The sequence below is a fragment of the Sutcliffiella horikoshii genome, from assembly GCF_008180725.1.
In the GTDB taxonomy this organism is placed as follows: Bacteria; Bacillota; Bacilli; order Bacillales; family Bacillaceae_I; genus Sutcliffiella_A; species Sutcliffiella_A horikoshii_B.
In genome coordinates this window covers 1-40,454 of record NZ_VTEV01000017.1, presented here as the reverse complement: position 1 = coordinate 40,454, position 40,454 = coordinate 1, and the positions used below count along the sequence as shown (strand labels likewise).

Below are 40,454 nucleotides of genomic sequence, written 5' to 3'. Positions count from 1 at the left end.
GGCTGTAGTCGGTCCCAAGGGTTGGGCTGTTCGCCCATTAAAGCGGTACGCGAGCTGGGTTCAGAACGTCGTGAGACAGTTCGGTCCCTATCCGTCGTGGGCGCAGGAAATTTGAGAGGAGCTGTCCTTAGTACGAGAGGACCGGGATGGACGCACCGCTGGTGTACCAGTTGTCTTGCCAAAGGCATAGCTGGGTAGCTACGTGCGGACGGGATAAGTGCTGAAAGCATCTAAGCATGAAGCCCCCCTCAAGATGAGATTTCCTTTTACTTCGGTAAGYAAGATCCCTGAAAGATGATCAGGTAGATAGGTTCGAGGTGGAAGCATGGCGACATGTGGAGCTGACGAATACTAATCGATCGAGGACTTAACCCAATAAGTATTGAAATAAGTGAACGATATGAATTTCTTGATAGGAACACATTATCTAGTTTTGAAGGAACAAAGAAAGATGTAAAAACATCTTGATTTTCTTCTTCAATTTTGTATAATATAATTTGTCTGGTAATGATGGCGAAGAGGTCACACCCGTTCCCATACCGAACACGGAAGTTAAGCTCTTCAGCGCCGATGGTAGTTGGGGGATCTCCCCCTGTGAGAGTAGGACGTTGCCAGGCTAGTATTGTTCCACCATAGCTCAGCGGTAGAGCATTCGGCTGTTAACCGAAGGGTCGTAGGTTCGAATCCTACTGGTGGAGCCATGCTTCCATAGCTCAGTTAGGTAGAGCACTTCCATGGTAAGGAAGAGGTCACCGGTTCGAGCCCGGTTGGAAGCTTATACAAAAAATTGGCCCGTTGGTCAAGCGGTTAAGACACCGCCCTTTCACGGCGGTAACACGGGTTCGAATCCCGTACGGGTCACCAAAGTTTTTTTCGTGTAGCGAAAATAACTGTCCTATTAAAAAGCACTATTAATATGAAATTACATTGGAGGATTAGCTCAGCTGGGAGAGCACCTGCCTTACAAGCAGGGGGTCGGCGGTTCGATCCCGTCATCCTCCACCATATCCCTTGGAGGGGTAGCGAAGTGGCTAAACGCGGCGGACTGTAAATCCGCTCCTTCGGGTTCGGCAGTTCGAATCTGCCCCCCTCCACCATTTTAACTTCGAAATGAAAATTCCGGAGTTTTTGTTTGAAGAAAATGTATAAACTTTCCCAAATCAGAGATAATAAGTGAAGTTAGTTATCAATGAAGATTGGGTATGTGGTACATAGAGACAACTACACTTAATGGGCTATAGCCAAGCGGTAAGGCATCGCACTTTGACTGCGACATGCGTTGGTTCGAATCCAGCTAGCCCAGCCAACGTGCCATTAGCTCAGTCGGTAGAGCATCTGACTTTTAATCAGAGGGTCGAAGGTTCGAGTCCTTCATGGCACATAATTTTTTTCAAAGCTTTATTATAACTTCATAAGGGGCCTTAGCTCAGCTGGGAGAGCGCCTGCTTTGCACGCAGGAGGTCAGCGGTTCGATCCCGCTAGGCTCCACTTATTAATAAAGTTTAAGTCATAGACCTTTGGGTTTATGGCTTTTTTGTATGCCTGTTGATAAAGTGGATGGTTTTCTGTTCGCTAGTGCGATGACGTTATGAGCAAGCACGTAAAGATTCTATCGGTTCAATAAAGTACAGAACTTGACTTCGCTTTAACTGAATCGGGCGAAAATAAAATTTTACGGGCGATTTTTGAAAAATACGGGAGAAAATCACAGGTAATCGGGCGATTTCTAAAATATGGAACAATGCAGCCGGTCTACCTAACTCAGAAAGACCTGAGTGCAATTCTCAATTCAAAGCTTCCCTCTGCTCACCGAAACCCTATCCCTCCCTTTGTCATAAATAATCCAACAATTCCAAACTGCATATATATTCAAAACTATGTCGAGTTGAGTCATTTGATAGTTTCCCTATACAATAGAACTAGATTATATAAAGGGGGACACGATTCATGAAGAAGGATATCAGCATTATAGGAGTACCAATGGACTTGGGGCAAACACGTCGCGGAGTGGATATGGGTCCTAGTGCGATAAGATATGCAGGAGTAGTAGAAAGATTAGAAAATTTAACAAAGACGATAGAAGATCTTGGGGATATCGAAATTGGCAGTAGAGAAAGAACTGCATCAAGTGAAAGTAACCTCAAAAATTTGAAAGCGGTTGCGGAGGCGAGTGAAAACCTGGCTTCTAAGGTGAATGAAGTCCTTTCAAATGGAAGGTTTCCTCTTGTATTTGGTGGAGATCATAGTATTGCAATTGGGACCATTGCAGGTCTTGCCAAGCACTATTCCAACATGGGCGTCATCTGGTATGACGCACATGGGGATCTGAACACGGGAGAAACTTCTCCATCAGGTAATATCCATGGTATGCCGCTGGCAGTAAGTTTAGGCATAGGTGATTCTACATTGACGTCTATCGGCGGTGAACATGCTAAAATCAAACCAGAGAATATTGTCATAATTGGTGCAAGATCTTTGGATGAAGGCGAGAAAGTATTAATTAAGGAAAAAGGCATTAAAGTATTCACGATGCATGAGATTGATCGCTTAGGAATGGCTGCCGTAATGGAAGAGGCAATTGCCTACTTGAGGGAGCGAGATACAGATGGTGTTCATTTATCCTTGGACCTTGATGGGCTAGATCCTCATGATGCACCTGGTGTTGGGACGCCAGTACTTGGAGGAATCTCGTATCGCGAAAGCCACCTGGCCATGGAAATGCTAGAAGAAGCTAATATCTTAACTTCAGCAGAATTTGTAGAAGTTAATCCAATTTTAGACGAGCGTAACAAAACAGCAACGGTAGCTGTAGCTTTAATGGGATCCTTGTTTGGCGAAAAACTTCTTTAAATAAACGGTCTGTTAAACAACGCTGTAATTTACTTTAATAAAAAAAACACCAGCAACTAATACTTAAGTAGTTGCTGGTTTTCGTTTTATTTGTAAGTATAGGTATTGATTTATTAATGAATCAAGCGAGGTGCTCGCATCAATTACTTCCTTAGATTGAAGATGGTTAGTTGAGGAAAGTCGAATCATTTCTTCTCTTTTTCTCTCAATTGCTTCTTGTAAATGGACGGTAGCATGGACGGCCACTATACAACACCCCTTATTCATTAGGCTTCAAAAAACTAATAATAGTAGTTTTTACCCTCTTTTATCCTTTTTTAAACCAAATTCAGTAAATATTTGTTAGAATATATTTTTAAGAGAAGTTTTTCGAGAAAAAATGAAACCTTTTACGGCGAAGCACGTATTACAAGTCGACCGCCAGACAACGGGGGAACGGAATGGAAGAGCTAATCAGAAAAAGAATAAAACAAATAAAAAAAGGCGATCAGGATGCATTTGCGGAAATTGTGGAATTGTTTAAGGACAAGATTTATCAATTGGTCTATCGAATGATTGGCAATTCGCATGAAGCAGAAGACATTGCACAAGAAGCGTTTATACGTGCATATATTAACATCAACAGTTTCGATGTAAATCGCAAGTTTTCGACCTGGTTATATCGAATTGCAACAAACTTGACGATTGACCGCATACGCAAAAAGAAGCCAGATTATTATTTAGATGCAGAAGTAGCAGGTACAGAAGGTTTAACGATGTATTCCCAGGTGGCAGCGGATATTGCGTTACCTGAGGAGGAAGTGGAAACAATGGAGCTGCAAGGAGAAATACAGCGCCAGATACTTAAGCTTCCGGATAAATACCGATCGGTAATTGTCTTAAAATACATTGATGAGTTATCATTGATTGAAATCAGTGAAATTCTAGAAATTCCGGTCGGAACCGTAAAAACTAGAATCCATAGAGGGCGAGAAGCGCTGAGGCAGCAATTGCGCCATGTTTAATTCTGGAGGTGTTATAATTAATGAATAAATGCCCGGAACATATCGTCCAGTATATGCATGAGTATTTAGATGGTGATCTAGAAAAAGAACGAGAAAAAGAGCTAAAAGCACATCTCCACGACTGCAAAGAATGCTATCAGCAGTTTCATGAACTGGAGAAGGCGATTGCCCTTGTGCAAAGCACCTCTCATATATCTGCACCAAATGATTTCACGCAAAGAGTGATGAATAGTTTACCGAAAGAAAAGAAGACCATAGGTTGGAATCGCTGGTTCCGTTCCCATCCGATGCTTGTAGCTGCCGCCATTTTCTTTATTTTAATGAGTGGAAGTTTATTTGGAGGTTGGCAGGAAGAGAAGTTTGCATTCACTAACCAGCCGAATCTTGTAGTCGAGGATAATACCGTCGTTGTCCCAGAAGGAAAGGTTGTGGATGGGGATGTTGTCGTTAAAAACGGAAACATCCGAGTGGAGGGTGAAGTCAGAGGGAATGTGACGGTCATCAATGGCGAAAACTACCTCGCTTCCGCAGGCCAGGTAACAGGAGACATCGAAGAAATTAACCAAGTATTTGAATGGATCTGGTACACCATGAAAGACGGCTTTAAAAAAGCGGTTAATGTGTTTAATGACTGAGCAGTAACCTAGTTGATCGAAGTGGAAGGCGTGGAACTCCTGAGGGGAATAGCAGCGTCTGAAACGGAGATCAACTGTCAAATGCTATATTCAAATGAGGTGCTTGATACAATTCAAGCATCTTTTTATATTTCAAGGAGATTATAATAATATTGCAAAACATGAATTAACAGGCCATTTCTACCTGATTGTTAAAAATATGCTATAATAACATGGTTACGGTTTTCGTACTTGATACATAAATCTTGTACTGTTAAAGGAAGTGTGAGGATGCCTTTTGAAATACCTTTTGGAGATATGCCATATTTAAGTTACCTTGCTAATATCATAGATATTTTACTCGTTTGGTTTGTTATCTATAAGCTTATCATGGTCATCCGTGGGACAAAGGCGGTCCAGTTATTAAAGGGGATAACAGTAATTGTAGTGGTAAGGATCATTAGTAACTTTTTAGGATTCAGTACCTTACAATGGTTGATGGACCAAGCTTTGACATGGGGATTCCTGGCGATTATTATTATTTTTCAGCCAGAGCTTCGTCGCGCCTTGGAGCAATTGGGTAGAGGGAAATTGTTCTCAAGAAGCGGGATAGATGATGAGGAAGAGCATGCCAAAATGATCGAAGCAGTCGTTAAATCCGTGCAATATATGGCCAAACGCCGTATTGGTGCATTGATTTCGATTGAACGAGAGACCGGAATGGGAGATTACATAGAAACGGGTATTCCGTTGCATGCAAAAGTTTCATCCGAACTTTTGATTAACATCTTTATTCCGAATACACCACTTCATGATGGAGCGGTTATTTTGCAAAAGAGCCAAGTATCTGCAGCAGCTTGTTACTTGCCATTGTCTGAGAGTCCTTTTATATCAAAAGAGCTTGGAACAAGGCATAGAGCAGCACTTGGAATCAGTGAAGTAACAGATAGTATTACCATTATCGTATCTGAGGAGACTGGTAGTATATCTGTTACGAAGAACGGTGAGTTGCACCGTGACCTAGAACCTGAATTATTCAGCGAGCTATTGAAGAAGGAATTGGATATAAGTGTGAAGACCGCTACTTCGAATCGCTGGCAATGGAGGGGGCAGAAGGATGGATAAGTTTATCAATAACCGTTGGGTGATGAAAATTATCGCTTTGTTGTTGGCATTTATGCTTTACATGTCAGTCAGCATTGAGAATAGTTCCACTCAGCAGGCAGACTCTCCCCCTTCTCCTTTTTCGGGATCGACGGATGTGCAAACTGTGACAGATGTTCCGGTTGAAGCGTTCTATGACCGGGAGAATCTAGTTGTTTCCGGTGTTCCGCAAAGTGTTACAGTAACACTAGAGGGTCCTACGGCATCTGTTAAACCAACTGCCTTGCAGAAGGATTTCGAAATCGTTGCAGATCTTTCAAATTTGGGTGTTGGAACTCATCAAGTAACGTTGGAGTCTCGGAATCTTTCTGACAGATTAGATGTAGTAATTGAACCATCAGTAGCTTCCGTTACCATCCATGAAAAGATTTCTGAGGATTTCCCAGTGGACGTTGATTTTATTAACAGAGGCCAAATGGAAGAAGGTTATCAGGCGGAACAACCAATTGTAAAGCCTAATATTGTTAAAGTAACAGGATCTCGTGAATTGATTGAAAGTATCGCATTGGTGAAAGCACGTGTCGATCTGAAGGGCGTCAATGAAGCTGTTGAACAACAGTCTCGTGTGACGGTCTATGACAGGGAAGGAAACACGTTGAATGTGGAAGTAAATCCTCCTGTAGTAGATGTGAGTGTTCCGATTACAAGTCCCTTTAAATCAGTTCCGTTGAAAATAAATCGCAAAGGTTCTTTAAAAGAGAACCTAAGTATTACAAAGATAGAAGCAGTACCAAATGAAGTAACGGTCTATGGTCCAAAAAGCGCCCTTGACAAGTTGGAGTTCATTGATAATATAGAGTTGGATTTAACTCAGATTACGGAAAGCACAACCATTGAAGTTGATGTACCTGTACCGGATGGGGTGAAACGCGTTGTACCGGAAAAGGTGAAGATCAATGTGGAAGTGGAAAAAGAAGAGCAAAAAACGTTTACGAATGTTCCTATTCAACAAATCGGTCTGACAGAGGGCCTGGAAATAGAATTCATTGATCCGGAAACTGGTTTAATGGATCTTACAGTACTTGGTGCACCAAGCACCCTTGAGGGCGTTAATAGCTCTGATATGGAAATGTATATTAATGTAACAGACTTGAATGCTGGGGAACATGAAGCTCCTCTTGAGATCAACGGTCCACAAAACGTTTCGTGGGACCTGCCAAAGAGAAATGTGAAGTTTAGATTAATAGAAGAAACTAATGAGTAGTAAAAGGAGAGATTTACGAAATGGGTAAATATTTTGGTACGGATGGAGTGCGCGGTGTAGCGAACTCGGAATTAACACCTGAATTGGCATTTAAAGTAGGACGTTTGGGAGGTTATGTGTTAACAAAAGACCAAACTCGTCCGAAAGTGCTGATCGGCCGTGATACGCGTATTTCAGGACATATGCTGGAAGGAGCGCTAGTGGCAGGTTTACTATCCATTGGTGCAGAAGTCATGCGCTTAGGAGTAATCTCTACTCCTGGTGTGGCTTACCTGACAAAAGCATTGGGTGCCCAAGCTGGTGTGATGATCTCTGCTTCTCATAATCCGGTTGCAGACAACGGAATTAAGTTTTTTGGTCCGGATGGTTTCAAACTTTCTGACGAGCAGGAAGCGGAAATTGAAGCATTGATGGATGAAGAAACAGACAGCCTTCCACGTCCAGTCGGTGCAGACCTAGGTCAAGTAAACGACTATTTTGAAGGCGGACAGAAATACCTTCAGTTCCTAAAGCAAACTGTGGATGAGGACTTCTCTGGTATTCACATTGCATTAGATTGTGCACATGGTGCGACATCTTCTCATGCTACACATCTTTTTGCAGACCTAGAGGCGGACATCTCTACAATGGGATCTTCTCCAAATGGACTGAACATCAATGATGGTGTAGGCTCTACTCACCCAGAGGCACTTGCTCAATTAGTGCTTGATAAGGGTGCTGATATCGGTCTTGCATTTGATGGAGACGGAGACCGCATCATCGCGGTGGATGAAAAAGGACAAATTGTCGATGGTGATCAGATCATGTTCATCTGTGCAAAATACTTAAGCGAACAAGGTCGTCTTCGCCATAACACAGTCGTATCCACTGTGATGAGCAACCTTGGCTTCTACAAAGCATTAGAGGCTAGCAATGTAGAAACAAAGCAAACTGCAGTAGGTGACCGTTATGTAGTAGAAGAGATGAAAAACGGCAACTATCTTCTTGGTGGAGAGCAATCCGGTCACATCATCTTCCTTGACTACAACACAACAGGTGACGGCATGCTAACAGGCCTTCAGCTTGTAAACATCATGAAGCTGACGAAAAAAAGCCTATCTGAACTTGCGGGTGAAATGACAAAGTTCCCTCAACTTCTTGTGAACATCAAAGTGACGGACAAGCACCGAGTAACAGAAAACGAGAAAGTAAAGGCTGTCATTGAAGAAGTAGAAGCGGAAATGAACGGAAACGGCCGCATCCTTGTACGTCCTTCCGGTACAGAGCCACTTGTACGTGTCATGGCCGAAGCGCCAACACAAGAGCAATGCGATGAGTATGTCGAGCGTATCGCAGCAGTTGTGCGCGCGGAAATGGGCACGGAATAATTGATACAGTGAACGAGAAAGATATGCATATACCGCACTTATAGAGCGGTGGATGCATATCTTTTTTATATGGTGTGGAATTTTAAATTTCCGGTGAAGATGGTATGTAACGTTTAGGTCCGTAGTATCGATGTGGGGGAGAGGTTGTAGCTCAGGGCATGCATGCATGTGAATTTGTAATTGTCCGAAGTTTTGCCGTTTTTGACCGAAGTTTCGGCAAAGTTGACCGAAGATTTCACGAATTTGACCGAAGATTTGACATAGTTGTCCGAATGAAATTTTGAAGTGTCCAAACGAGGTTGGTTTTTGACCGAACGGTACCCATCAATTGTCCGAACCCACCCCAAAAACCGTTTAGAAATGTCCGAACTTTATGGTATAGTGTCCGAATGCTTTTTTAACCTATCAAAAAGCGGGAAATTTGCTCATTTTTACATCAAGAGCGTCAAATTTGCTCATTATTGCAACCCAAATCGTATTTTTGTTTGTAACCCAACACTAGGCTAACTTAACTCACTACCCTAATCAAATCATTAGCATAAGTAAAAATGCCCCCAACTTTTCATAAAATGGAAATAATCCACATAATTGTTGACGAATTGGGGTATGAAAGGTAAGATATTATTTGTTGCTATTCAAGAACAGGAAGGAGCATCAAAGTCATACAACAATAACTAGATACACAAAGCGCCTGAACTAAGTGACGGACGAAACAATGCTTAGTTGACGAGGAGGAGGTTTATCGATCTATCGGCGGATGCCTCCCGGTTGCCAATCACAACCGACTCAGGGACAGTTTAAAGCATAAAGGCAACTTTATGTACAAAGACTGTTACTATGATTACAAAATTTATTTTATAGGTAATGTGGGGGCAAGACTGTCCCCTTACTATGGTGTGCTTTCTTGTCCCTGCAACTCTAGGGAGGAAACTATTTATGTGCGGAATCGTAGGATATATCGGAACACAGGATACAAAGGAAATTCTTTTAAAAGGTCTAGAAAAGCTTGAATACCGTGGATATGACTCCGCTGGAATCGCGGTAATGAACGAGAGCGGCGTACACGTATTCAAGGAAAAAGGCCGTATTGCAGACCTTCGCGATGTAGTGGACAATGACGTTTTAGCATCAACTGGAATCGGTCACACTCGCTGGGCAACTCACGGTGTGCCAAGTAAAGTAAATGCGCATCCACACCAAAGCACGTCTGGTCGCTTTACACTTGTACACAACGGAGTTATCGAGAACTATTCACAATTAAAACGCGAACACTTACAAGGCGTAGAGCTAGTAAGTGAAACAGATACAGAAGTAGTCGTACAAATTATCGAGAAATTTGCAAACGAAGGACAGCATGTGGAAGAAGCGATGCGTCGCACTCTTTCCATCCTAAAAGGTTCTTACGCGATTGCTTTACTGGACAACGAAGATCCAGAAACAATCTATGTAGGAAAAAATAAGAGCCCGCTACTAGTCGGAGTAGGAAAAGGCGACTTCAACGTAGTGGCAAGTGACGCAATGGCAATGATCCAAGTAACAGATCAATTCGTTGAGCTGATGGATAAAGAGATGGTTATCGTAAAGAAAGAAGCGGTAACGATCAAGAAGTTGAACGGTGAAATTATCGAGCGCGCGCCATACACTGCTGAACTAGATGCAAGTGATATCGAAAAAGGCACATACCCACATTACATGTTAAAAGAAATCGATGAGCAGCCATTAGTAATTCGTAAGCTCATCCAAAAATATCAAAACGAAAACGGCGAGTTGACGATTGATGAAGACATCATCAACGCTGTTAATCAATCTGACCGCATCTACATCGTAGCAGCAGGAACAAGCTACCACGCAGGTCTAGTTGGAGCACAAATGATTGAAAAGCTTGCAAAGGTACCTGTAGAAGTGCACGTAGCAAGTGAGTTCAACTACAACATGCCGATTTTATCAGAAAAACCGCTATTCATCTTCATCTCTCAAAGTGGAGAAACAGCGGACAGCCGTGCAGTACTTGTACAAGTAAAAGAGCTTGGATACCCAGCACTTACTGTTACAAACGTACAAGGATCCACACTATCCCGTGAAGCGGATTTCACATTGTTACTTCACGCTGGCCCTGAGATTGCCGTAGCTTCTACAAAAGCATACACGGCCCAACTTGGTGTTCTATCCATTTTCGCGGCAGTACTAGCGGAATCTAAAGGCCACAACCTAGAATTCGACCTAGTGCAAGATCTGGGTATCGTTGCAAACGCAATGGAAGTTCTATGTGAAGCTAAAGAAGAGCTAGAAGATATTGCTCGCAAATTCTTGGCAACAACAAGAAACTGCTTCTTCATCGGCCGTACAATGGATTACTATGTAGGTCTTGAAGGTGCATTGAAATTAAAAGAAATCTCCTACATCCAAGCAGAAGGATTTGCTGGCGGAGAATTAAAGCACGGAACAATTGCCCTAATTGAAAATGGTACACCAGTTATCGCGATCTCCACACAAGAACAAGTGGACTTAAGCATCCGCGGTAACGTGAAAGAGGTAGTAGCACGTGGTGCCAACCCTTGTATTATCTCCATGAAAGGCCTGGAAACAGAAGAAGACAGTTTCGTTGTACCACCAGTAAACGAACTGCTTTCTCCACTAGTTTCTGTTATTCCGTTACAATTGATCTCTTACTACGCAGCACTTCACAGAGATTGTGACGTAGATAAGCCACGTAACCTTGCGAAGAGTGTTACGGTAGAATAAATTTGTAGTGTAGCTGTAAAAAGCTGTCATGAGAAATAAAAGTATGGAACCAGTTAAGAATCTTTGGAACCATTAAATAAACAATGGAACCCGTAAAGAATATATGGAACTACAATTTCAGTCCCGATGAGCTTTTATCATCGGGACTTTTCACACATGGAGGGATACTTTAAGTGTTGACTTTGGGTGAACGTATTAAGCGTATAAGGAAATCTAATAAGTTAAATCAGGTGGAATTTGCAAAGATTTTAGGAGTTTCTCAGGGAACCCTAAGTGAAATTGAGAAGGATAAATATAAACCATCTACTGATATCATTATTTCTATACATAACAACTTTAAAGTTGATTTAGAATGGCTATTAATAAACTCTAATGAGAAGAACGTAGAAAAAAAATCATACATATCAAAAATTGAGGATATGGAAGTGGATTTAATCAATTTATTTAGAAAGTTGACAATTAAAGACCAAGAAGAAATTGTTGATATTATTGAATTGAAGTTAAAGCGATATAAAATAAATTAAAGTGAAAAAATATGGATGGATAATTATAAATTAAATTTCACAAAAGAAGGTGCCTTATTAGGCACCTTTTTAAATTACTTATACAAAATTTTTATGTATACCTCATGATTGAATACTTCCTAGATTTGTTCCACCGCCATCGCAATGAGGGCAGTTAGTTGAAAAAAAACCTCTATTTGAACACACATAACAATAGGTTTTATTACACTCGAAGCACTTAAATATTTCTATATCCTTTTCATTGCAGCCGCAATTCATACACATTGCAAATGTTGATACCATAAAAGAATCTCCTTCCTAGGATTATAATTTACATAGTACAGTTGTTTCCAAAAAAAGTGAGATGATACTCCATCTTGCATAGCCTTGGTAATGAAAAAGGATTTCTTGTTAAAGTTTTTAATAGGAGATAAATATAAAATTGATGACATATTTCTTTAAGTTTTGTATAATAATGTTAGAGATCAGTTAGAAAACCCTGTATGTACCTTTTGAGTATATATGGGGTTTTTTCATTTAGGGGGAGAATATATGGAAAAGAATTATACTACACTTCGTGGGAGATTAGATAAATTAAGAAGTCGTGGAATGGCAATACCAAAAGATAAAGAAAAAGAACGAGGAGTTATCAAACGGTATAATTATTATAATTTGGTAAATGCCTATAAAGACCCTTTTTTGGTTGATAGGAATAATTATCCAGCACATGCCGATCCTAATGAAGATTATTATTTATCAGGGACAACGCCATCACATTTAGAAGCGTTGTATATATTCGATGAAAAATTAAGAAAGATATTTCTGGAAAGAATATTAAAAATAGAAGAGCGTCTCAAAGATGTAATTGTACAATCTTTTTATGAACACCATACAGATAACGGGAAGAAACTAAAATTAGTTAACCTCTTACATAGAGAAAGTGAGTATTTGAGACGTAATTACTATGATTTAACTGATGTGAAGACATATGTAGTGAATGAAAAAAGTGGGCATAAATATACTGTAATTGGGACGTATCCAAGACGTAATAATACAATGAGACGTGATCCCAAATCTTACATAATAAATAAAGATGAAATTTTTCATTCTTTAATTGCTATACTGTACAGACAAATTGGTCAGCAACGGAAAAAAAATAAATCAATTAGTTCTTACTTAGACAAACATACATACCTGCCTATGTGGATACTTTCCAATATTATGACTTTCGGCAATGTAAGCAAACATTTTGAAATCTTAACATTAGATGTTCAATTACTTGTATTAGATAAATTAAAATTAAATGGTGGTAGCTTATCAAACGAGTTAAAAGTGTTAAATGCTTCAAGAGTAATACATATTTTAGGTCTATTTCGTAATTCATGTGCTCATAATGAACGGTTTTATTGTAGTAATGTTCACACCCCTATTGATGATGAATTCATGGGATATTTAAATAAATTTCCTCAAGCTTTACAAATAAATAGGTTAAAAGGTGGAACGAATTATTTAAACAGTAGACAGTTTGAAAAAATTGAACGCCATAGACACAGCATCTACTCCTTGATGTTTTGTATATCTTTATTTTTAAATCAAACGGAATTAACAAAATTTAAAAATGAAATAAAAAGAGAGTTACAATCGTTAAACTCTACAATACCTGCTGCTTCTTATCAAAAGGTTGAAAAGTTAATGGGTTTAGATTTTGATTGGTATGCTCATCTCATTAAGTAAAAGCTTAATATTTATACACTGGATTTTTAGCTCATATCCTTTTCGGCTATTCGATAACTTATGACTAGGTAGGGAAAGAGATAATATACATTAATTAAGGGTGGTTACAATCGCAAATATGTAATCACCCTTTTATTAATCAAAAACCTCCGTATATAATGTCCCCTTTTGCATTTCTAAGAATTGCACTTAAACTTACGAGTGATTAGCTTTTTATAAAAATTATATATACAAAGCTTGGAACCATAATGTCCAAGCTTCTTTGCTCACCCTATCCTTCCATATGATAGGACAATTTTATTAATAAAAATCACTCACTTATTACTTTGAAAAATTTTCAAGATTGAAACTGTTAATTTTTACATATTTGATATAATATACCTAAACATCATCAATATTAACTGGAGGCATAAAAATGCTAAATAGTTCTTAAAGCGTTTCTATATAGGGTTAGACTAGGCATTTCAAATTACAAAGGAGTGGCATTTGTGTGATTGATGTGGATTGGTTTTTATCAATTTTAGATAAAACAGATATGGCGTATATTTGCCATAAATACAAATTAAGTGTAACAGGATTTCAACGGAATTTGACCAAGGCTCCAATTAAAACATTAGGTAGTACAATTAAAACAGCTATAAATAATGGATATCAGAAAAAGAAGGGGAACAAAAAAAACTATTTGCCTTTTGAAGAAAGGTTGGCAGATATCGTTAATGACTTAAAAGAAAAATATCCTTATATCTTAGAGGTAGCGTTTTTGGAATTTGCCGGACGTGCAGAATTAGAAACAGATTTGCGAGAGTATGAGATTGTCTCAATTGCCTATAAAATATTCCCAAATGAGTTCGAAGAACATTATGAAACAGCAGTCACTAATACAAAGCAAGGTCGTTACATTTTTTATGGAATATCCGAGGAATTAAGTAAAACAGCTATAGAAAAAATTTGTAATATTGTGGGTGTCAATAACCTTCACGAAAGAAATATCAAGATTTTAAAAGAATTTAGTAACGATTGCCTAAAATCATCAATAGATATTTTTAACGGAATGCTAGATTTGGTGGAAGATGAAGAAATGGCTTTTCGAGCTTTCGCAAAATCGGAAAATGATATATATCTTTTTATTTTGGTTGCTTTTTTAATAAAGAATGAAAGATATAAAGATGAAAACTACAAGGACCTTGTTCAAACTGCTGTTCTAGATATTCAAAATCTTGAACAAGAGCGTTTGACTCTGAACATAGAAGAAATGGAAGAGGAGACAAAGAAAACTGAAAACAAATTACAAGAACTAATACATGAAAAAAATAGATTAGAAGAGAAAAACTCTGATTTAATTTATCGCTTGAATAGACATATAGACAAAGAAAAAACTCTTACACTTAAGCTAGGTGAGCTAACTACCAAAGTGACAACCTTAGAAAACGTTCTCCAAAAGAACGAACCACTACAAATGTTTTTTTATCGAGTCATTACCGAAAACAACTTCATTATAGTCACAAAGGATGTTGAGCACTTTAATGGAACTCCATTTGAAAGCGTAACCATTTTACCGTCGCAAATTAGAAACGAAATAAAGATGAGCGCCTATAATCCATACAAGGATCAAATCGTGTATGTAACTAGATCATCCTTTATAAATGGAACGGAGTGGTATCAATTTAAACGATTTTTAGAAAAACACCATGTAAGTTATGAAGAATTAGGTCAATATGAGATTACTTTTTATATACAAGAAATTATTCAACACTTAAGCAGAAAGGAAGTCTTAATTTATGCAGACGAAATTTGAACAAAGAGAACTCTCACATACTGATAAGAGGAACATTGAAGAATGCTTTATTTTAGGGAAATTGGCGGATGATGATACGACTTTACCAGGTTTGGGAAGCGAGCCTGGTAAAGCAGTAAGTTATTCAGCATTTGGCGCTCCAGGTAGTATTGTTTTCTATGTAAAAGCATACTCAGATGAACCATCTATATTAAAAGAGCAGCTAGAGAAACGCCCAGAGGATGTCTATATCACATTTGATAATAGAAACAAACTCTATTTAGGACGTGAAAATTATGAGGTTGCTGAAGATAAAATTGAATTCATTAGGAAACATTTCCAAAATAAACTAATCCTTTTCAAACCAAAGTTGAATTATGAATCTCAAAAGAAAAGATATCATTATAATTTTGACATTGTACTGGTGGATAATGAAGGAGAGCCATCTACACATTATGTTGCTATTCCTCATTATAAAAACGGCATATCGCATAAGCGATTTGAAAAATTATTATTAGACCAAAAACCTATAGAGCTAGAACAGTATAATCATAGCTTTGATATTCCAGAATTCATAGTATGTGATAATTTTATTTATCACATACCAGATCCAGACGTTTTTGAAAAATACAAGGCTAGAACTACTACTTACATCTGTAGGAAACCTAAAGAAATCAAACGAATTCCATTGCCACACAATTGGCATTTTTCGATGGCAAAGGCAGCATATAAGGACTTATGTTTTATCTCTACAAAAAATAGAGGTGAATTGATTGATGAAATTGATCAATCTGGAGAAATTATTACTGAGTCTTATAAACAATTGGAGAAAGGCGAAACTACAGAAAGAAAGGAAAGAACTAATCCATTAGAAGTTATAGAAAAACAAGAAGGTCATAAGGGGGAACATTTCGATGAGGTTGTTCCTCCTGAATATAAATTTTTGGAAAGATTAGAGGTATTAGCTGAAGAAAGAGATTTAATATATGACCAAAATGATTTGAAGAATCTGCATATTTCATTAAAAACAAGTAAATTTACTATATTGGGTGGAATGAGTGGAACTGGAAAATCAGAACTTGCACGTCTATATGCCGATGCCCTTGGTTTAATACAAGGGGACAACCTATTATTTATCCCGGTAAGCCCATCTTTTACAGAACCTTCGGATGTATTAGGTTTTTTGAATCAACAAACAGGTATTTATATGGAAAGTGATACTGGATTAGTCAGCTTTCTCTTAAAAGCCAATAAAGAAAAAAACAAAATGTTTATGGTTATATTTGATGAAATGAATCTAGGCCAAGTTGAGCATTATTTTAGCGATTTTATCTCAATTTTAGAAGCTCCTATAGGTCAAAGAAAATTAAAGTTGTTTAGTGATAAAGCAATGTGCCGTCAAGAAGAATACCGAGATGGAATCGAAATAGGTGAAAATGTATTATTTGTAGGTACTGCTAATTTTGATGAAACTGGCAAGGAATTTTCCAATAGGCTTTTAGACCGATCAAATGTATTAATTTTGGAGAAGAAAGGGTTTTTAGAAGCGAAAATTTACGAAGAGGAACAAAAAAGTCGAGAAGAAGACGAAATAACTTCTTCAGATCTTCCTTCTAACATCACTTTTAAGCTGTTTACTTCTTGGATTAAACAATCTAAAGGGTTATTGTCTTTGGAAGATGTCGAATTAAAGATCTTGGATGAACTTCACGACCAGATTAGCAATTATGATTCACAGACAGGTGTATCATTCAGGATAGTAAAATCTATTTCCAAGTACCTCATAAATGTTCCTTTTGATGAAGATGAAAACGAATTATTATCTCGTGATGTAGCATTTGATTATCAAATCAAACAAAGAATTTTACCGAAAATTCGAGGATACCGTGACCAAATTGAAAATCTTGTTTTCAAGATGGATAATGAGGGGAAACCGAACGAAAAAGATGGGAAACTCGGTATAATCTTAACAAAATATGAGGGACCTAAATTTGAAAAGTCTTTACTATATCTTGAGCAAAAAGCGAAAGAGTTGATAAGAAATGGCTATACATTGTAATGGAAAAGATTTGCCTATCACAATAGCAATCAATCATGACAATGGGGTTGATAAAATTTTTGAAAATATTTACCCCTATAGTGCTTATATAAAACAAGATTCCTACATTGTACTATTCGAGGGACTAAACACTTCAATTAAATTTTATGTTGATGATCCTGAACATTTCGATCAAGATGCTAGAATAGAAATTCAAACATCTCGTTATGACACATCGGATACACAAGAAACCCTTGTGTATCCACTATCTCTAGATTCCAATATAAACTTGATGTACAAACATTCTGCCGATGATACCTTTCCTTGGAGGATGGGGACTTATTTCCTTCATGTTCATTATAAAGGGCAAACGTATACAACTGCTTTTCTTGTCAAACCCTTATATCTCTCAACCGAACAAGTTCTATCTGTTCATAGTTACTTAGAATCAAAAATTGAAGGAATTATCTATGATTTGATTTATAGTAATGAAAGTTTAACGGACCAAGGAGAAAAAATACTTACCAATTGGTATTATGATTACGCAAGATACATCACCAACCAAAAGGAATCTATCTTCTATTTTTTAATGTCCTTAGAAAAACAGCCACTATCCCATTTAATCAGCAGCAATGAAATTAGTCTACTTCCAGGTAGAATGAATAGAAGGTCGATTAAATGGAGCACTACAAACAATGGGTTAGCAAAGAACAGTGGAATTGGAGAAGAAACTTATTATTATAACCGAGTTAAAAAGGTGGATTACAATCATAATGCAAACCGGTGGATGAAGAATATCTTATCGTGCTGGAGTGTAGAATTACATCATGTAATCGAAACCATATCTAACAGTCACTCTGATGTGCAAAAGAAACTATCCTCTTTACGTCAGAAAATAGCGGATTTGCATGAAAGAAAAACTTATTTGAACACCAAAAGAGAGGTTTCAAAAACCACTAAAATTGATATTTGGTCACAAATTTCAATTATCGAAAAAGAGATTCAAAAGCACTTTGAAATATCAAAACAGCAAGAAAACTGGATTATACAATTACGTTCCATTTTTAGTAGGATGATTTACCTTATAAATAATTCATTTTTAAAAGAAGTTGAACGTGGAAAAATTAAGCCAATTCTAAAGAATAACAATTATTATCAGTTGAACATCATATATGAAAAGTCCAAGCTCTATCAACAGAAGGAAGCGGATAATAAACAATTTATGAAAATCCTTAAACCGTTTTGGCAAATATATGAATATTATTGTTTATTTTCAGTAATGGATAGTCTGAAAAAAATAGGTTTCCAGATTAAAAAAGGGTTTGAACCTAATTTTATAGAGTTATATCATCAAAGCATGATTCCACCAGAAACTTTCTTCGAACTAGAGAACGATAGAGCCATAATTCATTGTTGGTATGATAAATATCATGGAGATAAGTTCGCCGCTGAACAAAATGGAGAATTATTTTTTGCGGGACAGGAAAAGAAAAGACCCGATATCAAACTTGACCTATACGAAAAGAAAGAAAATGGTGAATTGTTGTTTATAAGTAGTCTGATACTTGATGCTAAGTTTAGGAAATTAGCAAATATGCATAATGAAGATTATGCTACCACCACATATCAACAATTAACCAGTTATTATAACTTTTTTTATTTGGGGAAAAACAGAAAATCTCCAAGGGGACAAGTGGTACAACAAGTGATCTGTTTATACGGAAGCGAAAAAGGAACAAATGTTAAGAAAACGGTGGAACCCCTCTTATATATTCAACTGTTTCCCAATATTAAGGAGAATGGCGAAATCGAAACTAAAGGAGAAAAGGAAGTCCTAGAGGAACTACATTATTGGTTAGAAGAATTTATTCCTTCTCCCCTCGTGTATTAAAAAGTATATAAAATAATTCTATATAATTACCGGGTTTCATTTTGGTGAAAAATATAAACAACTATTAAGAGGACTAAATATACACTATTTAGTCCTCTTATTTTGTTGAAATCTAAGAGTTTCTTGTACTTTGTTGGCTAGTAAATAACATTGCAGACCTGTAAACCACTTTTTGTGAAGTATTAAAAAGGGTCCGTATGGAATTGCAAAATTTTAACTAGCAAAGAAAATGGCGTTTTTAATTCGCTCAGGTTGACAATTCCACTTAAATATAAAACTGGCATTGAGAAGGTCATTGAAGGTGGGTGTTTATCCCGTTTTTGGATTATAATAGTAAATGAGGTGGGAGACTTGAAGAAAAAAATAGAAGAATTCCTTGCAACAAATAAGAAGGCATATATCAGATTAATGGAATTGGAGAGATTCTTAAAGGAAGCTAACGGTGGGAGTATAGGGATACACTTTTACAAGGAATTGGGAGAAGCAATAATTGCTTTGGAAAAAGAACAAAAAATAGAAGCAGTAAAAAGTTCGAAGAAGTACTCGATGAACATGAAGATAGCGGATAAATACAGAAAAGTGAAGAGGAAGCAGGAAATAACGAAAGAACAGGAGAATGAAATCCATAATTCTTATCATTTTAAGATGGCAATGAACCCTTATATCAATGATCCAGCACGGTATGAAAAAGAGAAAGATATCCTTAAGAGGATCAGTGGTTTTTTGAGTTCGATAAGGGAAGGTGAACCTTTCCTCTCCGTTAACGAACGTTCCTTTGAACTATTTGGAGCTGAGAAGCTCCTGCTAAGTTCTCATGGTCAAAAGGTGTTGTCTACTATAAATATCACGATGGAAGACCTATATTGTTTTCGTACGTATGAGCCCTTTTTTTATTATGGTTCCCCATCCAGCCCTGATGGTTCTATCCTGATAGTCGAAAACAAAGATACCTTCACAAGTTTCAAAAAACTCTTTATCAATGGGGTACGTTCCTGGGAAGGGGTAACCATCTCGATGCTAATTTACGGGGAAGGCAATAAAATAACCAGCTCCATCTCCTTCCTGGAGGAGCTCGGTGTTCCTAAGGCCACTCCTATATACTACTTCGGTGATTTTGATCCGGAAGGAATCGATATATATGATCGTCTGAGAAAAGCAACAGAAAGAGAGATTCTTTTATTCGAAGGGTTTTACAGAGTGCTTTGGGAAAGACGGAAAGGGAGCAAAGTGGAAACATACCAGACATGGAACAGGGACGCGATAGATTATTTTCTATCAATCTTTCAGGAAAAAGAACAGGTTGAAATTCTGCAATACCTAGAGAATAAGAAATACGTCCCCCAAGAAGCGCTTAACATCGAAAGGTTAAGGAGGTTGTCTGATGGAACTGGAAAAACTTTTTGAGGGTATGACGGAAAGATATCAGAATATGGTTCTATTTATGCCGCTCTACCAGCTTAATCAAGCCAAAAATTTGAAATACAAAGATTTAGATTTGATAGAGATTGGATTCAGCGTGCTCCTATTCATCCTTGAAAAGATGCTGACAGATAAAGGGAATGTGACCAAGGACCAGTTAAACCAATTCCTGGGCCAACTGCTGAAGGAAATGTACAACATCCAATACAATCATGAGGAAATCAATGAATTTAGAACTTACATAGTAGATGAAAAGCTAAGGAATGACGGCAAGGACTTCATTTACGAATTTATGGACTACAACCAGAAGGCAAAGAAATACATTCATTTTAAACTCATTGATACGGACAATTGGTCGTATGCTAACTACGCAAAGAAAGAAGTTAACCTCAGGCTCACGGAAAAGGGAATCGAGCTCTTATTCAAAACGAAGGAAGTATATTCAGAAATGCAGATTAGTATTACACTCCTTTATTTCAAACAGCAGCTTGATAAGGGGGCTTTTTCACAGGTATTGAACATTACGAAGGATTTAATGTTTCAGATTGATTCACAAATAATGTCCATCGAAGAATACAAGGGCAAAGTGAAGCAGAATGTACTTTCCGCTTTTAACAGAAAAGAGCTAGAAGACAGATACCAGCGCTCTTATCATCAGACAAGCGAAGAAAAGAAGCAGATACGCGATTTAAAGGAAAACATCGAGAGGGTGAAGGCAAACTACATAAATGGTGTTTTAGGGAAGAAAGACAGGAAGAAATATGATACTATCCTTCAAATTGATACTCTGCTGGATAGGGCGGCATCCAGGCACGCAATTTTATTGAAGAAAAAGTTCGAACTTTTATCCACTCTCACAGATTCTATTCAGCTATTGATTGAAAATGCGTTTTCTAAGCGGTTCAATTTTCATCAAGAAGTGATAGATAACTGGGTGGAGAAGAAAGTCACAGAAGAAAAAGCAAGGCAGATTCTTAACCCATTGATGCCTTTAAAGGTTAAAAAAGTCTATAATCCGTTCCGGGCTTTTGGACCACAAACAATCAGAAGTAAGTCAGACGAAAAAGAGATAAAGTTGTTAGAAATAGACGAAGAAGAAGGAGAAAGACAGGAGAGGGAAAGGGAGCTACAAGAGATGGAGGAGTTTCGTAAGGAAAAAGAAATGATGGAATTCATCCTACTCCCATTAGCAGAAAAAGAGTTTTATTTCATAACCGATCTTTTAAAACAAATGAGAAAAGAAGATTTTCAGGCATACGTCCAGTTTGAGGAGGAAAAGAAACAGACATTTCTCGATGTCAGCATAAAGCTACACCAGTCAAAACATAAAAAGTTCGAGCTGCTCAGTGAAGAGGAATTAACCTACGACAGCGAGGAAAACAAAATGATTGCCCAAATGGCCCGGGAGAACGATGCTTTACTAGCAATCGGCGAATTTGAAATGTATGAAACGGATAGAACGTATCAATTCCTGGACAATACGATAGTGAGTGATTACGTGTTAAGAAAGAAGGTTGACTAAATGGAATACAATAGGGATTTGCTGATAAAAGCCTATAAACTGTACCAGGCACTAATGTTTAAAGGGGAAATGACAAGGAAGGAAGATCCGGAACTGTTTGCGCTCTATTTTGACCTTGATGTAAGGGACATTCTCCATTCTGTCTTTCAGCCGGTGGATAAAGCAAGAATTTTCTATGTTAACAATACCTTATACTTCGTGCCGGATACCGATAATGATATATTTGCCTACAGGAATGAGGAATTAAGGGAATATTTTGGTTTTAAGGCTAACAACCAGCTTTATTTTGCCCAGTTTGTATGGATTAACCTAATCAGCGAGTTTTTTGGCGAGCAATTTATGATTACCGGGGAACCCCGCTCCTTTATGAGGGTGGATGATTTGCTTTTGACAGTGAAGGAACAGATAGAAAAATTCAGGAAACTTCCGGAAGATAGATTAATAGAGCTATCGACAGAGCACCAGTTGAATTTGACTGCATTAATAGAAGTCTGGCAGGGGTTATCCGAAGTGACTGACAAAGTGAAAGAGATAAGGAAGGCACATAAAAGGGATTATGGGTTTCTGCTAAAAATCCTTGGGTTTCTTGAAAAAGAGAAGTTGCTTATCATTAAGGATAATGAAGAAATTACATTGACCGGAAAGATGAAAGATATAGCAGGAACATACTATCACCAAGAAACGAGAATTAATGAAATTAAAAACCTCTTGAACGAGGGTAATTAAGAGGGGGAGAAGGAATGCCGAGGATTAGTAAGATTAGGGTTTCCAATATAAAACTAGATGATGGAATAAAAATTATTGGCGATAAGCTGTATAACCTGTACGGGAATAATAGTCTCTTCCTCTTGGAGAACGGGGGAGGAAAATCAAGCATCATCCAGTTGATACACCAAGTTGTCCTCCCGAACCATACGATGCAGGGAAGACCCATGGTTGAGAATGTGGCAAAAGGCGAAACTGTCCACGTCGCAGTTGAATGGATACCAGATGACGAATACCGTCCTCTTTTTTTGACAGGATTCTGTTTTAATAACACTGGGGAAAAGAAAAAGGTTAATGACACTCCGTATAGGTATTTTAACTACATCATCGAGTATGACTATGAAGACGCATTAAGAATTGAAGACCTTCCGTTTGCGATAAGCGGAAATGTTACTGGCTATACCGCTATGAGGGAAAGATTGAAAAAAGTAAGGGGAATCCGGATGCCGGACACCAACATCTCCTATCAAGAAGCATTGGAAGACTATGGGATACTGTCTTCTGAGTGGAGCAACATCTCCATTATCAATAGCGAAGAAGGTGGAGTTACCGATTTTTTTGATAATACGGCCACAACCCAAAAGCTTTTGGAAAAATTGATAATCCCTTCGTTGATGGACAGCTTGTACCGAAATGACGAAGAACGGAATGCCATCCTCAATTCTTTCATGCAGTATAAAGACAGCTTGATGGAGCTTCCGGAACTAAGGAAAAACTTGCGTGATTTTGAGATGATCACCGCCAGTTCGGACAAAATAATCGACGCTTGCGAATGTTATAACAACTTGAAAGAAGAGTTGGAGAATACTCAATTAATGTTTGGCAGACTTTATAAGACATTGTTGATTGACACTGAGGAGAATAAAAGGAAAATAACTGAGATCTCCAGGGAAATCGAGGAAGTCCAAAAAACAAAAAGGCATTTGGAGTGGAAGATAAAGTCCTATCAGGCATACGAGCTTCTTCAAAAGTATTTGGTAGCTAAGGGAGTTTACGAAGAGGATGAGAGAATTTTCAATGATACGGAGATAGAAATAAATTTTTACAGAAGGAGAGTAAAGGATCAGATGGCTGCTCGCGCCTATGGAGATTATAAAAGGTGGAAAGCGGATGAAATGAGAGTGGATGCTGATCTGAAAACTGCACGATTAGAGTCGGGAGAGAGAAGAGGAAAGCTGCTTGAAACACGCAGCATTGTATCTCGCCGCTATTTCTACATGGTAACAAAGCTGACAGAAGAAATGAAAGAGGCGAAGGACAATTTTAAAAATGCTGGCAATTTGCTGAACGACATCAATAAAAAAATAAAAGAAGAAGATCGAAAGGAAAGGGACCTTTCCACAGATCTTGCACTAGCTAGGGATGAAATCAAGCGGTACATCGGGGAAAAACTTGAACTTAAGGAGAAAATGCTGGCCGATTGGGACGAAGATGTGCCAAAAACAAGAGAAAAATTAGCCTTACTATCTACTGATTTGGAGAAAGCATTAAAAGGATTCGAAAGCGATCTGAAAAAACTGACAGAAGAGATAAAAGGACTAGAAAAACAGCAAGACAAAAATGAAAATAGCATTATTCATAATAAAGAAGACCTTGAAAAAGCAGAAACCGAGTTTTCAATCTTTGCAGATACAGAAATAAACTTAATGGATAAAACATTTGGTCATTTGACAATCCGTCCGGACAACCTCTTGCTGGCAAAAGAACAAATCAGGGCAAAACTTGCCAGCGAAAAGAAGAAGTATGAAAAGGAAATGATTTCGCTCTCTGTAAAAGAGAACCATTTTGAGCAGATAAAAAAAATTATCGAATTGAAGGGATACCACATCCACAGTGAACTGGAATCGGTGAAAACCCATTTGGTAAAGAACGATGTGAACGTAACATTGGGTGTGGAGTGGATAGCCAAAGTAGCAATGGATGAAGCCGATAAAAAGGCACTTTTGAAAAAGAATCCCCTCCTTCCGGTGTCCATTTTGATTGAAAAATCCCAGCTGAATAAAGTCAGGAAAGTCTTGGATAGGTATAAAGAGGAAACTTCAATCCCTATATTCCTGATTGATAAGACCAAGATGGAGGAGCAGGAAGACAAAGAAACGATTTTTCCATTGCAAAGTTCATCCTATGTATTCCATCGGTTTAATGTCCGTCTAAGAGAAGAAGATTGGGATAGTTATTTGCAGGAGATAGAGGAAACGATAGAAGGTTTGGTATCAGGCAAAAAGGAATTCGACGGGAAACTGAATTTATTAAGAGAATATGAAAATGACTTGAACCAATTCTGGAAAAGCTACGATATTAATTCTCGAAAAGATCTAAGAACTAAAGTAAAGGAAATCATGGAACTCGGGAACTTTTTAAATGAGGAAAAGAAAAGACTGAAGGAAGAGTTGGAAAAAAACCGTTCCGAGGAAGAAATCATTTCAACTACGTCTAAAGAAAAATTGAAAGAAAAGGAGCGGGTGGATTCCGAGGTCAGAGATTTAAATAGCTTTATGGAAAGATACGCTTCCATTCATGAGACAATGGAACGGGAGAAGTATTTGGTGAAAGAAATAAAAGGCATTAATAATACCATAACATTGCTAGAAAACCAACGGGAAATGAGAGAGAAAGAACAGAAAGAGGCTTCAAGAATGTTTGATGGGAAAAAAGAGAGAAAAAATGAATTGGAAAGGGATAAGAAAGAGTATGGATACGAAGAGGTAGAATCAAGCATTGAAGCAACAGAAGAATCGTATGAGATGGTGAAGGAGGAATACAAATCTCTAAAGAAAGAGTTTGCGATAGAAACCAAAGCTATTGAGGACCTGGAGGGTGCAAAAAAGAATTTTGAAGGGCTCGTTGACAGGTCGATAGAGGAAATAGAAAGGAATGGATATTCCTTGGCGGGTATGAAAAATGCCCATCTGGATTACGATGAAGAGGTATTAAAAGAAGCGGAAAGGGAACTGAAAGATCTAGATGATCGCCTGTCTGAAGAACGAGAAGCAAAAGAGGAAACTTATGAAAAAATGGTAGTTGCAGAAACAAAGTACAAAGGACATAAGGAAGCTATCGAAGAGGTTTATGAAGAGGTATATCAATATGGCCTTAAGCCGGGTGCAGAATACACACTTTTCATTAGTGAATATGAATTGTCCCTTTCCAATATAGATAATCTAGAAAAGAGGGAGGGAGCTGCAAAAAAACAATTGGAATTAAACAGACTGGCAATCGAAGAGACGGAAGAAGGTAGAGATTTCCTAATGGGAGAGGAGTATGCCCAACCGCTGAACGATGGAGAATGGAATAAAGTGAAACCAATTACGGATGTAAGGAAATACAGGGGACAAATTCAGAATAGAATTGAAATGTTAGTAGATAAGCGTGCTGACCTCAAAGAAGAGACAAGGAAACTTGCCGATAATGTCAAAGAGACAGGCAATGCCTCGCTTTCACAAATGACATACGAAATAACAAAGATAATAGAACGTTCTTCTGACAACTACGAAGAAATCATTGCCACATTCGTTAAAATTCTCGAAGGAATACAGGATTATGAGCAAAGTATCGAATTCCGTAAAGAGGAGTTGGACAAGAGGCTTCAGAACATCATCGATGATATGTACGAAAGAGCTGATAAGTTCTATAAAAACATTATGGAGATTCCGAAAAGTTCCCAAATAGAAGAAAATGGAGAAAACCGTTCCTTGTTTACTATCTACTGGCCTAAGAAAGACTTAGAGGAAGGGAAAAGGGAATTAGAATCTTTCGTCAATGAAATACTCGAAGAACAGGTGGAACTCAAGAATAAAAATGTTTTAGAAAAGGATATGGCCGATGCGTTTGAGCGGAAAGTGAATATGGTGAATATCATTAACTGTTATGCTGCCATTTCCCGCTGCCATTTAAAGGCATTGAAAAACCGGAACGATCTACTTGGTAAAGACTACTATCTATGGGATGAGGTTTCCAAGTGGAGTGGAGGAGAGAAACACGCAACCAGGATATCGATGTTTCTATCACTGGTTAATCATCTAAGAAAAAAACGGTTCTCACAGGAAGGTGCCTGGAAATTCATCGTACTGGATAATCCGTTTGGAGCTGCAAGTTCAGATCACGTGGTTAAGCCAATGATATCGCTAGCGAAAAAAACCAATACACAGCTGTTTTGCCTTACCGGCCTGAAGGAAAAGGGTCTTCAAAGGGACTTTGATACGGTCATCAGCAACCAGTACGTGCTTCAGCGAGGCCACCTTTTCCTTAAAAGTACAGAGAAACACAAGGATAAACTGGCGGCTGAATTGGATAGTATTTTTTATGTGAAATAGTCAAACTATTAATAGAGAGTTAAAATCTAAAGGAAAGAGACTTATTTAATTGAGCTTTTTCCTTTTTTTGATTATAAAAATACTTGGATAATCAAATTATATATAACTTTGAGATTGGCATTGCCAAAATTGAATTTAAAGATGTAAGGAAGCATTTACAAATAATTTATCATAAAAAATATCCGAATTCGGATATTTTTTATGATAAATTATTTTTTTCTGGGATAAACTATGTTGTGAAGAGTAAGGTTAAATAATTTCTTTAGAAAAATTTTGTTTAAAGTTGTCAAATTCACATTTACTTATAGGTTAATTCTTAAATTATCAACGTAATTTAACTATTCAAATAAAGGGTTGGTTAAATCGGTTTTTTCACAACCTGACAATTCATTTATTTCATTTTGAAGTTCTTCAATCTTTTCTTCATATTCAAGTTCAATACTTTCTAGACGTTTGTATAAGTCAACTATATAGTGTGAGATAAATTCTTTATCCTTTTTGGTTAAAAAGCGGTTATTCAATTTGAATTTATAGTCAGAATTAATTACTTCTACTAAATCATATGATCTCTGTATCACCCAGTCCCAGTGCTTACCTCTTCTTTCGTGTTCACCGCCCTGAGGATGCATGTATTGAACACTTTCATCAAGACCTAAAAGATAATCTGTCCTAACTCTAAATATTTCAGCTAATGCAACTAAATGCTTAAGTTCTGGTCTCGCAATGCTACGTTCCCAATTTGAAATAACTTGCTTTGTGGCATTAATTCTGTTAGCTAATTCTTCCTGAGTCCAATGACAATCTTTACGTAATTTCCGTATTCTGTTTCCTATGTTATTCAATATCAAATCACTCCTCATTTATTATTGAAATATTACTATAAAATACCAAAAAGTAAAAGTAAAATTTACTAAATGGTCATTTGATAGTCAATTTAAAGTATGGTATAAATTCTTGTGTAAAAAATAATTTTACCAATTTCCGTATGTTGAGTAAAACAAAATTTTATTGGAGGGATCGATAAATGGCTAAAAGAAGTAGAAAAACATCTGCTAAAACCATTGAAAGGAGAATAAAAGAAGGCAGAGGCAGAGGGTGTTTTTCAGATTATAAGCCCTGGCTCACAATTTATGATGTTCCATCGCATGGTGTAGTTACACGGATTCGAGGGTGGAAAACTAGGAGACTCCATCACTTATTTTCAGAAAACTATGAATTGGCACACTTTTATCAAATGGAGTGGTCACAAAATGTAATAGACATAAGAGAACAATATCCTTTGTTACCCCTAGAAAAAACTTTGTTTATAGCAGAGAAGTTAGGAATTAAACATCCTAGAGATCCAAAAACTCAACATCCAATTGTTATGACAACAGATATGTTGCTAACTGTTAAAGATAACGATGATTGTCGTTTTATTGCACATACAATAAAACCAATTTCAAAGATAAATAAAAGAGTGATTGAAAAGTTTCAAATAGAAAAGGAGTATTTTAAAGATTTAGGAATTGATTGGGCTCTTATTACTGAGAACGAAATAAACTATGACCTTGTGAAGAATGTAGAATGGATTCATTCTGCTAGATATATAGACGATTTGAATGACCCAATAACATACGAACTAATTGTGAAAGTTCAGCCAAGGCTATATCTGGAGTTACTAAAGGGGGAAAAACCCCTTGCAAAGGTAACCCTAGATATGGATATCAAACTTGATTTACCAAAGGGAACTTGTATTCAAATAGTTCGATACTTAATTGCTAACCGCTACTGGGAGGTTGATATAACTAAAAGAATTCTTCCTGCCATAAACCCAATAGAAATTGGAAAAACGAAAATTTTAAAGGAGGATGGGTTAGATGAGTATATTTGTTAATAATATCCTTGAATCGATGGATGGTAATGCACAACTTTTGGACTGTGAAAGAGTTTTATGGATGGATAGGGAAGAAGATGCTGTTGTAACTATTTCTATTATAGATAGAAAGGGATTACCAAATCTCAAAGTTTTATCGGAGCTAGAAAAAGAGTTGCAAGCTGGGTCCTTACTAAAGTTAGAATATGACCCTTATTCAAAATTTATGGTGCCAGAGGATCAATTGAATGAAAAGGAAATTAAAATTAGAGATCAAGCTTGGGAATGTATCAAAGATATTGTTGATCTTGAACCTAATATTTTTGATCCAAAAGAAAGGTACCAACTAATTATGGATGTATGTAAAAAGACCGGAAAGGGGAAAAAGTTCATCTACAAATATTTACGTTACTACTGGACAGGAGGAAAAATAGTTAATGCTTTACTTCCTCGCTTTAGGAAATGTGGTGGACGAGGCAAAAAGAAAAACCCAAAACAAAAAATGGGAAGACCTAGAATGATAGAAGAAGTACACCCAGAGTATAAAGGTGTAATAGTAACCGAGGGTATTCGTAGGATTTTTGATGTATACATTCGTAAAATATATTTGAAAGTTGATAGAAGGGATTCTGTAAAATTTACCTACATTGAAATGCTAAAAGAACGATTTAATATCGATACAGAAATAAGGAACGGTGTTGAAATACCAATTATTCCTCCTGATTATAAAGTTCCTAGCATTGACCAACTAAGGTATCACATTCGAGCCAATTACACAAAGAAAACTACCTTAATAGCAAGAGAAGGTGAGGTGACCTTTAATCGAGATTTCAGACCATTATTAGGGTCAGAAACTCTGAAAGCTGCAGGTCCAGGTCAAATATTCGAGGTGGATGCCACTATTGCAGATGTATATTTAGTTAGTTCAGATGATCCAAATCAAATTATTGGCAGACCAGTAGTATATATCGTAGTAGACGTATTCACTCATATGATTGTCGGCCTATATGTAGGGTTTGAGGGCCCATCATGGCAGGGTGTAATGATGGCTATAGAGAATACAGCCATGAATAAAGTTGAGTTTTGTGCTCAGTTTGATATTCCAATCAAAGAAGAAGAGTGGCCATGTCATCATATACCGGAATCATTTCTCGCAGATCGTGGAGAAATGGAAAGTAAAAAAGCAGATTCCTTGGGGAATTCACTTGGTATAAGACTAAAGAATACTCCACCATATAGAGCTGATGCTAAGGGATTAGTCGAAACACAATTTCATACTTTAAATACTACACTGCAGGCATGGATGCCTGGAGCTGTAAAAAAAGAATATAAGAAACGCGGAGGTCCTAAGTATGTCCTTGATGCCAAGCTAACACTTAAGGATTTTACTAAAATGGTGATTGAAATGATTCTTCATCGAAATAATTATCACCATATGGAGCACTACCCATTAAATAAGGCAATGGTTAGAGATAATATATTTCCTATTGCAAAAAACATATGGAGTTGGGGCTTAGCGCATGATCACTTTTTAAAGGAAGTGCATCTTGATATTGTCCGTTTAAATGTTTTACCAGAGGCTAAGGTAACCGCAAATCGTGAAGGAATATATTTTGAAGGTATGTACTATGGGTCAGAAATATTAAAGGATCAAGGCTGGTTTGTGAAAGGAAATTCAATAAAAACCATCATCGCTTATGATAGACGCTGTATGAATTATGTCTACGTAAAGACTGATGATGGGAGAGATTTTATCAAGTGTCAAATGCTCAGGAAGTCCTCACGTTTTTGGGACTTGAGTTTAGAAGAAGTAAAAATGATTCGGCATGAGGAGAAATTGCGTTCCAAGTTATATCTCTCAACACAAAATCAGGAAGAAGTTGCACTAAGTGCTAAGCTTGAAGACATTAAAAACAAAGCAGTAGCTCGTTTTAAGGAAGAACAAGATCATTCTTTATCAGAAACTGAAAGAAAATCGGGTATTAAGATCAGGCAAAAAGGGGAACGCGATAAATTAAGAAAAGAACAAAGCTTTGAATTGGGAAAAACTATACCTGAAGAAAAAACAGACGAATCATACTCTAATTTAGTTGAGATTGAAATTTATAAACCAAAGTCAAAAATTTCTATGTTAAAAAATCTAAAAACAGGAGAACAAAGTAATGGTTAAAAAAGTTCAATTAGAGTCGATGTATCATTTTACACCTTCTTTAATAGGAGGACAGGTTGATGCCGGGTACTTAGAACAAGTAATTCCTTCCTATAAAGACAATCCATATATTGAAGCATTACCTCCAATTTTTGAGGAAGATTATGTAGCCTTAAATATCAGAAAGTATCCTGAGCATAATGATAAATACCGAATGCTAGGTAAGGAAACAAGATTACATCTAGTTCAACAAATATCTGATTACGTAGAGCCATTATCAGTGCATCTTTCAGTCGAAAAAAGGTTATCAAGATTAATTCGTCATGGCTATAAGGCTAGAAACCCATTTTCCCCTGAACATGTAAGACAATTTCATATAGGATTTAAAGATATTCTAGAAAAAGGTGTGGACGAAAAAGGTGCTAACTTAGCAGGTGTTAGATCCACGGCTGCCGGCTTTGCAATTTTAGGTGTTAGTGGACAAGGGAAAACTACTGCTATAGAGAGTTCTCTTCTTCTTTATCCACAAGTTATTCACCATTCAGCATATAAAGAACAACCCTTTATTCGTAAACAATTAGTGTGGCTTAAACTAAACTGTCCTCATGATGGATCATTAAAAGGGTTATGTTTTAATTTCTTTCAAGCTATTGATTCAAATCTGGGAACTAATTATTTTCAAAAGTTTGTTTCAAAAGGTTCAACCGTAGATATTTTAATTCCAATTATGGCACATATAGCAACTCTTCATGGACTAGGAGTATTGGTAATAGATGAAATACAAAACTTAAGTTTTCTAAAAAGTGGCGGGGCCGAGAGAATGTTAAACTATTTCACTCAATTAATTAATACAATTGGTGTCCCAGTTGTACTAATTGGCACCTTTAAAGCTATGAAATTGTTGTCTGGTTCTTTTAGCCAAGCACGAAGAAGTACTGGACAAGGTGATTTAATAATGGATCGTTTAGAGGAAGGTGAAGAGTGGGACTACTTCATACAAAACTTATGGACATATCAATGGACATCAAAGGCTACTAAATTAACTAAACCACTAAAAAATGCAATATATGAACATTCCCAAGGAATTATAGATATTGCAGTAAAGCTCTATATGTTAGCTCAGTGGGAAGCTATTGATAATGGAAACAATGAGAGGATAACAGTCAGCTTGTTAAAAACGGTTTTAGAACGTGATATGCAACTTGTTAAACCTTTGCTAAAGATATTAAAGAGTGGAGATCTAGATAAACTTACTCTAGTTGATGATTTATATCCAAATTGGAATGAAATGGATCTATACTTGCAAAGATCAAAGGAAAAAATAAATATTCAAGGAGAGGTGAGAAAACAATATGTACGGGAAGACAAAATAGAACAGGATCAAGAAATGTTTATTGAGTTAGTAAAAACAGCTGTTGAATTTGGTGCACCGCCTAATATTGCTGAAGACATTTCTAAAAAATTATTGCAAAAGAATGGAGCGAATTTAGATATAGTTAAATTACGTAATCAGGTAGTGAATGAAGTTAATAGGTTTATTGAAGCAGAAGATATTGTGACTCCAACTTTGTATGAAGGAAATGATGAGAAAGTTAAGAAATCACTAACTAAAAAAGAAAGTAAGACTGAATTTCGTACTGAAGATGATTTAAGAAATGCAGTTGAAAGTAGGAATGACCAAGGAGACAAAATTTATGAGAAGCTTGCTGGGATGGGCAACGTACCAAATAAAGAAAAGCTTGATAAATTAATAATCTGAATTATGGTTATTTAGAATATAAAAAAAGGGTAGGCTAACAATCAAACATGAAAGGGTGGTTTGATTGTTAGCTTATTTTCCCACATTATATCCAGATGAACTATTATACAGTGGTTTTGCAAGATACCACTTAATATCAGGCAACATTGCACAGAAACAATCAATATCCAGTTTATTCGATAATAAAATGGTCTGTGCAACTGTTGACCTTCCAGCTCACATAAAGTATTTGTCTAAACAGTTAAATAATATATACACTGTGAATCAATTAATCTGGAACCATACACTGTACCCTTACTATTCAACTTTTTTATCAGAGGAAAAAGCTAAACAAATATATTCTCTCATGTCTGAGGGGTCTCCTTGGGGAGAAGTACATATTTCTTTGGGCTTAGCAGCTTGTATAGTAAAACGTCCTAGATATCTAAAATATTGTAAGGAATGTATTAAAGAAGATACTAATACTTACCATGAATCATTTTGGCACAGATCTCATCAAGTTCCTGGGGTTTATTTTTGTCCTATACATAAGGTTGAATTAACTGAATCAAAAATTTCCAGCCCTACTCGAGATCATAAATTCGAGTTCATACCATTAAGCCAAGTTGAAATGGAGCAATCAATTTCAAATATAACTAATCCAAAGTGGAAGTCCCATTTGTTATTTATAGCAAAGTACTCTTATGAATTGTTAAATAACCAAAATGAGTGTCAAAACATTTCAAAAAGTTATAAAGCTCATTTGAATGATAAAGGATACGTGACGCCAAAAGGGAGAATAAGATTTAAGCCAATAATTAATGATTTTATTGATTTTTTCTCGAAAGATTTATTGGAATATCTAAATTGTAAAATAAATCTAAAAAGTGATGATACATGGTTTCATAAGATTATTAGGGGGAAAAATGGAGGAACTCATCCACTACGGTACATACTTGTTCACATCTTTTTTGGAATAGAAATAAGTCAAAAATTAATAAAGTATAACTACCCGTTTGGAGAGGGCCCGTGGCCATGCCTTAATAAAGCAGCTGAACATTTTATGAAAGATGCAATAAATGAATGTAAAGTTACAAGGGATTCTGAGAGCGGTTTACCAGTTGGTACATTTAAGTGCTCTTGTGGGTTCGAATATTCAAGAAAAGGTCCTGATAAGTCTAATGAAGATAGATATAGAATTGGGAGAATAAAGAGTTTTGGTGATGTTTGGTTGAGAAAGTTAAATCAGATTAATCAGCAGGACATTTCTTTACGAGCAAAAGCAAGGTTATTAGGCGTAGACCCCATGACTGTAAAGAATTATACAAATCATCAAAATCAAGAAAATGTTTATACAAATAAACAAGAACATCAAGATGAAAAAGAAAATAGGCGAAAACGATTTTTGGCTTCCTTGATGGAAGCAGAAAATAACAATAATCCCATACGCCAATTGAACTCAAAAGACTATATGTGGTTATTTCGACATGATCGTGAGTGGTTAGAACAGAATATGCCTCAACGAAAAAGAGTACGAAGAAGGGGTTTTATTGTGGATTGGCAAGAAAGGGATAAAGTGGTTTTGGGTGAAGTTAAAAAGGCTTATAAATCATTACAGGGTGAAAATAAACCCAAAAGAATCACTATTTCAGAGTTGTCAAGACATATGGAAGGGAATTTAGGTAATTTCCTTCATAATTGTTTAAATAAATTAACCCAAACTAAAGAGTATCTAGAATTAATTATAGAAACTACTGAACAATTTCAAATAAGGCGTTTAGAATGGGCAGCAAGTGAATTACAAAAGGTAAGTTTTAAAATCAAAGGATGGGAATTATTAAAGTTAGCAGGCTTAAATAAACCATTAAAAAAAGGTGTCGCATTAAAATATCAAGAGTTAGCAGAAGATGTTATTTCGATTTGAACATAATGGAGGGATTTTATTGGGTAGCTTTTTATCTTATTTTCCAACACCATTTCCAAATGAGGATTTCAGAAGCATTTTTTATAGATACCATCTAAACTCCTTCAACCCTGAGATTATGGATACAAATATGGAGTTAGTAGGGATAAGGAATAATTTTACATTTTTTCCTAAATCACTCGAACAGTTAATGGCAAAGCTTCCAAAAACTAAACATATTACTATTGATTCAATTATACTAAATAATACTCTTTTACCCGTCTTATTTCCATTTATATCGGAACGATATCATCCTAAATTGCTAAAGGAATTAGAATATGGTGGCAGCTGGGAAGAGAGTAGCTTAGGGAAATTGGCAGGTAATAAGTATGGAAAGAATATGTCTGATTTGATTAAATATTGTCCATCTTGTATTAAAGAAGATATAGAAAAGTATGGTTGTAGTTATATACATCGTGACCACCAATTTGGATTTATCCATATTTGTAATAAACACTCTGACAAACTAATTACTCAATGTGCAGAATGTGGAGTTCCTTTAGATTATTCACCATTAACAGAGAAGTGTAAAAATGGACATCATAATTACTTTAAACAGGAAATACAAAACAATAAAAGTGGTAGTGTTCAAAAAAGTATTTTAAGAGATTTAGAATATATTCTAAATAATAATTGTAAGATTAATAGGCAGTTAGTAGAACTAAGGTTTTTGGAGCATCTACACTCTAAGGGATATATAAATCAAACAACAAATAGTATAATGTCAAAACATTTAATCTCTGACTTTAAAAATAATTATTCATTGGATATACTAGAAGATTTTGGCGTAAGTTATAATCATGTAAAGCAACACAACACATTGGAAAATGTTTTTCGTGGGTCAAAACTAGTCATTAATTTACCTCTAACTCTTCTATTCATCCGGTTTCTTGCGGACTCCATAGAGAACTTCTTACAAACTAGTATTCCATATACATGTGAAGTACCTTTTGGAAATGGCCCTTGGAGGTGTGAAAATGAGCTATGCCCTAAATATGAGCAAAATATAATAATTCAATGTGAGCGCACATATAAAGCAGGGCTTGTTAAAGCTAAGTTCTCTTGTGGTTTTTGTCACACAAGCTACGCTTTGAATTGGAGAGTAAGTGAATTTGAATCTACTAAAAAACAGACAAACCGAAAAAAGTTAGAATATCAGGATATAAAAATGGATCAGGTTCTTTCTCTTTGGGAGAAAGGAATGCCTGTTGATGAAATTGCAAAACAAGCCTATTGCACACCTTATATTGTAAAAAAGCTCTTGAAACAAAAATATAAAGGTTGTAACCTTAATCAAGTTAATTCATTTACTGAGATTGCTGCGTCTTTTGATGATAAGTTGCATATTACTAGGGAGAAACATAGAGGTAGATTACTAGATATTTTACTTAATAATGAGGATACAACAAGAAGTGAAATAAGGGAAAAGTGCAGGGCATCATATACATGGTTGCAACAATATGATATCCAATGGTTGGAAAACAAACTACCAGTTTCTAAAACAACAGGCAAACTCAATAATAGAAAAAGTTTCCAAATAAATTTAGAAAAATATCGTTTGAAGTTATTAGATTTTTTAAAAGATAATAAAGATCTTATGAGAAGTGAAATCAGGAAAAATTGTAAATCATCTTATGATTGGCTTAAAAAGAACGATTCTGCATGGTTAGAAAGGCTATTGCCACCTTCTAAATCTATTGATAGATTCGACTGGAATGAAATAGATCAAAACTTAGCACAACGAGTTAAAATTGTGTCTTCTCAATTAATCAATTCAAATCCAAACACAAGAGTTGCAAGATATTCGATTATGGGAGCGTTAACAACAAGAGAAAGAGGGAGAATAAAAACCTATATAAAGCACTTACCTAAAACTGACCAGGCATTAAATAAATGTGCTGAAACAAAGGAGCAATATCAACTAAGGCATTTACCAGCATTGGTTTCGCAGCTTAGAAATCATTATGGGTATACGCAAGTAACGGTAGAAACGATTATGTCGTATAGAAAATCATATCGGGGTATAGCAGAAGAAATGAAAGATAGTTTAATTGAAAAGCTTAAGAAATTGTAGGAGCCTGGTTAAAGGCTCCTTCTTTTGTTTTAATTTTGAGATAAAAAGTAGGAGATTTGTTGGAAGTTGTCGAATAGAAAAATTAGGTATGTTTTGAAAAGTTTTATTAATATAATTGCGGTAGTACGGAGGAATAATGTTAATTTCTAGCTGGAAAAACTACATCAATGGCTGAATAAGTTCTAGCGAAGTACGGTGAACTAAAAGATGGAAAAATAATAAATGTCTTTACCTACACGAATGCTGCTAGAAATCATATAAAGAAAAAATTATTGGACAACATGGTAGCATTCCTACTGAAATTTAAGTTAAAAATCACGTATTTTTGTTACAATAAATTATTTTTTCTTTTAATCATTTGTTATATGGACAATTGTATCCAAGGGTATCCGTAATAAATTACCAGATGACCATACTTATAAAGCGAAAAAATTAAAAGAATTAAGGGAGCAAATAAAATACATGTTGAAGAAGTTACAAAGATAGCTCGATAGGTTGTAAATGGTAAAAGCGATGATAGAAAGTTAGTGGACTACAGAAGTAGAAAAACATCATGGTAGAAAATGGATTGAAAATATTTTTTTGTTTTATTGTAAACACACTATTTTTGTTTCACTAAGGAAACTTGCTACTATCAATAATTTTTAGATTTGTGAGGAATAAAAAATGAGCAATGTAAAAAGAATATCACCTTCTGCAGCAACATTGCGTGAATTATATATACTTTCGGGGAATCGATGTGCTTTTCCAGACTGTAACCATGAAATTATAGATGAAAACGGTGTTCTAGTAGCTGAATTATGTCATATAGAAGCAGCACTACCTGGCGGAGAACGATTTAATTCTCAAATGACAAATGAAGAAAGAGCCCAAGCTTCTAACCTAATATTTATGTGTCATAAGCATCATAAAATAACTGATAATGTAAACGAGTTTGATGTAGCTAGATTGAAGACGATAAAACAAGATCATGAAAATCTTTTTAGAAATATAATGGACGATATGGTGAAGTCTATTGCAGATCATACGAAAAGACAAATTTTAAACAAAAGTAAAACATTCCAAAGTATGAACAAAGTTCTTGGATGGGATTTAATTGATGAAGATTTAAAAGAAACTGTAGACTTATGTAATAATGAATTTGAAATTCTAAAGCAATTAGATAAGGATACTAGAATTGTATTTTCAAGTATTATTGAAAGATCTGAACGGAAGATGAGAAGAATTGTCTTATTATCTTTGATACAAAAAAGTTTACGTTTAAATCACGTGGAGATAAGAGACTATTTAGATATTTTAATTAGATATAAATTAATTTCTGAGCCATATCATGATGAAGATTATCGAGGCTACATTTCTGAAATTATTGAGCCTGAAGGATGGGATATGTGGGGAGAAATAAAGCAATTTTGTGAAACAAAGAGTATCCCATTAGATGATATTATAGTTGAATTAGATTTTGAGATTTTAGATTGATAAGAAAAAATTATGCTCACCTTAATCTAAATAGTCTAGTCAAAGTGAGGTTAGACAAGATAGCGCCAAATCATGAATTGTATAAAGATAAAAATAAACCAAGAGAGTAAAAAGGTAACCAGTTTGTTGATAAGAAATAGAATGCTTTTTACCACATCAATCACATAAAAAATAGCAGACTAAATGGTGAAACTTTTGGTCTGCTATTTTTTATTTTAGAGTGTTTTACCACAGAAATATTTGATGGATGCCGCCGTGAGAATTAGTTTTGATAAACTTATGTTTGTTCCATTAAAGGGCCAGATTGTGGAATACCATTCTGAAATTCTTAACGGTACTTTGTAAATTAATCTATAGATATAACTTTATTGTTATTCAACATTTTAATTGCTTGTTTCAAACAGGTTAATAAATGTCTGAAAAACTTTAAGAATGGATTTCTCTTTTCTATAGAGTAATTGACTGTAAAAATTTAGATTCTTATCATGTAAAGGAATCGCTTTTATCGACCGATTATTTACGTTTTTTTCTACTGAAAAAAGTGGTAAAAAACTAATCCCCCACTTATTTTCCACGGCTTTCTTAATTGTTTCCACGCTACTAAGCTCCATTGATATGTTGTGAGAAATGTTTTCCATCTTAAATCTTTCAAGCAAAAAAGCACGATACGTACACCCTTCATCGGTTAAGATGAAAGTTTCATTTTCTAAATCATTTATTGCAACTTCAGTTTTACTTGCAAAGACATGATCATGAGGCACAACAATCATCATATCCTGTTTTTTTATGTTAAGGCTTTCTATTCCAGTAACTTGACATGGAAAATCCAAGATAAGTCCAAAATCTATCTCTTTTTCTTTAACCATTCTAATAATGTTTTTCTCAGAATCCGGAATAATACGTATATGAATGTTGGGATAGATTCTTTTAAATTTTTCTAGTAGTTCAGGGAGAAAATAGATGGCTAATGTCTCAATTGTTCCTATAGAAAGTGTTTTGATTTCTTGTTCTTTTAGGGCCAGATGCGATTCTTGGTGTAGGGCTAGTATTTTTTTTGCGTAATCAAAAAGAAGTTCACCAGAAGAAGTAGGCTTCATGTATTTTCCTTTTCTTTCTAGTAAAACATTTCCTCCGTACAGTTCCTCAAGCTTTTGGATATGATTTGTAACGCTAGACTGGGCATAATCTAATTCAATAGCAGCACGAGTATAACTTCCGCTATTCACTACTTGAACAAAAGTTTTGAAATATAAAAATTCGATATAAATCAACCCCTTTTTTATCAATAATATTGATACTTATTATCTATAATTATCTAAAACTGTGAAGTTGTAAACAAGATATAATTTAATTAGAAAGAAAATTAAATATTAAAGGAGATCATAATATGAATATAAAACCAAAATTTTCCCTTTCTTTACAAATTGAACCTGCTAGTCCAAGTATTGCTTATCGATATTTCATGAATAAATTGTCTTATGAAACAGATATAGCTGATCTATCAGTAGACATAAAAAAAGGATATGAAGGTATTATTGTAATAGACGTAAGAGATCCTAAATCATATGAAGAGTGTCATATTCCAACAGCCCTATCATTACCGAGTAATAAGATTAGTGAAGAAACCACGCAAAGTTTTTCAAAAGATAAGGTCATTATTACATATTGTTGGGGTCCTGCATGTAATGGAGCTACTCGAGCTGCTGTTAAATTTGCTAATTTAGGTTTTAGAGTAAAAGAATTAATAGGGGGAATTGAATACTGGCGAAAAGAAGGTGGAGATGTTGAAGGAACATTGGGAGATAAAGCTAATATTTATTGGCAAATGAAGTCTTAATCTTAATCGTTTCAGTTAAATCCAAGGGTAATACTCTAATCTATTGCCCGGCAATTTTTGATCAATCTTTCAAATCAACATGAGGAAATTGAAATCAATATATAGCTATCAAAATAATTATTATGTAACTAACAAGTTTGTGTTCAATAAAATAATACTGATTGTTTCTAATTAAGTTCTTCAACAAAACCAGCTAATAGTTGTCAACAATTTTCATTAAAAAAATGAAAGATTAGATGATATACTAAAAATGGGTATGCCAAATAACCTTCCAGTTTTTTATTTTTGGAAGGTTTTGTTTTACATTGTTAAATATAGCTATTAAGCTAATTCTTGGAAGGTTGTTTTATTATTTAAAAGCGCATAAATCAGATGTAAAAGCTTATTAGCACATGCAATGATCGCTACTCTATATGGTTTACCTTCATCGCGTTTTTTATCGTAAAACTCTCTTAATT

General features: G+C 35.9%; 26 protein-coding genes, 8 tRNA genes, 2 rRNA genes and 1 pseudogene. 33 read left to right on the top strand and 4 right to left on the bottom strand.

The genetic code is table 11. The annotated features are described in order from the left end of the window. The 11 genes from FZC76_RS22535 to rocF form a co-directional block, all read left to right on the top strand. A 23S ribosomal RNA gene (locus FZC76_RS22535) occupies nucleotides 1-375 on the top strand; the annotation flags it as partial. 125 nt (nucleotides 376-500) lie between these two features. Next, nucleotides 501-617, top strand: a 5S ribosomal RNA gene (gene rrf / locus FZC76_RS22530). Between the two features lie 9 nt (nucleotides 618-626). After that, nucleotides 627-701 (top strand) — tRNA-Asn (locus FZC76_RS22525). 1 nt (nucleotide 702) lies between these two features. Then, a tRNA-Thr gene (locus FZC76_RS22520) sits at nucleotides 703-776 on the top strand. A gap of 13 nt (nucleotides 777-789) precedes the next feature. Continuing rightward, nucleotides 790-864: transfer RNA gene (locus tag FZC76_RS22515), tRNA-Glu, on the top strand. Between the two features lie 65 nt (nucleotides 865-929). Continuing rightward, nucleotides 930-1,005, top strand: a tRNA-Val gene (locus tag FZC76_RS22510). A gap of 8 nt (nucleotides 1,006-1,013) precedes the next feature. Next, a tRNA-Tyr gene (locus FZC76_RS22505) sits at nucleotides 1,014-1,097 on the top strand. Between the two features lie 134 nt (nucleotides 1,098-1,231). Continuing rightward, nucleotides 1,232-1,306: transfer RNA gene (locus tag FZC76_RS22500), tRNA-Gln, on the top strand. Nucleotides 1,307-1,308: 2 nt separating this feature from the next. Next, nucleotides 1,309-1,381: transfer RNA gene (locus FZC76_RS22495), tRNA-Lys, on the top strand. Nucleotides 1,382-1,415: 34 nt separating this feature from the next. Further along, a tRNA-Ala gene (locus tag FZC76_RS22490) sits at nucleotides 1,416-1,488 on the top strand. A gap of 459 nt (nucleotides 1,489-1,947) precedes the next feature. Further along, the gene (gene rocF / locus FZC76_RS22485) at nucleotides 1,948-2,850 is read left to right on the top strand and encodes an arginase (protein ID WP_148990330.1); all 903 of its coding nucleotides are present in this window, start codon (nucleotides 1,948-1,950) and stop codon (nucleotides 2,848-2,850) included. 63 nt (nucleotides 2,851-2,913) lie between these two features. Here rocF and FZC76_RS22480 read toward each other — a convergent pair whose 3' ends face one another. Continuing rightward, the gene (locus FZC76_RS22480) at nucleotides 2,914-3,096 is read right to left on the bottom strand and encodes an aspartyl-phosphate phosphatase Spo0E family protein (protein WP_262372768.1); all 183 of its coding nucleotides are present in this window, start codon (nucleotides 3,094-3,096) and stop codon (nucleotides 2,914-2,916) included. A gap of 194 nt (nucleotides 3,097-3,290) precedes the next feature. Between FZC76_RS22480 and sigW the strand changes: the two genes are divergently transcribed. From sigW to FZC76_RS22405, 15 genes are all read left to right on the top strand, one after another. Then, complete coding sequence (sigW, locus tag FZC76_RS22475; protein ID WP_060666092.1) at nucleotides 3,291-3,854, top strand: RNA polymerase sigma factor SigW; 564 nt, start codon at nucleotides 3,291-3,293, stop codon at nucleotides 3,852-3,854. Between the two features lie 20 nt (nucleotides 3,855-3,874). Continuing rightward, nucleotides 3,875-4,489 carry an anti-sigma factor family protein gene (locus tag FZC76_RS22470; RefSeq protein WP_148990327.1) on the top strand — a complete coding sequence of 205 codons (615 nt, stop codon included), beginning with the start codon at nucleotides 3,875-3,877 and terminating at the stop codon, nucleotides 4,487-4,489. A gap of 282 nt (nucleotides 4,490-4,771) precedes the next feature. Further along, the gene (gene cdaA, locus FZC76_RS22465; protein ID WP_148990332.1) at nucleotides 4,772-5,593 is read left to right on the top strand and encodes a diadenylate cyclase CdaA; all 822 of its coding nucleotides are present in this window, start codon (nucleotides 4,772-4,774) and stop codon (nucleotides 5,591-5,593) included. Beyond that, nucleotides 5,586-6,836 (top strand): CdaR family protein, encoded by a 1,251-nt coding sequence (locus tag FZC76_RS22460; protein ID WP_148990325.1) that lies wholly within the window; start codon nucleotides 5,586-5,588, stop codon nucleotides 6,834-6,836. The genes cdaA and FZC76_RS22460 overlap by 8 nt, the downstream gene beginning before the upstream one ends. Nucleotides 6,837-6,856: 20 nt before the next feature. Further along, entirely contained in the window at nucleotides 6,857-8,203 is a 1,347-nt protein-coding gene (gene glmM / locus FZC76_RS22455; RefSeq protein ID WP_148990324.1) for a phosphoglucosamine mutase, read from the top strand. Nucleotides 8,204-9,139: 936 nt separating this feature from the next. Beyond that, a complete protein-coding gene (gene glmS, locus FZC76_RS22450) occupies nucleotides 9,140-10,945 on the top strand; it encodes a glutamine--fructose-6-phosphate transaminase (isomerizing) (protein ID WP_148990323.1) in 1,806 nt (601 codons plus the stop codon). A gap of 173 nt (nucleotides 10,946-11,118) precedes the next feature. Beyond that, the gene (locus tag FZC76_RS22445) at nucleotides 11,119-11,469 is read left to right on the top strand and encodes a helix-turn-helix domain-containing protein (RefSeq protein WP_148990322.1); all 351 of its coding nucleotides are present in this window, start codon (nucleotides 11,119-11,121) and stop codon (nucleotides 11,467-11,469) included. A 531-nt stretch (nucleotides 11,470-12,000) separates the two neighbouring features. Beyond that, a complete protein-coding gene (locus FZC76_RS22440; RefSeq protein WP_187442196.1) occupies nucleotides 12,001-13,182 on the top strand; it encodes an Abi family protein in 1,182 nt (393 codons plus the stop codon). Nucleotides 13,183-13,672: 490 nt separating this feature from the next. Next, nucleotides 13,673-14,977, top strand: coding sequence for a hypothetical protein (locus FZC76_RS22435; protein ID WP_148990319.1), 1,305 nt, complete (start codon nucleotides 13,673-13,675; stop codon nucleotides 14,975-14,977). After that, nucleotides 14,961-17,015: an McrB family protein gene (locus tag FZC76_RS22430; protein WP_148990318.1), complete on the top strand. Its 2,055-nt coding sequence runs from the start codon at nucleotides 14,961-14,963 to the stop codon at nucleotides 17,013-17,015. Before FZC76_RS22435 ends, FZC76_RS22430 begins: the two co-directional genes overlap by 17 nt. Beyond that, nucleotides 16,999-18,885 (top strand): hypothetical protein, encoded by a 1,887-nt coding sequence (locus FZC76_RS22425; RefSeq protein WP_148990317.1) that lies wholly within the window; start codon nucleotides 16,999-17,001, stop codon nucleotides 18,883-18,885. The genes FZC76_RS22430 and FZC76_RS22425 overlap by 17 nt, the downstream gene beginning before the upstream one ends. A gap of 351 nt (nucleotides 18,886-19,236) precedes the next feature. After that, on the top strand, nucleotides 19,237-20,289 hold the full coding sequence (locus FZC76_RS22420; protein WP_148990316.1) for a Wadjet anti-phage system protein JetD domain-containing protein: 1,053 nt from the start codon (nucleotides 19,237-19,239) through the stop codon (nucleotides 20,287-20,289). After that, entirely contained in the window at nucleotides 20,267-21,826 is a 1,560-nt protein-coding gene (locus tag FZC76_RS22415) for a hypothetical protein (RefSeq protein WP_148990314.1), read from the top strand. The genes FZC76_RS22420 and FZC76_RS22415 overlap by 23 nt, the downstream gene beginning before the upstream one ends. Beyond that, a complete protein-coding gene (locus FZC76_RS22410; RefSeq protein ID WP_148990313.1) occupies nucleotides 21,827-22,552 on the top strand; it encodes a DUF6063 family protein in 726 nt (241 codons plus the stop codon). Nucleotides 22,553-22,566: 14 nt separating this feature from the next. After that, nucleotides 22,567-26,904, top strand: coding sequence for a coiled-coil domain-containing protein (locus FZC76_RS22405; protein ID WP_148990312.1), 4,338 nt, complete (start codon nucleotides 22,567-22,569; stop codon nucleotides 26,902-26,904). A 338-nt stretch (nucleotides 26,905-27,242) separates the two neighbouring features. Here the strand turns inward: FZC76_RS22405 and FZC76_RS22400 are convergent, their stop codons facing one another. Beyond that, entirely contained in the window at nucleotides 27,243-27,746 is a 504-nt protein-coding gene (locus FZC76_RS22400; protein ID WP_148990311.1) for a helix-turn-helix domain-containing protein, read from the bottom strand. Nucleotides 27,747-27,928: 182 nt separating this feature from the next. On the opposite strand from FZC76_RS22400, the gene FZC76_RS22395 reads away from it, so the two are divergent. The 6 genes from FZC76_RS22395 (at nucleotide 27,929) to FZC76_RS22370 (ending at nucleotide 38,159) form a co-directional block, all read left to right on the top strand. Further along, nucleotides 27,929-28,780 carry a TnsA endonuclease N-terminal domain-containing protein gene (locus FZC76_RS22395; RefSeq protein WP_148990310.1) on the top strand — a complete coding sequence of 284 codons (852 nt, stop codon included), beginning with the start codon at nucleotides 27,929-27,931 and terminating at the stop codon, nucleotides 28,778-28,780. Continuing rightward, complete coding sequence (locus FZC76_RS22390) at nucleotides 28,764-30,929, top strand: Mu transposase C-terminal domain-containing protein (protein ID WP_148990309.1); 2,166 nt, start codon at nucleotides 28,764-28,766, stop codon at nucleotides 30,927-30,929. The genes FZC76_RS22395 and FZC76_RS22390 overlap by 17 nt, the downstream gene beginning before the upstream one ends. Further along, nucleotides 30,922-32,667 (top strand): ATP-binding protein, encoded by a 1,746-nt coding sequence (locus FZC76_RS22385; protein WP_148990308.1) that lies wholly within the window; start codon nucleotides 30,922-30,924, stop codon nucleotides 32,665-32,667. The genes FZC76_RS22390 and FZC76_RS22385 overlap by 8 nt, the downstream gene beginning before the upstream one ends. Nucleotides 32,668-32,731: 64 nt before the next feature. Beyond that, complete coding sequence (locus FZC76_RS22380) at nucleotides 32,732-34,570, top strand: TnsD family Tn7-like transposition protein (protein WP_148990307.1); 1,839 nt, start codon at nucleotides 32,732-32,734, stop codon at nucleotides 34,568-34,570. Between the two features lie 19 nt (nucleotides 34,571-34,589). Continuing rightward, entirely contained in the window at nucleotides 34,590-36,683 is a 2,094-nt protein-coding gene (locus FZC76_RS22375) for a TnsD family Tn7-like transposition protein (protein WP_187442195.1), read from the top strand. A 666-nt stretch (nucleotides 36,684-37,349) separates the two neighbouring features. Then, entirely contained in the window at nucleotides 37,350-38,159 is an 810-nt protein-coding gene (locus tag FZC76_RS22370; protein WP_148990305.1) for a hypothetical protein, read from the top strand. A 383-nt stretch (nucleotides 38,160-38,542) separates the two neighbouring features. On the opposite strand, the gene FZC76_RS22365 is transcribed toward FZC76_RS22370, so the two are convergent. Next, nucleotides 38,543-39,430: a LysR family transcriptional regulator gene (locus FZC76_RS22365; protein WP_148990304.1), complete on the bottom strand. Its 888-nt coding sequence runs from the start codon at nucleotides 39,428-39,430 to the stop codon at nucleotides 38,543-38,545. A 116-nt stretch (nucleotides 39,431-39,546) separates the two neighbouring features. Between FZC76_RS22365 and FZC76_RS22360 the strand changes: the two genes are divergently transcribed. Then, entirely contained in the window at nucleotides 39,547-39,996 is a 450-nt protein-coding gene (locus FZC76_RS22360; RefSeq protein ID WP_148990303.1) for a rhodanese-like domain-containing protein, read from the top strand. 321 nt (nucleotides 39,997-40,317) lie between these two features. Here the strand turns inward: FZC76_RS22360 and FZC76_RS22355 are convergent. After that, nucleotides 40,318-40,454 (bottom strand): annotated as a pseudogene (locus FZC76_RS22355) (IS110 family transposase); the annotation flags it as partial.

What these genes read in the sequence shown, in the direction of transcription:
- rocF (WP_148990330.1), top strand. Translation starts at nt 1,948, where the DNA reads ATGAAGAAGGATATCAGCATTATAGGAGTACCAATGGACTTGGGGCAA.
- sigW (WP_060666092.1), top strand. Translation starts at nt 3,291, where the DNA reads ATGGAAGAGCTAATCAGAAAAAGAATAAAACAAATAAAAAAAGGCGAT.
- FZC76_RS22470 (WP_148990327.1), top strand. Translation starts at nt 3,875, where the DNA reads ATGAATAAATGCCCGGAACATATCGTCCAGTATATGCATGAGTATTTA.
- FZC76_RS22460 (WP_148990325.1), top strand. Translation starts at nt 5,586, where the DNA reads ATGGATAAGTTTATCAATAACCGTTGGGTGATGAAAATTATCGCTTTG.
- glmM (WP_148990324.1), top strand. Translation starts at nt 6,857, where the DNA reads ATGGGTAAATATTTTGGTACGGATGGAGTGCGCGGTGTAGCGAACTCG.
- glmS (WP_148990323.1), top strand. Translation starts at nt 9,140, where the DNA reads ATGTGCGGAATCGTAGGATATATCGGAACACAGGATACAAAGGAAATT.
- FZC76_RS22440 (WP_187442196.1), top strand. Translation starts at nt 12,001, where the DNA reads ATGGAAAAGAATTATACTACACTTCGTGGGAGATTAGATAAATTAAGA.
- FZC76_RS22430 (WP_148990318.1), top strand. Translation starts at nt 14,961, where the DNA reads ATGCAGACGAAATTTGAACAAAGAGAACTCTCACATACTGATAAGAGG.
- FZC76_RS22425 (WP_148990317.1), top strand. Translation starts at nt 16,999, where the DNA reads ATGGCTATACATTGTAATGGAAAAGATTTGCCTATCACAATAGCAATC.
- FZC76_RS22415 (WP_148990314.1), top strand. Translation starts at nt 20,267, where the DNA reads ATGGAACTGGAAAAACTTTTTGAGGGTATGACGGAAAGATATCAGAAT.
- FZC76_RS22410 (WP_148990313.1), top strand. Translation starts at nt 21,827, where the DNA reads ATGGAATACAATAGGGATTTGCTGATAAAAGCCTATAAACTGTACCAG.
- FZC76_RS22405 (WP_148990312.1), top strand. Translation starts at nt 22,567, where the DNA reads ATGCCGAGGATTAGTAAGATTAGGGTTTCCAATATAAAACTAGATGAT.
- FZC76_RS22395 (WP_148990310.1), top strand. Translation starts at nt 27,929, where the DNA reads ATGGCTAAAAGAAGTAGAAAAACATCTGCTAAAACCATTGAAAGGAGA.
- FZC76_RS22390 (WP_148990309.1), top strand. Translation starts at nt 28,764, where the DNA reads ATGAGTATATTTGTTAATAATATCCTTGAATCGATGGATGGTAATGCA.
- FZC76_RS22385 (WP_148990308.1), top strand. Translation starts at nt 30,922, where the DNA reads ATGGTTAAAAAAGTTCAATTAGAGTCGATGTATCATTTTACACCTTCT.
- FZC76_RS22370 (WP_148990305.1), top strand. Translation starts at nt 37,350, where the DNA reads ATGAGCAATGTAAAAAGAATATCACCTTCTGCAGCAACATTGCGTGAA.
- FZC76_RS22360 (WP_148990303.1), top strand. Translation starts at nt 39,547, where the DNA reads ATGAATATAAAACCAAAATTTTCCCTTTCTTTACAAATTGAACCTGCT.